At 53.6% G+C, this 57,671-nt stretch carries 42 protein-coding genes and 4 pseudogenes (2 of these 46 only partly in view); 35 read left to right on the top strand and 11 right to left on the bottom strand.

The annotated features are described in order from the left end of the window. Positions 1–1,256: the 5' portion of a squalene--hopene cyclase gene (gene shc / locus AC50YL_RS11840; protein WP_494832120.1), read on the bottom strand. The gene continues 655 nt to the left of window position 1, outside the view; 1,256 of the gene's 1,911 nt are visible here — the first part of the coding sequence; it begins with the start codon at positions 1,254–1,256; the stop codon falls past the left edge of the window. Between the two features lie 370 nt (positions 1,257–1,626). Here shc and AC50YL_RS11835 point away from each other — a divergent pair, with 370 nt between their 5' ends. From AC50YL_RS11835 to AC50YL_RS11820, 4 genes are all read left to right on the top strand, one after another. Then, positions 1,627–3,342, top strand: coding sequence for an ABC transporter ATP-binding protein (locus AC50YL_RS11835; protein ID WP_494832118.1), 1,716 nt, complete (start codon positions 1,627–1,629; stop codon positions 3,340–3,342). Positions 3,343–3,488: 146 nt separating this feature from the next. Then, positions 3,489–4,724: an aminopeptidase gene (locus tag AC50YL_RS11830; RefSeq protein ID WP_494832116.1), complete on the top strand. Its 1,236-nt coding sequence runs from the start codon at positions 3,489–3,491 to the stop codon at positions 4,722–4,724. 215 nt (positions 4,725–4,939) lie between these two features. Further along, positions 4,940–5,584 carry a nicotinamide riboside transporter PnuC gene (gene pnuC, locus AC50YL_RS11825; protein WP_494832115.1) on the top strand — a complete coding sequence of 215 codons (645 nt, stop codon included), beginning with the start codon at positions 4,940–4,942 and terminating at the stop codon, positions 5,582–5,584. Continuing rightward, on the top strand, positions 5,581–6,615 hold the full coding sequence (locus AC50YL_RS11820) for an AAA family ATPase (protein WP_494832113.1): 1,035 nt from the start codon (positions 5,581–5,583) through the stop codon (positions 6,613–6,615). Before pnuC ends, AC50YL_RS11820 begins: the two co-directional genes overlap by 4 nt. 72 nt (positions 6,616–6,687) lie before the next feature. On the opposite strand, the gene AC50YL_RS11815 is transcribed toward AC50YL_RS11820, so the two are convergent. From AC50YL_RS11815 to AC50YL_RS11800, 4 genes are all read right to left on the bottom strand, one after another. After that, entirely contained in the window at positions 6,688–7,230 is a 543-nt protein-coding gene (locus tag AC50YL_RS11815) for a GNAT family N-acetyltransferase (RefSeq protein ID WP_494832111.1), read from the bottom strand. Positions 7,231–7,298: 68 nt separating this feature from the next. Beyond that, positions 7,299–7,931, bottom strand: a complete 633-nt coding sequence (locus AC50YL_RS11810; RefSeq protein ID WP_494832110.1) for a hypothetical protein — start codon at positions 7,929–7,931, stop codon at positions 7,299–7,301. A gap of 13 nt (positions 7,932–7,944) precedes the next feature. After that, positions 7,945–8,352, bottom strand: a complete 408-nt coding sequence (locus tag AC50YL_RS11805; RefSeq protein WP_494832108.1) for a permease prefix domain 1-containing protein — start codon at positions 8,350–8,352, stop codon at positions 7,945–7,947. 2 nt (positions 8,353–8,354) lie between these two features. Beyond that, a complete protein-coding gene (locus tag AC50YL_RS11800; RefSeq protein ID WP_494832106.1) occupies positions 8,355–8,681 on the bottom strand; it encodes a PadR family transcriptional regulator in 327 nt (108 codons plus the stop codon). A 365-nt stretch (positions 8,682–9,046) separates the two neighbouring features. On the opposite strand from AC50YL_RS11800, the gene AC50YL_RS11795 reads away from it, so the two are divergent. From AC50YL_RS11795 to AC50YL_RS11765, 7 genes are all read left to right on the top strand, one after another. Next, entirely contained in the window at positions 9,047–9,202 is a 156-nt protein-coding gene (locus tag AC50YL_RS11795) for a hypothetical protein (protein WP_494832104.1), read from the top strand. 256 nt (positions 9,203–9,458) lie between these two features. After that, a complete protein-coding gene (locus tag AC50YL_RS11790; protein ID WP_494832102.1) occupies positions 9,459–11,378 on the top strand; it encodes a family 43 glycosylhydrolase in 1,920 nt (639 codons plus the stop codon). A 218-nt stretch (positions 11,379–11,596) separates the two neighbouring features. After that, positions 11,597–12,541 carry an ABC transporter permease gene (locus AC50YL_RS11785; protein WP_494832100.1) on the top strand — a complete coding sequence of 315 codons (945 nt, stop codon included), beginning with the start codon at positions 11,597–11,599 and terminating at the stop codon, positions 12,539–12,541. Next, positions 12,535–13,431 (top strand): carbohydrate ABC transporter permease, encoded by an 897-nt coding sequence (locus tag AC50YL_RS11780; protein ID WP_494832098.1) that lies wholly within the window; start codon positions 12,535–12,537, stop codon positions 13,429–13,431. Before AC50YL_RS11785 ends, AC50YL_RS11780 begins: the two co-directional genes overlap by 7 nt. Positions 13,432–13,542: 111 nt before the next feature. Then, positions 13,543–15,147 (top strand): extracellular solute-binding protein, encoded by a 1,605-nt coding sequence (locus AC50YL_RS11775; protein ID WP_494832096.1) that lies wholly within the window; start codon positions 13,543–13,545, stop codon positions 15,145–15,147. A gap of 114 nt (positions 15,148–15,261) precedes the next feature. Next, positions 15,262–16,701: a response regulator transcription factor gene (locus AC50YL_RS11770; RefSeq protein WP_494832094.1), complete on the top strand. Its 1,440-nt coding sequence runs from the start codon at positions 15,262–15,264 to the stop codon at positions 16,699–16,701. Between the two features lie 21 nt (positions 16,702–16,722). Next, entirely contained in the window at positions 16,723–18,534 is a 1,812-nt protein-coding gene (locus tag AC50YL_RS11765; protein ID WP_494832092.1) for a cache domain-containing sensor histidine kinase, read from the top strand. On the opposite strand, the gene AC50YL_RS11760 is transcribed toward AC50YL_RS11765, so the two are convergent. From AC50YL_RS11760 to AC50YL_RS11750, 3 genes are read right to left on the bottom strand one after another with little or no spacing between them, the layout of a single operon-like run. After that, positions 18,486–18,971 carry a hypothetical protein gene (locus tag AC50YL_RS11760; protein WP_494832090.1) on the bottom strand — a complete coding sequence of 162 codons (486 nt, stop codon included), beginning with the start codon at positions 18,969–18,971 and terminating at the stop codon, positions 18,486–18,488. The two genes, AC50YL_RS11765 and AC50YL_RS11760, sit on opposite strands and share 49 nt — an antisense overlap. A 25-nt stretch (positions 18,972–18,996) precedes the next feature. Further along, on the bottom strand, positions 18,997–20,193 hold the full coding sequence (locus AC50YL_RS11755; protein ID WP_494832088.1) for a hypothetical protein: 1,197 nt from the start codon (positions 20,191–20,193) through the stop codon (positions 18,997–18,999). Between the two features lie 48 nt (positions 20,194–20,241). After that, complete coding sequence (locus tag AC50YL_RS11750) at positions 20,242–20,973, bottom strand: hypothetical protein (protein ID WP_494832087.1); 732 nt, start codon at positions 20,971–20,973, stop codon at positions 20,242–20,244. Between AC50YL_RS11750 and AC50YL_RS11745 the strand changes: the two genes are divergently transcribed. The 16 genes from AC50YL_RS11745 to AC50YL_RS11670 all read left to right on the top strand — a co-directional run bounded on the left by AC50YL_RS11745 (position 20,948) and on the right by AC50YL_RS11670 (position 47,095). Continuing rightward, the gene (locus tag AC50YL_RS11745; RefSeq protein ID WP_494832085.1) at positions 20,948–21,256 is read left to right on the top strand and encodes a helix-turn-helix transcriptional regulator; all 309 of its coding nucleotides are present in this window, start codon (positions 20,948–20,950) and stop codon (positions 21,254–21,256) included. The two genes, AC50YL_RS11750 and AC50YL_RS11745, sit on opposite strands and share 26 nt — an antisense overlap. Positions 21,257–21,519: 263 nt before the next feature. Continuing rightward, complete coding sequence (locus tag AC50YL_RS11740) at positions 21,520–22,590, top strand: Gfo/Idh/MocA family protein (protein WP_494832083.1); 1,071 nt, start codon at positions 21,520–21,522, stop codon at positions 22,588–22,590. A gap of 12 nt (positions 22,591–22,602) precedes the next feature. Then, the gene (locus AC50YL_RS11735; protein ID WP_494832081.1) at positions 22,603–23,748 is read left to right on the top strand and encodes an SGNH/GDSL hydrolase family protein; all 1,146 of its coding nucleotides are present in this window, start codon (positions 22,603–22,605) and stop codon (positions 23,746–23,748) included. Beyond that, positions 23,745–26,204, top strand: a complete 2,460-nt coding sequence (locus tag AC50YL_RS11730) for a hypothetical protein (RefSeq protein ID WP_494832079.1) — start codon at positions 23,745–23,747, stop codon at positions 26,202–26,204. The genes AC50YL_RS11735 and AC50YL_RS11730 overlap by 4 nt, the downstream gene beginning before the upstream one ends. Before the next feature lie 17 nt (positions 26,205–26,221). Further along, complete coding sequence (locus AC50YL_RS11725; RefSeq protein WP_494832077.1) at positions 26,222–26,995, top strand: sugar phosphate isomerase/epimerase family protein; 774 nt, start codon at positions 26,222–26,224, stop codon at positions 26,993–26,995. Between the two features lie 72 nt (positions 26,996–27,067). After that, complete coding sequence (locus AC50YL_RS11720) at positions 27,068–29,404, top strand: AraC family transcriptional regulator (RefSeq protein ID WP_494832075.1); 2,337 nt, start codon at positions 27,068–27,070, stop codon at positions 29,402–29,404. Between the two features lie 188 nt (positions 29,405–29,592). Then, entirely contained in the window at positions 29,593–30,495 is a 903-nt protein-coding gene (locus AC50YL_RS11715) for an ABC transporter permease (RefSeq protein WP_494832074.1), read from the top strand. A gap of 11 nt (positions 30,496–30,506) precedes the next feature. Then, complete coding sequence (locus tag AC50YL_RS11710) at positions 30,507–31,415, top strand: carbohydrate ABC transporter permease (protein WP_494832072.1); 909 nt, start codon at positions 30,507–30,509, stop codon at positions 31,413–31,415. Positions 31,416–31,491: 76 nt separating this feature from the next. Further along, entirely contained in the window at positions 31,492–33,123 is a 1,632-nt protein-coding gene (locus tag AC50YL_RS11705) for an ABC transporter substrate-binding protein (protein ID WP_494832070.1), read from the top strand. A 95-nt stretch (positions 33,124–33,218) separates the two neighbouring features. Next, on the top strand, positions 33,219–39,326 hold the full coding sequence (locus AC50YL_RS11700) for an Ig-like domain-containing protein (protein WP_494832068.1): 6,108 nt from the start codon (positions 33,219–33,221) through the stop codon (positions 39,324–39,326). A 34-nt stretch (positions 39,327–39,360) separates the two neighbouring features. Continuing rightward, positions 39,361–41,928 carry a beta-mannosidase gene (locus AC50YL_RS11695; protein WP_494832066.1) on the top strand — a complete coding sequence of 856 codons (2,568 nt, stop codon included), beginning with the start codon at positions 39,361–39,363 and terminating at the stop codon, positions 41,926–41,928. 42 nt (positions 41,929–41,970) lie between these two features. After that, the gene (locus AC50YL_RS11690) at positions 41,971–43,416 is read left to right on the top strand and encodes an L-fucose/L-arabinose isomerase family protein (RefSeq protein WP_494832064.1); all 1,446 of its coding nucleotides are present in this window, start codon (positions 41,971–41,973) and stop codon (positions 43,414–43,416) included. A gap of 246 nt (positions 43,417–43,662) precedes the next feature. Beyond that, a complete protein-coding gene (locus tag AC50YL_RS11685; protein ID WP_494832062.1) occupies positions 43,663–43,974 on the top strand; it encodes a hypothetical protein in 312 nt (103 codons plus the stop codon). 479 nt (positions 43,975–44,453) lie between these two features. Beyond that, complete coding sequence (locus tag AC50YL_RS11680) at positions 44,454–45,065, top strand: TetR/AcrR family transcriptional regulator (RefSeq protein WP_494832060.1); 612 nt, start codon at positions 44,454–44,456, stop codon at positions 45,063–45,065. Positions 45,066–45,144: 79 nt separating this feature from the next. Further along, positions 45,145–45,588, top strand: coding sequence for a hypothetical protein (locus AC50YL_RS11675; protein WP_494832058.1), 444 nt, complete (start codon positions 45,145–45,147; stop codon positions 45,586–45,588). A 112-nt stretch (positions 45,589–45,700) separates the two neighbouring features. Further along, positions 45,701–47,095 carry a serine hydrolase domain-containing protein gene (locus tag AC50YL_RS11670; RefSeq protein ID WP_494832056.1) on the top strand — a complete coding sequence of 465 codons (1,395 nt, stop codon included), beginning with the start codon at positions 45,701–45,703 and terminating at the stop codon, positions 47,093–47,095. A 166-nt stretch (positions 47,096–47,261) separates the two neighbouring features. Here the strand turns inward: AC50YL_RS11670 and AC50YL_RS11665 are convergent. Then, positions 47,262–47,399 (bottom strand): annotated as a pseudogene (locus tag AC50YL_RS11665) (IS3 family transposase); the annotation flags it as partial. A gap of 2 nt (positions 47,400–47,401) precedes the next feature. Then, a pseudogene (locus AC50YL_RS11660) lies at positions 47,402–47,582 on the bottom strand (IS3 family transposase); the annotation flags it as partial. 625 nt (positions 47,583–48,207) lie between these two features. On the opposite strand from AC50YL_RS11660, the gene AC50YL_RS11655 reads away from it, so the two are divergent. The 8 genes and pseudogenes from AC50YL_RS11655 to AC50YL_RS11620 all read left to right on the top strand — a co-directional run bounded on the left by AC50YL_RS11655 (position 48,208) and on the right by AC50YL_RS11620 (position 56,429). After that, positions 48,208–48,756 (top strand): DUF4362 domain-containing protein, encoded by a 549-nt coding sequence (locus AC50YL_RS11655; RefSeq protein ID WP_494832054.1) that lies wholly within the window; start codon positions 48,208–48,210, stop codon positions 48,754–48,756. Positions 48,757–48,931: 175 nt separating this feature from the next. After that, positions 48,932–49,650 (top strand): annotated as a pseudogene (locus tag AC50YL_RS11650) (lipid II flippase family protein). Between the two features lie 683 nt (positions 49,651–50,333). Then, the gene (locus AC50YL_RS11645; RefSeq protein ID WP_494832052.1) at positions 50,334–50,843 is read left to right on the top strand and encodes a DinB family protein; all 510 of its coding nucleotides are present in this window, start codon (positions 50,334–50,336) and stop codon (positions 50,841–50,843) included. Between the two features lie 214 nt (positions 50,844–51,057). Then, a pseudogene (locus AC50YL_RS11640) lies at positions 51,058–51,189 on the top strand (RCC1-like domain-containing protein); the annotation flags it as partial. A 310-nt stretch (positions 51,190–51,499) separates the two neighbouring features. Further along, positions 51,500–52,573 (top strand): substrate-binding domain-containing protein, encoded by a 1,074-nt coding sequence (locus AC50YL_RS11635; protein ID WP_494832050.1) that lies wholly within the window; start codon positions 51,500–51,502, stop codon positions 52,571–52,573. 76 nt (positions 52,574–52,649) lie between these two features. After that, a complete protein-coding gene (locus AC50YL_RS11630; RefSeq protein ID WP_494832048.1) occupies positions 52,650–54,173 on the top strand; it encodes a sugar ABC transporter ATP-binding protein in 1,524 nt (507 codons plus the stop codon). Further along, entirely contained in the window at positions 54,157–55,128 is a 972-nt protein-coding gene (locus AC50YL_RS11625) for an ABC transporter permease (RefSeq protein ID WP_251657892.1), read from the top strand. Before AC50YL_RS11630 ends, AC50YL_RS11625 begins: the two co-directional genes overlap by 17 nt. 980 nt (positions 55,129–56,108) lie before the next feature. Next, the gene (locus tag AC50YL_RS11620; protein ID WP_494832045.1) at positions 56,109–56,429 is read left to right on the top strand and encodes a hypothetical protein; all 321 of its coding nucleotides are present in this window, start codon (positions 56,109–56,111) and stop codon (positions 56,427–56,429) included. A gap of 559 nt (positions 56,430–56,988) precedes the next feature. On the opposite strand, the gene AC50YL_RS11615 is transcribed toward AC50YL_RS11620, so the two are convergent. Beyond that, positions 56,989–57,671: the 3' portion of a cytochrome P450 gene (locus tag AC50YL_RS11615; protein WP_494832044.1), read on the bottom strand. 496 nt of this gene lie beyond the right edge of the window; 683 of the gene's 1,179 nt are visible here — the last part of the coding sequence; the start codon falls outside the window, past its right edge; its stop codon occupies positions 56,989–56,991.

Genomic DNA, 57,671 nt, shown 5'->3' with positions numbered 1-57,671 from the left:
CCCCAGCCGCCGTCGCGGTTCTGCATGCCGAGGATCCACTGGAGTCCGCGGTCGGCCGCATCGCGCGCCTCGGGCACGGGAAGTCCCCGCACGGCGCGCAGCGAGGCGGTCGTGTCGTCCAGATCGGGATTGATCGTATTGATATCCGAGAAGCCCCATCCGCCGGCCATGGGGTGGTTCACGTTGCGCTTCCAGTCGCCGAGCTTGCGATGCTGGCGGGCCAGCAGATAATGACCCGCCTTCCCTACGGCGGGGTGAACGGCAGGCAGGCCGGCATCCTGCAAAGCATGGCTGACAAGGGCGGAATCCCATACGGACGACGTCGTGACCTGCATGGATAACCGCGCGCCGCAGTGCGCGTCCGCGAAGAGCAGCGACTCGAGGCCGCGCACCGCTTTCTCCAAGACGGGATGGGTGACGGGATACCCGACCGTGCGCAGGGCATGCAGCATGAGCAGCGTGGCGCTGGAGTAGCTGTAGAGGGTGCCGTCCGGTTCGAGCCGGTCGAGGATGAACCGTTCCGCGCGCAAGGCTGCCCGCTCGCGAAGCTTGCCCGTCAGATTCCACGGGGCTTTGCGGCGGCGGTTATCCGGCAGTTCGGAGGCAGAGGCGCTAAGGAAATGATCGTTCCAGCCAAGCTGGAGCTCCTTCCATTCGCCGCCGCCGCGCGTGAGCTCCGTCAACGGCCGGATATGCGGCAGCTTGCGGATCGGCTTGCGGTCGGCAAGCAGCAGCATCGGCGCCATATGAACGCGGGCGTAGCCCGAGAATTGATAGAAATGGATAGGAGACGACGACGGGAGCAGCAGGATGGCCAGCGGGACCGGAAACCAGCGGGGCCACGGATAGCGGCCGATCATCGCGAGCTGGAATTTGGTCAGGAGGCTGTTGATGCGCGGCAAGCCGCCGAGCTCCGCGAAGGCATCCCTCGCCTTGCGCATGAACGGTTCATCCGGCGAGAGCCCGGCGTATTGCAGCGCGTAATAGCACTCCGCGGTCGCCGACGCATTGCCGGTCGCTTCGTCGGGATAGACGCGCCACGCGCCGTCCGCGGATTGTTTGGCCAGCATTCGCTCCGTCAGTTCCTTGACGAGCCGCGGCCTGCGGATCCCCGCGCTTTGCAGCTGGAGGATCGACGCCGCGTCCAAGGACGTGCCGGATTCGATGAAGCCCATCCGCCAGCTTCCGTCCGCGGATTGTCCTTGCAGCAGCCGGTCGACAAGCTGGTCGATCCCGGTTTGAATGCGCTGAAACATGACGTTCACCTCGTTCTTCCGGTCCTGGCGTTGGGCGATGCGGATGCGCGGTTAATTGCGTCGCGCGGTATGGAGCTCCGGAGGCGACCATTCGCGCAGCCGTGGATGGCTGCCGCGCGCCGGACCGGACCTATACGTAAGTTTATGACGGCCGCGCCCCGGTTCATGATGCTTCGCGCGAAAGTCGCGGCGCGCGCGTGCCGCAGCGAAACTTGCGTGCGGCGCAGCCGAAAGGATGGACAAGTCGCGCCGAACTCTTTATTATGAAAATGATTCTCATAGCTGGAAAAGCAAGCGGCGTCCCTGGCTGCCGACGCATTCATCCATTCGTTCATCTGCCAGGCACGCATGACGGAGGAGGAAAGGTTAGATGTTGTCCCGATTCATCGCATACTACAAACCGTACAAAAAGCTGTTCTACCTCGATTTTTTCAGCGCCATCCTGGCCGGCTTTCTGGAGCTCGGCTTTCCCGTGGCGGTCAATCAGTTCATCGACAAGCTGCTCCCGGGCAAGGACTGGAGCTTGATCGCCTGGGCTTGCGCGGGCTTGCTGTTCATTTACGTGCTGAACGCCTTCCTGAATTACATCGTGACGTACTGGGGCCATATGCTGGGCATCAATATCGAAACGGACATGCGCCGCAAGCTCTTCGACCATATCCAGAAGCTCAGCTTCCGCTTCTTCGACAATACGAAGACGGGCCATCTGATCGCCAGGCTGACCAACGATTTGATGGAAATCGGCGAGATGGCGCATCACGGGCCGGAGGATCTGTTCATCGCGGTCATGACCTTGATCGGCGCCTTCGTGCTCATGCTTCTGATCAACTGGAAGCTCGCGCTGCTGACGTTCGTCGTCGTGCCGGTCATGATCTGGCTGGCGATCTACTTCAGCGCCAAGATGACGAAGGCCTTCCACCGGTTGTTCTCGGATATCGCCGACTTCAACGCGCGCGTCGAGGACAACGTCGGCGGCATGCGCGTCGTGCAAGCGTTCGGCAACGAGGCGTTCGAGAAGAAGCTGTTCAACGAGAACAACCTGCGGTTCCGTCTCACGAAGCTGCTCTCCTACAAAATCATGGCATCCAACACGTCGATCAGTTACCTGCTGAAACGGCTGGTCACCTTGTTCGTCATGATCTGCGGCACCTGGTTCGTCATCCGCGGGGAATTGACCTCCGGCGAATTCGTCGGCTTCCTGCTGCTCGCGAACGTCTTCATCGGCCCGATCGAAAAGATCAATGCCGTAATCGAGAGCTATCCGAAGGGCTTCGCCGGCTTCAAGCGTTACGTGGAGCTGATGGACACGGAGCCTGACGTGAAGGACCGTCCGAACGCCGTGACTATCGACCAACTGCGCGGCAATATCGCGTTTCGCGACGTGAGCTTCGGCTACGGCGAAGAAGCGAAGGTGCTGCGGCATATCGGTCTGACGATTCGAGCAGGCGAAACCGTCGCGTTCGTCGGTCCGTCCGGCGCGGGCAAAACGACCTTGTGCAGCCTGCTCCCGCGCTTCTACGACGTCTCCGGCGGAAGCATCTCCATCGACGGGACGGACGTTCGCGACATGAGGCTCGCTTCGCTGCGCAAAAGCATCGGCATCGTGCAGCAGGACGTCTTCCTGTTCTCGGGCACGCTGCGGGAAAATATCGCCTACGGCAAAATGGACGCCTCGGAGACGGAGCTGCGGGCCGCGGTGAAGCGCGCGCAGCTCGAGACGTTCGTCCACTCCTTGCCGGACGGACTGGATACGATCGTCGGCGAGCGCGGCGTGAAGCTCTCGGGCGGGCAGAAGCAGCGCGTCGCCATCGCGCGGATGTTCCTCAAGAATCCGCCGATCCTCATCCTGGACGAGGCGACGTCCGCGCTGGATACGGAGACGGAATCCGCCATTCAGCAGTCGCTCGCCGAGCTGTCGCAGGGCCGCACGACCCTCGTCATCGCGCACCGGCTGGCGACGATCAAGAACGCGGACCGCATCATCGTCGTCACGGCGGAAGGGGTTACCGAGCAGGGCAAGCACGAGGAGCTCATGGCCGCGGGCGGCCATTACAGCCGGCTTCACATGGCTCAATTCCAGTCCTGATCGTCAAGGCACGCCGTTTCCCGAAGACCGTTCGCGCGCGAACGGTCTTCTTCCTTTTTGCAACCCCTGCAGGCGCGCTGATATAATAGACTTCTATTCCCATGAATTGGTCTATCATTTTATGAATACGAGGGAGCCAGGTACCTATGACAAACTTTCAACAACGCTTGGAGCGGTACGCCGCATTGGCCGTGGAGGTCGGCGTCAACGTGCAGCCCGGCCAGAAGCTGTGCATCATCGCGCCGGTAGCGGCGGCCGAGTTCGTGCGCGAAGCCGTCAAATGCGCCTATCGGCTCGGATCCCCTTACGTCCACGTCGATTGGAGCGACGAAAGCGTCACCCGCGCCAGGCTTGAATTCTCGCCGGAGGAAGGTTTGTCCGGCTATCCCGCTTGGCATGCCCAAGGCCGTACGCAGATGGCGGAAGAAGGCGCCGCGTTCCTGGTGGTCACGGCGGAAGATCCCGATCTGCTGAAGGGCATCGACTCCGCGCGCATCGGTCTGGCGGTCAAAGCGCAGCAAAACGCGCTGCAGCCGTTCCGTAATTTCATGTTGAACAACGAGGTCGCCTGGTCGATCGTCGCGGTGCCGACGAAGCCTTGGGCGGACAAGGTGTTCCCGGGCCATGCCGACGAAGAGCGGGTGAATGCGCTCTGGGACGCGATCTTCGCGGCCGTGCGGGTCGACGCGGGAGATCCGGTCGCGACATGGCGGGAGCACGCCGCAGGACTGCGCGCCAAAGCCGACAGGCTGAACGAACGCCGTTACAAGGAGCTTCGTTACCGCAACGCTTCCGGTACGGACGTGTCGATCGGCCTGCCGGAAGGGCATATCTGGGTCAGCGCCGGGACGCGGAACAAGCAGGGCACGGCGTTTATTCCGAACATGCCGACGGAGGAAGTGTTTACCTCGCCGCTTCGGACGAGCGTCAACGGCACCGTCGCGAGCAGCAAGCCGCTCAGCTACAACGGCAATCTGATCGACCGTTTCTCCATGACCTTCGTCGACGGACGCGTTATTGCGTACGAGGCCGAACAGGGTCAGGAAGCGCTGCGCCAGCTGATCGAGACGGACGAAGGCTCGCATTTCCTGGGCGAGATCGCGCTCGTGCCGTTTCATTCGCCGATCTCGGACACGAACGTGACGTTCTACAACACGCTGTTCGACGAGAACGCGGCCTGCCATCTTGCGCTCGGCTTCGCTTTTCCGTTCTGCCTGGAAGGCGGGTTGTCCTTGAGCAAGGAGGAGCTGCAGGAGCGGGGGCTGAATCAAAGCTTGACGCACGTGGATTTCATGATCGGCACGTCGGATCTGGCGATCGACGGGATCCGGGAAGACGGGACCAGCGAGCCGCTGTTCCGCGGCGGAAACTGGGCATTTTAATCTGCGCGGGGGCTCTCCGGCGTCATGCGAATGACAAGGCCGGAGGCCCTTTTTCGATGATCGGGGTTGACAACCGATTCTAATATGTCATAATGACAATATCACTTCGCCGAATAAGGTGTTGCATCATCGTGAAAGAAACGAACCGTATCGCGCGTTTGTTGATATTGTCAAAATGATAGTTTTGATTGACACCAGGAATCGGGGGATTGCGCATGAACAAGGTGTGGGTGTTGCCGGTATTATTCATTTTCATGGTCGGAATCGCGGTCGGCACGTCATCGACGACGCTCGAGATCGCGGCGACGACGACTGGCTTGCTCAGCGTCTGGCTGACGGCGAGGGAGAACATTTGGGCTTGGCCCGTGGGGCTGGTCAACGTCGCCTGTTTCTTCTACATGTTCGAGGACGCCAGGCTGTACGCGGATATGCTGTTGCAGGTGTTCTTCTTCGTGCTCAGCATCTACGGCTGGATCGCTTGGCTTACGGGCAGGGGCGCCTCGAAGGTACGGCCGACGCGCCGTCTGCCGCGGCGGCAGGCGCTGCTGCTTGGCGTGCTGCTCGTCGTCGCGACGTTGCTATGGGGCTACGCGTTGACGCGCTACACCGACGCTTCGATTCCGTACGCGGACGCGTTGATCGCCACGCTCAGCATCATCGCGCAGTATCTGCTCTCGTCCAAGGTGTTCGAGAATTGGCTCTGCTGGATCGCCGTGGACATCCTGTCGATCGCGATGTACGCCTACAAGGAATTGTACTCACTCGCGTTTCTGTACGCGATCTTCCTGGCGATCGCGATCGCGGGCCATCTGTCGTGGAAACGGGAGCTCGTCCGCACGCCGAAGGAGGCGACGGCATGAACGGACCCCGTATTGGCTTGACGCTCGGGAAATTCGCGCCGCTGCACCGGGGGCATCAACTCATGATCGAAACCGCCATCAGCGAAACGGACGAGGTCATCGTCGTGATCTACGATTGTCCCGAGACGACGGACATTCCGCTGCATGTCCGGGCCGATTGGATCCGGTCGCTTTATCCATCCGTGCAGGTCATCGAGGCATGGGACGGTCCGAGCGCGATGGGCGACACGCCGGAGATCAAGCGGCTGCAGGAGAACTACATCCTCGGATTGCTGAACGGGAGGAACGTCACGCATTTCTATTCCAGCGAATTCTACGGCGAGCACATGAGCATCGCTCTCGGCGCGGAGAACCGGCAGGTCGATCCGGCGCGGCTGCGCGTTCCCGTCTCGGGCACGAAGATCAGGCAGGCGCCGTACGAGAACCGGTCCTACTTGGACCCGCTCGTCTATCGCGATCTGATCGCCAAAATCGTCTTTCTCGGCGCGCCTTCGACCGGCAAGACGACGCTGGCGGCCCATATGGCGGCACGAATGAACACGGCGTGGATGCCGGAGTACGGACGCGAGTATTGGGAGCGGCACCAGGTCGAGCGGCGCTTGTCGCCGCGGCAGCTGGAAGAGATCGCGACCGGGCATGTCGAACGGGAGGACCGGCTTGCCCTGGAAGCGCGGGGGCTGCTGTTCGTCGATACGAACGCCTTGACGACGCGGATATTCGCCATGGATTATCACGGCGAGGCGACGCCCGGCTTGAAGGCATTGGCGGAGCGGGCGGCTTCGCGGTACGACCTGGTGTTTCTCTGCGGGGACGACATCCCGTACGACGATACCCGGGATCGTTCCGGCGACGTGCACCGGGCGGTATTCCAGAAGCGCATCGCGGCGGATCTGCATGCGCGCCGGATTCCGTACGTCCCGCTGCGGGGCACGCTGGAAGAACGCGCGGAGCAGGTGACGGCGGTGCTGCGGCAATTCCGGAAATACCGCAATCCATCTGAGTGGCTGGGCGCCGGACTTCGCTCTGATTGACCGCGGGACGAAGCGGCGAACGCAAAACGAAACAAGCGGATGGGCTGGCCCATCCGCTTGTTTCGTGTGCGATCAGCGGCTCGAAAGCGGCTTCTCGTAGAGGCAGAACCCGCTCGGCGAGGTGCCTTTGTAATCGTAGCCCAGGCCGCTGTAGAAGGCGTTCAGCTTGGGGTTGCTGGCGATGCAGTCGAGACGCATCGTATGCTTGCCGGGAAAGGAGATTCCGGTCTCCGCCCAGCGCACCATATCGGCGCCAAGTCCTTGACCGGCATATTCGCGACTGATCGCCAGCCGGTGGAGATAGACGTTCGGCTCGTGGCCGTCCGGTCCCCAAAGCCCGAGATCCCACTCGCCCGGCACCTGCATGAGCAGAACGATGCCTGCGAGCGCGTCGCCGTCTTTGAACATGAACAGCTCGCCTTTGTCGATATGGCCGACGACGTTATGGTGGTCATCGCCGTCGAGCAGCGCGCTCCACTGCGTGGAACCCGTGCTCTGCAGCCATCTGGCGGTGCCGACGAGCAGCTCCATAATGGCCCTCGCATCGTCCGGTTTCGCTTGCGAGACGGTGATGCGCGCGTTGGCGTGATCGTTGTGTAAGGTGTAGTTCAACATGTTGGTTTCCCCGTTCGCGGTTTGATACTTGCCTGGATGTCTATTGTACCATCCCGCGCGGCGCAGGTTCAAACGGCCGGTTTCTTGACGAAATAATACATGCTGAGCGGCCACCAGATCACCGCGAAGATGGGATAGATCGCCCAAATGTCGTTCGGCGACGTGACCGCGTTGACGGCGATGAACATCGCGCTCGTGAGCAGCGAGGCGCATAAGGCGAACGTGAACCACTGCCGGCTGCGGGAGAAATAGATGGACATCGGCCACCAGAGCACGGCGTACGCCGGGAAGATGATCCACGGAAACTGCGGCGCGAGCAGCAAATTCAGCATGCCGTAGTACACGATGATGCAGAAGCTCCCGACGAGCGCCATGGCGAGCGTGCCGGCGAACCGGCCGGCGTACATGATGATCGGCCACCATACGACGGCGAAGCCCGCGTACAGGATCCACGGATAATCCGGGGTGCTCGCGATGTTCTCGTAAGCGAGGTAGAGGAGGGTGATGACCGTCGTGACGGCGGAATACGCCTTGAGCTTTCCGTTTGCCGCAAAGTGCAGGGAAACCGGCCATTGCAGCAGGGCAAAAGCGGGATGAATGAACCAGATCTCGCCCGGCGTCGTTAAATAGTTGACGAGAAAGAGGAAGAAAATACTCATGATGCTGCCGGATGCGGCAAAAGCAACGCGGTGCTTGCGCATGGATATCGCCTCCTTATTTCCAGCCCAGCCATTTGTAGAACATCACGAGCGGCCACCAGGCGACGGCGAAGGTCGGGTACACGAACCAGATATCGTCCGGGGTATAGTACACGTTGATGAAGATGAACAGCGCGACGATCAGACCGCTGCCCCACAGCGAGAAGCCGAGGTGGAGGCCGTACTGCTTGCGGGAGGAGACGGGCTTGCCGTTCTTTACGCCGAGCTCCTGCTTGATGTCCGAGATATCGCCGAATTCCACGATCGTTTTGTTGACGGCGTCTTCTTCGGTCTTGCCGCTGCGGACGAGATCGAATACCTTCTCCTCCAGATTTTGAATGATTTCCTCTTGGATGGCCTGCTTCGTCTCGCTGTCCGGAATGTCGGCGAACCATTCTTCCACGTGCGTCTTGATCTTCTTCATTGTTAGATTCCCTCCATGAAAATATTGACGATCTCTTTGATCTCGTTCCATTCCTCCACCGTTTCCTTGAGGTAGGCTTTGCCGAGCTTCGTGATCTTGTAATAGCGCCTTTTGCCGCCGTGCGAGATATCGCCGAGATACGATTCGATCAGCTCTTTGCGCTCCAAGCGTTGAAATACCGCGTAGAGCGTCGCTTCTTTGATTTGAAACCGGTCGTCGGTCCTGACGCTGATTTCTTTGGAAATCTCGTACCCGTAACGGTCTTCCTCGTAAATCAACCGCAATATGATGGCGTCGAGATGACCGCGGATTAGATCGCTTCGGATCATGCGGGGTCCTCCTGTTCATGAGCTTGACTTCGTTTAGAGCCCCGACAGCAAGTGCTCTGTCACATAGTGTTCTGTCTGGTAGTGCTCTGTCTGATAGAGCTCTATCTGATGGAGTAAATGTAACACATCGATAATCCGCGTGTCAAAGCAAATGTGCTAAATACAAGCATTTATCTGTTGAGGCGATCGATGAACTGCTTAGCAAGTTTTGTGAAGAAATCAAAATTCAGAACGTCTGGTACGATCCGACCCAAGTCTGCCGGCTGTTTTAAGCTGGAAAACTATGCTGGACACGTACGAGAAGTCACCTATTGGAGTAATGTAGCCGCAGGATAGGACCGGGAAGTCATAGGAGGATATTGGGAATGATAAAGAAGAAAGCTATTTTACTACTCGACTTAGGCGGTTTTGAAACTAGGATGAGTGAAAACCTTGAACTCGCTCGAAGTTACGGCGATCTTTTTTGTCATCATCAAATTTTTAATTTTTTCCCAAAACCATTTATGAAATTACATTTTTAATAAAATTCATGAGCGTATAATGCTTTACATGAGATCTCTGTTTAAGATAATCGACAGAGGACTCCTTCCGAATCACATTTGTGCTGAGCGGAGACCACATGGCCGCAGTGGCGAAGACAGCTTCTAGGAGGAGGTCAATATGTAACGATTGATTCAATAGGGTGATTCAGTAATGTACCATTCAAATTCCATTAAATTGTAAGCGCTTTCTAGGTGCGGGGAGAGTAGACTGTCAACTTCAGAAGGAGGTTGTATTATGAAAAAAATTAAAAGATCCAATTATGTATTGTTTTGCGTTTCGATTGTATTTTGCTTGATTGTATCTTTGCCGGGACTAGCAAATGCTGCTCCAATTCACGCTGGTCCACAATTCGTGGATGGCTATTATGCAGATCCTGACGTACAGATATATAATGGCACATATTGGGTGTATCCGACTCGTTCGACTCAAGTTGGCGAATCCGACACCGGCGCAAAATCTGTGGACCTCTTTTCTTCAACGGATATGGTCAATTGGACAAAATACTCGAATGTCATAAGTTCGGCCAATATATCATGGTTGCAACATTCATTGTGGGCGCCGAGCGGGGCTTATCGCAATGGGAAGTACTACCTCTATTTTGCTGCCAACGCAATCAATGGCGATGGACAATTAGGCGGAATAGGCGTTGCAGTCGCCGATAATCCACAAGGTCCATATACCGATGCGATCGGCGCCCCCCTTATCAACGTTGTACGAAATGGTGCAGGCCCAATGGATCAAGATGTATTTATAGATGATGACGGTCAAGCGTACATGTATTATGGCAGCTGGGGCGAGTGTAATGTTGTAAAACTTAACGCGGACATGAAGTCTTTGGGAACATGGTCTGACGGAACCGTCTATAAGAAAGTCACGCCCACTAAAACGGGCGATAATGATTATTTTGAGGCGCCCAAAGTGTTCAAGAGAAACGGGACATACTATTTGACTTATGCTGCAGGCGTTTGGGCAGATTCCTCTTATAAGGTCATGTATGCAACGTCCAGCTCTGTAACAGGACCATTTGTACCGCAAGGCATTATGCTGCATACCGATACGACGACAGCAGATGGACCTGGTCATAACGGTATTGTTCAATCACCTGCAACGAATGATTGGTACATTTTTTACCATAAGCGTTATCTGAGCAGTTCGCAACGCGTACTGGCATTCGATAAATTTGAGTTTAATGCCGATAATACGATTAAACCAATCGAAATGGCAGAAGAAGATACCTTCGATGACAGTACCGATACGGGATGGACCAAATATGGCGGTGCATGGACCGTATCTGGCGGCCAGTATAGCGTAGCGTCAAATCCGGGTGCCAAGGCACTTTTGGATACCAATTTCGCAGATGTGATTTATGAAGCCGATGTGACGCCGGGGTCAACCGGCAATGCGGGTCTGGTATTTAGAGTATCCAATCCTGGAACGGGTACGGATGCTTACCAAGGCTACTATGCCGGACTCGATGTTCCCAATCAAAAGGTTTTGATCGGAAAGGCTAACAACAACTGGACATCGCTTTCCGCTGCTTCTATGAGCTTAACGGCTAATACAAAGTATCATGTTAAAATTGTCGCACAAGATGCTTCCATTAAGGTCTATGTAGATGATATGACGATACCTAAGATTAGCGTAACGGATTCAACCTATATTGGGGGCAGCGTAGGCGTTAGAACCTATGATTCAGCTGCCAAATTTGATAATATATCCGTTCAAAGCAGCCGCTATGAAACAGAAAATTTATTTGTAAGCGCAACCTCAGGCGACAAACACACCATGTTTGGGAATGGAACCGGTCGAGACCTCAATTTGAGCGGCGGATTTGGAACTGCACTGGACGCCAATGCAGTCAACGACTTTGTGACATACACCGTGAACGTGCCCGAAGCGCGCAGCTATAGTGTGAGGGTCGGCGTGAAAAAGGGAGCGAACCGAGGGCAGTTTCAATTATCGGTCAACGGTGTCAATCATGGTTTGGTTCAGGATTTATATTCCTCTGCATTTAGCTATGTGGAACTGAATGTAGCTACGATCACCTTCAGCTCGGCAGGGGATAAATCTTTTAAGTTTAACGTTGCAGGTAAAAACGGCTCAAGTTCAGACTACGATCTGTCCATTGATTACATTAAACTAGTACCAAACTGATGCATCTAACCCGAATTTCACACCATCTAATTGACTGCCTATAAATATATGTGATAGAAGTTTTTCTGAAGCCTTGAGCAATCAAGGCTCTTTTTTATCCGGATTATACGATTTTAAGTTATTACCAATTTCATTTAAATGATTACATTTTTATAATTTCCCCGGTAGCTATAATGAAAATATAAAAGCTCCTTTATACAGCCGGAGGGATGAGAGAAATGAAAGCGGTTTTAGCGCAAGACTACGCTTCAAAAAAGAAGGAAAACAAATTTCTTCACAACATCAAAAGAGACAAATGGTTATACGCTCTCTTGCTGCTGCCCTTTGCATATATCCTGATCTTCCGATATGCCCCGATATACGGCATCGTTATGGCGTTCCAGGATTACAACATTTTTGCGGGCATCAAGGGGAGCGAGTGGGTTGGGATGGACGTGTTCCGGTTCATCTTCCAGCAGGACAGCTTCTACCGTGCGCTTAAGAATACGCTGCTTCTGAATGTGTATGACTTGATCGCGGGCTTCCCGGCGCCTATTATGCTAGCGATACTGCTCAATGAAGTGAGAGCGGCAAAATTCAAGAAATTTACGCAAACCGTGTTGTATCTGCCTCACTTTTTGTCCTGGGTTATTATAGGCGGCATGGTCTATCTGATGTTCTCGAGCAGCGGCATGGTCAACACGTTCCTGGCCAACATCGGCCTTGCGAAAATCGAGTTTCTGTCGCAGAAGGTACCTTGGTTAACGACGTATATCTCCGTTGGCGTATGGCAGCAAATCGGCTGGGGTACGATCATCTATCTGGCGGCCATGACGGGAATTAATAAAGAACTGTACGAAGCCTCCGATATTGACGGCTGCAGCAGACTTCGCAAAGTATGGCATATTACATTGCCCGGCATGAAGTCGACGATTAATATTTTGCTGATTCTCCAGATTGGCAGGATGGTGTCCATCGGTTTCGATCGACCGTTCGTAATGGGCAATTCATTAGTGAGCGACTACTCCGACGTTATCAGTACGTTCGTATACAGAGTCGGCATTAGTTCTGGGGATTTCGCCCAGGCAACCGCGGTAGGATTGTTCCAATCCGTCGTTGGCCTGATTCTGCTGATCGGAGCTAACTATATCGCGAAGAAATTGGGTGAGGATGGGATATGGTGAGCATGGCGAGCAGCTTAGGCCATAAGAAAAAAATGAGCGTGGCGGATATGGTCATTATCGTATTTATCGTGGCGTTATCGTTCACGTGTATCGTTCCGTTCCTCTATATGATTGCGCTTTCCTTAAGCTCCAACGAAGCGATTATTTCTCAAAAAGTAGGGCTGTTGCCGGTAGGCTTCACGCTGGAAACGTACAAAACGATCTTAAGCGACGCGGAGATGCTGTATACGCTTGGTTACAGTATTCTGCTTACGGTATTCTACACCGTGGTGTGTATGTTCCTGACCATTTGCGGAGCGTATCCATTAACGAAAAAAAGGCTGATGGGAAGAAACTTTATGCTGTCCGCGCTAGTCTTCACGATGTATTTCAGCGGCGGTTTGATTCCTTCTTATATGCTGGTTAAAAACCTGGGGATGATGAATACGGTATGGAGTCTGGTGTTGCCGGGCGCCATGAGCGTGTTTAACTTAATCATCCTGAAGACGTTCTTCACCAACCTTCCGGAAAGTCTGGAAGAATCGGCCGCTATTGACGGCTGCTCGGATCTGGGCATTTTGATGAAAATCGTGCTTCCGCTGTCGCTGCCCTCTATCGCCACATTGAGCCTATTTTATGCGGTGGACAGATGGAACGGATTCCAGGATGCGCTGTTCTACATTACGGACAAACATCTGTATCCGATGCAGATGAAGCTGTACCAGATCATTTCGGCCAATCAGCAGCTGGACAGCCAACAAGGCGGAGAAGGCAGCGCCGGCTCCTTTATCGTGCCGGAGTCACTGAAGGCGGCCAGCGTTATGTTTACGACCATCCCAATTCTGCTCATCTATCCCAAGCTGCAGAAGTATTTCGTAGACGGCGTGATGACGGGGGCTATTAAGGGCTGATAAGGATAAAGACCGGATTGAAAGGGGTGATTCCGGGCGGGGCTGGTGGATGTAAAGAGGATTTGCGGTATGAATCATTGCAATATCTATCATTTGAAAGGGTGGTTTTAAGTGAATACAGGTACAAAGAAAAAAGCAGCCATTCTGCTTAGCACAGCGTTACTGGCCGGTGTTATGGCAGGCTGCGGCGGAAATAACGGCAATAACGAACCAGCGGCATCAAGCGGCGGATCTCCGGCAGCAGAAGCAACTTCCGGTCCGGTAGAAACCTTGACTGTAGAAGTGTTCGACAGAGGTATTCAAGGACAGCCGGACTTGAATGACAACACGTGGACCAAGTACGTCAACGAGAAATTCGGCAAGCCCAATAATGCCATTGTAAAATATGTTTCGGTACCTCGTTCCCAAGAAGTCGATAAGCTTAATGTGTTGATGGCTGCCAACGAAGCGCCGGATATTTCCTTTACTTATGACGGTACAACCGTAACCCGTTTTGCCAAAAACAATGGTCTATATACGCTGGACGAATTGATCGAGAAGCATGGCCAGCAATTGAAAGCTTATCTTGGCGATACCGTTCTTGACTACGGGAAATATGAGGGCAAACAAGTCTCTATCCCGGCAAAGCGGACTTTGCTTGCCTGGAACGGATTGTTTATCCGCAAAGATTGGCTCGATAAGCTGGGACTGCCCGTTCCGACGAATAAGGACGAATTGTACGATACGCTTGTTGCCTTCCGCGACAAGAACCCTGGCAACGTAAATGGCGTCATTCCTTGGGCGACTGCGGCTGCCGGCATGAACTACACGTTTGGCAATCTGGTTCCATCCTTCTGGAGCCCAATGTCGGAGGAAGAATTCGTTACCACCACCAACTGGCTGAAGCCCGGCAACAAGGACGCGTATAAATGGCTGAACAAGCTGTACTCGGAAAAACTGATCAGCCCCGACTTCGCTTTGGACAAAACGGCTAAGCAAGCGGATGCCGACGTTACGAACGGCAAGGTAGGCTTCTATGGGGCCAACTGGGATTATCCGATGGTGCAAAAAATTCGCGAGCCGCTGAAACAAAATGCGCCGGATGCGAACTATGTTCCTATCGATGCCTTCAAGAACGCGGACGGGAAATATATAAAAGAGACGTATAATGAAAACGGACTTTTCTCGTTCATTCCGAAAAGCAGCGAACATGCGGAGCTGGCCATGAAGTATCTGAACTGGATGGCAGATCCGGAAGTGTTGTTCTTCCTGCAGTTCGGCGATGAAGGCGTCAACCACACCATGGCGGATGGCATCCCGCAAGGGATTGCGCAAACCGGCGAAAATATGCAGATGAGCAATCTCAATCTGGATTATACGCTGGTTGTAAACGGCGCGGAGCTGGGTGACACCGAAAAGAATGTCAAAACGTACGCAGCAGCCTTGGCAACCGGAGATAAGGCCTATGAGAAATTGGCAGTCGATTCTTACAAGATCAATACGACAGACGGCTTTACCGCCTTCTACTATGGGGTTCCGAACGAAGCCAGCATCAAATACGGCAAAACGCTGGGTGATATGAACAAGCAAATGATGGATAGGCTGATCGTTGCCAAGCCAGCAGAATTCGACGCCTTGTATGACAAGCTGGTGAACGAATATATGGACGCTGGCGGCAAAGCCGTTCAAGATGAGAACGTCAAGCAGTACAAAGAAATTAAAGAGAGCAGCAAGTAAGCCGGCAGATACGGATAAACCATCGTACGCCATGGTTTATCCGTATTTTGAATTGCTATTGCCGGGAAGCTCTGCTATTATTCGGTAGAAATTTATATGTTCAGGGGGATACCCATGCACAAGGTCATGATTGTAGATGATGAGTCGTGGGCGATTCGAGGAATCCGCAGCGCCTTTGACTGGGAGAAAAACGGTTTTGAAATTATAGGCCAATTTACAAGCGCTTACAATGCGTGGGATGCGATCCTAACGGAAAAACCCGACTTGGTATTTACGGATATCAGGATGCCGGACATTTCCGGACTCGATCTTATGCAGAGGGCTAAAGCGCATGAATTGGACACGGAGTTTGTCGTCGTCAGCGGATATGCGGAATTTAAATATGCTCAGGAAGCGCTGCGCTACGGCGCGCTTAATTATTTCCTGAAGCCTCTGGACGTGGATCTGGCAGATTCGTTTATTGCGGAGCTTGCCATGCATTTCTCCAAAAGAAGCGCGGCACGCAATCAACTTCTTCTGGATGCGCTTACTTCTCCCAATGAGGAAGAGATCAAACGTTATCTGCCGCTTCCCGAAGGTGCGGATGAATGTTATTACCAAGTGCTTGCCATCGATTTCGAAGCCGGCAATCCAGATTTCAGAAAGCTGCTCTCTTTGGAAGGAAAGCCTGTTGCGGCTATGGAAGTTGAAGCCGGAACGAATAAAAGGTTGATCGTTCTGATGACGGAACATAAAGCTTGTTTGGTATGGGATGAATTGGTTTTGAAAAATACTGGCATGAATACGGTGGGCATCAGCAGCGTTTCCAACCAGCTAACGCATATGAGCAAGCTGATTAAAGAAGCGGATCTGTCCTCTTCCCAGGCTTTTTTGGACGAAAGCGCAAGAGTCGTTCATTACGAGCCGAAGGTTCAATTGGTGAAACCGTGTATCGATGAGATTCATCGGATCATACAAGGGAACCAACTTGGCGACATGGATGCGTACATCAATGGCCTGCAGGCTTACTTCAAGGATCGGCAGCTTGGCATGAGCGAGGTTGTTTACCTATGGAATCAGGCCGTCGGGATCCTGATCAACGCTTATGCGGAGGAATTGAAAGATTTGGAGATGGATTTCCTTAATTACTCCGAGATTAAGGAACGATTCGAACACTTCGAATCGTTGTGCGGCTTTTTGCATGACGTCCTCGCCTCCATCACGCAAGGGAACAACCGCTCTTTGCACGAAGGAGACATCTTGTCCTGCTTCAACAAGATGGTAGCCTATATCGACGGTCACTATGAACAGAAATTGTATTTGAAAGATTTGTCCGCCCAGTTCTACATTAATCAAGTGTATTGCTGTCAATTGTTCAAGAAAAATCTCGGCAAAACCTTCTCCGAATACGTGTCGGAGCTCCGAATTAAGAAAGCCCGCGAGCTATTGAAGAAAACCGATTTATCGATTGAGGAGATCGCCATTCGGACCGGGTATGCGGAATATTACTATTTCAATAAAGTGTTCAAGAAGCATTGCGGGATCACCCCTTCGAAATTCAGAAAAAGCAGTTAACGATGAACGGAGCGGCAGGCCATGAAGACCAGTAGACTGAAATTAAAACATCAGATATGGCTTATCTTTTTTTTCGCTATCGTTATCTTTACAGCTATGGTGTTGTATTTCTTTTATAGCTTTTCTCATCTCACCCAGAATAGGGCTGCCAATTTCGGGAACCAAATGATCGAGCAAACGCGAAGCAAGATCGATACCGTCTTTCATGATATCCGGGTCAGCACGGGCATTGCGGTCAACAGCAAACTGATTCAGGAATATACCGTCGTGGATGATGATTACAAGAGGGCGTTTGATAGCGGTAATTATGCACTGGATCTCATGGATTATATGAGATCCTTTAATTCGTATGTGAGCGGCATCGTCATTGATGACGTTCGCGGGAAACAGCTTTACAGTCTGGATTCCTCGGGCGGGGATATTTTCTTTCTCAAACGTTATGACAGCTTCATTCGAACGTATAAGAAGGACCCTTCGCTTCGGGAAAAGGGGCAGTTCACCACGACGTTAAAAGACGATAACGCGGGATCGGAACAGTTTTTTTATATTGAACCGATTGTCGAATCGATAGGGGGAATCCATTTCTCCGAAATAACGGGTTACTTCACCATCATGGTCAATATGGACAAGCTGCAGGGGCTTGTGGAAAATACGGAATTGACGCCGCACTCCACGTTGTACATTCTGGACAGCCAGGATGAGGTCGTTGCTTCCACGAATGCGAAAGCTCGCGGCACGTTGTTCAAGGATGTATTGGCTATGGATAAGGACAACCTGCTTAACGGAGTGAAAACAACCATCGACGGAGAACAAATCCTCGTTCAGGTCAAAGGTTTGGAGCAGGCGGACGGGTGGCGGATCGTGAGTATGATACCGGTTCACGAATTGACTTCGGACATGAACCCCATGAGGAAAGTCAGCATTATCGTGGGGATTGGCATAATTCTCATTTTGATCATCATGGGCATTTTCTTCATGAATAGCCTGATGAAGCCGGTGATGGGGCTTGTTTTGGATATGAAACGGGTAGGGGGAAGGGACAGGAGCTTCCGGATTAAAGTCCGGTCTACCAACGAAGTAGGATCGCTTGCCCGAGACATCAATCGGATGATGGACGAGATGGAGGAAATGACCAGGGATAAGTTTAATACCCAAGCCAGATTGTACAAATCCGAGCTCAGTCAGAAGCAGGCGGAGTTTTCTGCCCTGCAGAGCCAGATCAACCCGCATTTCCTGTATAATACGCTGAATTGCATCAGCAGCATCGGATTGGATTACGGAAGCAGGGAAATTGCGCAAATGACGTCATCCATGTCCAAGATTTTCAGGTACAGCATCAAACAGGATGAGCTTGTACAGATCAAGGAAGAAGTAGACTGTATTCAGGCCTATATGAAGATTATCTCTATTCGTTACGAGAATAAATTCGACATGAACATCGACGTCGAAGAGGGCCTGCTCGAGATGAGTACCCCCAAAATGATTCTCCAGCCTATCGTAGAGAATGCCGTCTATCATGGGCTTGAGCGGATGGACCAAGGGGGGCGGCTCGAGGTTGCCGGGCGCATGGATGAGCAGGGAGATGCGTGCTTTTGTATTCGGGATACCGGGAAAGGAATGGAGCCGGAGGAGCTGGCCGCCTTGCAGGCCAAGCTGGACACGGAGTATCCGGAACGCGCGTTAGACGGCCAATCGTCGCAGAGCATTGGACTTACCAATATTCACAATCGGCTCCGGCTGCTTTTTGGAGAGAGGTACGGGATTACGATTGAAAGCCGGATCGATTATGGGACGACCGTGACCGTGAAGATTCCGGCATTGGCCGAATCCTGAATGACGCATGCGGCAAGCTCAGGATGACAGGAGCATAATACGTCGCATCCCGTACCGGCAGCCTCGTATGACAGGCCTTCGGCCAGATTGACCCTGATATGAAAGGGCTGATCGGCTTGTCCGGCATAATGAAATTCCGAGCCGTATTCCGTGTAGTCATCCTTGCAGTGTTGCCGAAGCATCCAGACGTTAAAGCCTGTCGTAACCTTGCCCAGCTCATAATAGGCCGCAAACCAATTAATCACAGGGGCCGATAACCCGCCGAAATGATGCCAGCCAGCGCCCCTCCCCGACTGCACGATAAAATGCTCGTAACAGTTGTAAGTGGCTTCGGTCTCGCGTTTCCATAATTCCAAAGCCGTGTTTGCAATTCGGTAAGCGAGGTCCGGGTAACCGTAATCAAACATGGTTTTCCAGAAAAACCATTGATGGGGCATCCAGACCGCACCGTTCCAATAGCCGTTAGCCGTAACAGCCGGCTTCCTCATCCCAAGCATAAGCGTTGAGGGCATCGCTCCATTTTCGGATGTCCTTGTCGTATTCCTGGGTATCCATTTGCCGATTATCGGATGCTGCCGCCGCCATCCTGAGGATTTTGGCGATTCGAATGAGCTGACTCGTCGTAATGACAGGAGCGGCTTTATGTTTTAATTTCAGCTCATGCACGTATTTCTGAGGCGGGTAATCATCCCAACCCCCGGAGTTATAGAAATAATCCCAGGTTTGAAGCAGTCCGGTTTGAAATACGTCCGTCGTGGAACCATTGATTTTGCCTGCGAGGAAGAAGTAGTATTGCCGTGATCTCGGGTAGAAATAGTTCAGGAGCTCGGGAGACTGCTTGCGGTTCCACAGCTCCTGGAACAAATAATGCTGCACGGGAACCGGGCTGCCGTGATGAATAAAGGCCGCTTCAGGATCTCCCGGCTCCGTCATATAAGCATTTAAGCAATCCATTGCCCGGCTGTCATCGAGATCGGCGAAGCCAAGTCCGATAAACCCGGAATCCCATGTGTACAGGGAATCCCACCATTTCCCCGGGGTGTTGTGGCGAATGAACGTACGCTTGGTATAGACCGGGAAAACCGTATTGGTCAGCAAGGTTGCCCGCATGAGCTGCTGACTGAACGAATAACGGTCGCCCGAAGGATAAGCAGGAGGAGCCTTCAGCTTCCGGCGTTCCGCTAGATAAATAGACTCGCAGCCGCCGGCATCCAACGCAAAGCTTGCCAGTCGGGCATATACTTCTTCCAAAGTCCCGCCGCACACCATGCCGTGAAGAATAAGAGAGGATGCCGGGTTTAGGGCAATCGGACGCATAAACACATTCGTATAATGTCCTTTTCCGTTGCCATGCAAAATCGGACTCACATGATCGTGCACCGTATAGCGGGCGAATTGATCTAGCTCGTCGCTTAGGAACTGTCTGATCTCCGCGTCGGTATAATTCCACGACAAGCCATAATAGCAGGGTCTATCCGGAAAATGAAGAATTAGGCTGCCGGGAACGGGCCCTTCCAGCAGTTCCGGTTCGATGCGCCAAGGGAGATCCACGAACGTGACCGCTTTGGAAGTCTGCTGCTCGACAAGCGTAAAGCCGTCAAGAACGAGCGGGTTAACACTCCGTGCGCGAAGACTGACGGCAACTTTGCCTGCAGGCAAGTTCCCAATATGTATTTCAGATAACGTTAAGCTGCCAGATGGTTCCATTTAAAGCCGGTACGCATGCTCCCCGAGCCGCAGCTCGAGCTCCGCGCCTCGTACGGCTTGACCGCGCAGCAGGAACACGGCGTCCTTCAGAGAGGTCTCGATGTTTATCTCGTAGCGGAGCAGATCTCCGGCATCCGTTCCGAACGGGGAACCGATTGCCGACCCTCCCGTAAAATGCTGTCCGCGAATTTCTCCGCGCGACAATCCGTCGTACGCCAGCCCGTTTGCAGGCCGCGGCTTGGCAAAGATCAATTCCTTAAAATCCAGCGCATCTACCCACTTTGCTCCATACGGAAGCCGAGCTTCCGCGAAGATTTGGACTTCGCCGTGTCCCGGCAGCCGGGGAGGCTGGAGCGAAGCCATGGCGTGCAGCACCAGATTTTGCGGTTGCTCCGTTTGATTGGCGAAGTTCACTCGGACAAGCCGGCTCTGCTCATCAATCCGGCTGAACGATATATCCGCGTAAACCCGGTCCTTCCATTCCAGCTCATGGCGGTGGGAGAAATGGCTGAAATCCGGCGAAGCCTCCCAGGGATGATAGCCGGATTCCCATAAAACATTCGGAATGTCTATTTTTCTTCGATAGAATCCCGGCATGAAGCTTAAATCAAAACGAACGCCTTTCGAGGGATCGTTAATATGGGAGATGCCTATATATTGCTTGGCATAAGGTCCCCAGGAAGGTAAATTCAGGTCATGATTACGGATGAAAATATGGACGATCGACCACAAAAGTCCAGCCTCCGAGGAGTATGGTCCATGGCACTATCATGAGGCCGTGGAGTGGATTGCCGTTCTGAAGGGTACGATGGCCATCGTGCAAATGCGAAGAATGAAGCGGGCCGCGCAGCTCCTGCTTACGGTGACTTGGTCGGTAACCGAAATCAGCGGCAGCGTGGGATTTGCAAGCCCCGCTCAATTTTATCAGTTGTTTAGAAGGCATTTCGGCTGCTCCCCGAAGCAGTTTGTAGGCCGTCATGGACGGGATAACGGATCGATAGGGGGATATTCGTAGAATAACGCAGAAACCACGTCACGCTTTCCTCATTACCTCGCTTCTGCCCGAAAGCCATTCCGCCCTATCAGGGGAGCGGCTTTTTGCATTTATGAGATGAATCGCGAATCCTAAAGCCGATAATTGGAGAAATCGACGTAATTTGAAGTGTACACTGCCGGATGCGGCAGTTAGATTTAAGTTGCCGAGGGCGGTATCCGGTTCGTTCACTATAGGGATCAACCCGCCGTACTCGAAGGAAACCGATTAAAGGGGATCGCGCAATGACGAAGTTGAAGGTCGGTATTATCGGCGTGGGAGAGGTCGCCCAGATCATTCATTTGCCTATTCTGGCATCGTTGCCGGAGCTTTACGAAATGGTGGCGTTGTGCGATATTTCACCGAAACTGCTCGCGAAGATGGGAGAGAAGTATTCGGTCGGGAACTTGTATTCGAACGCCGAGGAGATGCTCGATCATGCCGGGATGGACGCGGTATTCATCCTGAACAATATGGAATACCATACCGATTGCGCCGTGGCCGCGTTACGAAGGAACATTCACGTCTTCGTGGAGAAGCCGATGTGCGTGACCGAAGCGGAAGCCGAGGCGATTATCCGGGCGCGGAATGCTTCCGTCGCCCAAGTGATGGTCGGCTACATGAGGCGCTTCGCTCCTGCTTATCTTCGGGCGCTGGAAGAAGTCCGGACGCTGGGACCGATCAATTTCGCTCGCGTCAGGGATATCATCGGTCCGAACGCTTTCTTCACCGGCCAATCGGGCACGCATGTGTACCGATTCGACGATATCCCGGCCGAAGCCGCGCAAGACCGCAAGGCGAGGAATGCCCGTCTGATGAGGGAAGCGATCGGCGAGCAATCTCCCGAGACCTATGCGGCATACGGCCTATTGCTTGGATTGAACAGCCACGACATCTCCGCCATGCGGGAGCTTCTCGGCGTACCTATAGGCGTGAAGGCGGTCACGTCCTCGCGCGGCGGCAGATTCAAAACCGCCATTCTGGAATTCGACGATTATCATGCCGTCTTCGAGACCGGCGTAGACGGGCAAGGACGTTTCGACGCCCATATCGAGGTATACGGGGAGCGCAAGTCGCTGCTTATCCAATACGATACGCCGTATTTAAGGCAGTTGCCGACGACGCTGCGGATCCGGGAGACGATCGGCGACTCGCTCGAGGAGACGATCATCCGGCCGACGTACAAGGACGCGTACACGTGCGAACTCGAGTATTTTCATGAAGTCGCAGCCACGGGAATGCCTCCCAAGACGACGCCGGAGGACTACGTCCAGGATCTTCGTATATTCGCAATGATGATGGATGCCATCAAGTAGGGAAGTGACGGGATGAGCGGGGCGAACCGCGGTAAAGCAGCAGAGGACGATCATGAGGATAACAATTTAAGGATTGGCGGTCATTGTTCATCGGACTTGAAATGGCTGTCGGCGCTCGAAGCGCCGCTGCGCGTAACGGGGTTGCCATGGTTGGAGCGAGACGGCGTATATCGCAGGTTGCCGGTGAACCCCAGCCATGCGATTCGGCCGGAAGTGGATCGGTTAGCGAATTATACGACCGGCGTGCAGGTCCGTTTCCGGACGGATTCGCCGAAATTGTTCGTAAGGGTGAAGCTGGCTGCTCCCTATAGCATGTATCAGATGACGGCTACGGGTCAGTGCGGCGTGGATTGTTATATCGGAGCGATCGGGGATCAGCGGTATATCAACACCTCGCGTTTCGACTTTACGCAAGCGGAATACGAATCCGTGCTATTCGATTCCCTCCCGAGGCAGATGCGCGATATCACGCTGAATCTCCCTTTATATCAGGGCGTAACCGAACTGCACGTCGGCATCGAGCCTTCATCGGAGATCGCGGCGTTTCCGGGATTCCCCTTAGGCAAGAAGGTGCTTCTCTACGGAACGTCGATAACGCACGGCGCGTGCGCGACCCGTCCGGGCATGGCGTATCCCAATATTCTCAGCCGCATGTTCCCGCTCGAATTCGTAAATCTAGGCTTCTCGGGCAACGCACAAGGGGAACCCGAGCTCGCGCATCTAATTAGCCAGATCGAGGAGCCGGGTCTGCTCATTCTGGATTACGAAGCCAATACGCCAAGCACCGAGCGGCTCCGGGAGTCTCTGCCGGAATTCATCCGAATCTATCGCCGGCGCCATCCCGAGGTTCCGATTCTCGTTATCTCGCAAATTCGTTTGGCCAGAGAAGCATTCGACGAAGAGCAAGCTTCCCGAAGGGAAGAGCGCAAGCGGATCCAGCGGGAAGAGGTCGGGCGGCAACGCTCCGCGGGAGACCGCAACGTGCATTTCTTCGACGGGGCGCTGCTGCTGGGCGATGATCCCCAGGATTGCACGACGGACGGCATCCATCCCTCCGATCTGGGATACGATCGCATCGCGAAGGCGCTTCGGCCGGTCATCGCGGATCTGCTGCAAGCCATCATCGCGCAAGCATCGGGAAGGGAAGAAAAGAAATGAGCCAAGGGTTGAACAAACGACTAAAGCGAGTCACGTTGGAAATGAGCTTGAAACCATTTACAAGCATGGAGCCTACCGCCATCGAAGCGACATGCGAAGAAGCGATTCGGCAGTGGCTGCCGTTGATCGGCATGGCGGATAGCTGTTCGATGCTTTTATGGGTTGCGGACGGCAGCGAAATTCTGACTTGGGACGGCAATTGGGAGCGCGAGATCGAGTGGGGGCGCTATATCGGCTTCGCGAACGAGGACAAATTCGGCCATGAGCCGAGCGACCCTCGTACCGCCAAGCTTTACCGGCCCGATGCTTGCGCGATTACGTACGCCGATCTTCGGTTCATCGTAGGGGCATTCAAGCGAATCGCCGCCGAGAACTTCGCCATTCGGATGGAAGTCGGCGCCACGTTCGACGCCGGACCCGAATTCGCCTATTCCGATTTCAAATACAAGCTTCATCCGGAGATCAATCATGCCGAGCTCGGGGGCAAAGAGATCGCGCTGAAGGCGGATTACAACGTGATCTGCACGTGGTCGAAGCTGCGCGAAGATCGAAACGCCTATGCCGCTTATCCGGAAGGTATACCCGTAGGAACGCCGTTCGGCGAATACCTGGGAAGGCAATGCGCAAGCTTTCTTCCGGAGCTCGGCTTCGATTATATCTGGTTCTCGAACGGCTTCGGCTTCTCTTACTTCCCTTGGACGTACCTCGGAGCGAATTACGACGGGACGGCGTTGCCGCTGGCGGATTACGAAGAGCTGACGGGCAGAACGCTGTCGTTCTGGGAGCATTTCAAGCGGGAATGCCCGGATTTCCGCACGGAGGTGCGCGGCACCAACTTCGGGACGGGGATGGACCTGGCGAAGGACTTCATACCGCTGGCCGAGCTGTACGGGAGAAAATATATCGCTTACCCGCCGCCGAACTCGCCGTGGGGAGCGCTCAACTTCGACTTCGGACTGGAGATCGCGTCGCACATGTCCAGAATCGCGGTTCTGCCGGGCGAGACGTATCCGTACCGCTTTTATCCGAACGATCCTTGGTTCTGGCAGAATCCCTGGTGGGATCTCTACGATCGGGAGCCGCACGACATCTATTGTCCATTGACGGTCGCTCGGATGAATCGCGAAGGCGAGCTGCAGAATCCGGGCATTATCGAGCTTCTGACGATCGATACGGAGAAGGGCGAATTGAACGCGGATTGTCCCGCGGAAGTCATTCCCCATCTTCGGCGGGCGATCCAAGACTTCCCCGATCGGGCCGGCATTCTGACCTGGCTCTATCCGTTCGCGGAATACCATGCGGCGGTTGCGGAATCAACGAACGAATCAAAGACGATCTTCTTCGAAGAGTGGTTCGTGCGCAATGCGGTCAATCAGGGATTGCCGCTCAATACCGTGCTCAGCACGGATGAATTCGCGGCGATGTCGGCCGAAGCGAAGACCAAGCTGCGGGATACGATCGTCTTCGCTCCGGCTTCCGGGTTAAAGGGCGAGAACGGCCGAATTCTGGCCGCGTTCGTCCGGGAAGGGGGCAAGGCGATCATCTACGGGGCGGTAACCGATCCGCGGTGGCAAGAGCTGCTCAACATCCGGCAGGATCGCGGCCTCGAAGGCGAGCTGACGCTGAATCATACGATGCAGCCCGACACGTTGCTAGACGAAGAAGCCTCGACATCGAGACTATTCAAGCACGATCCCCTAATTGGAGGCGGCGAGCTTCACGAGGTTCTGAACGACGGGGACGATCGGGCCACGAAAGTATGCGCGACGGCGACATCCGCCCGGGAAGACGAGGTTCGAATCCTCGCCTTGACCCGGGAGCTGCCGGCGTGGAACGGCGGCAAAGTCGGTTGGGTGCGGGGTTCCCTGCCGTTCGAGGGAGGATCCGTTACGCAGCTTCCCGTCCGGCAAGCCGAGTCTTACTCGGACCTCTCGATTCTCGCCCGGCAGATCCTCGCGGAATTCGGTTACGAGCTGCGGCAGACGAAGCCGGAAGAGGCGAGCAAGTCCGCGCTCCTGTTCGTCTCGCGCCGCGACAACGGGTTCATCTTCACGGGCTGCCGGCAGGATACTTCGGTATCGCTCCGCATGCGCTTTCCGGGCGGAGTTCCGGTCTTTACGGGCCAGACGATCCGGGCCGGACAAGGGGATGCCGCTTATTCGTTCGATCGTACGTTCCACGACGAGTGCCGCATCTTCGTCGATCAGCAAGAGACGACGACCGTCTTCTGCCGGGAATACATGCCGATCCCTACGCCGAGGAAGAATTCGGTTCGCTTCATCCACGTCACGGGCTTGCGCGAGGCTGCGGTGACGATATACCCGCCGCTGGCGAGTCTGGCCGCGGGAAGCGTCGAGGTCAAGGCCGATAACGTCTATCTGGACCTTCAGGGCTGCGTATTCGGCGATAAATTGGTTATCCCGCATGTAAGCGGGGAAATGGAGGTAACGTGGTGACGCGAGGAGGAATCGAATTGAGGCGCAAATTCGCCGTTCAATTATACACGCTGCGCAAGGAATGCGAGCAGGACTTCCCCGCTACGCTGCGAACATTAGGCGAGATGGGCTGGGCCGGAGTGGAGACCGCCGGGCTTCATGGGCATTCGGCAGAGGAGATCGCGGAGGTGCTGCAGGCATCCGGGCTGAAGACGGCTGGCATGCACGTCTCCGTGGAGCAATTGCGATCGAACGCGCGGCATGCGATGGCGGAGGCGAAAATGCTGGGCACGAATCGCTTGATCTGCCCGTCCGTGCCCCATGAATGGCGGAACGAAGAAGGATACGTCAGGTTAAGGGAAGCGCTTAACGAGGCGGCCGCGGAGGCGGCAGGCGAAGGCTTCACGGTCAGCTTCCACAACCATGCCTTCGAGTTCGATACGAGCGTCAATGGCCAGGACGCGCTGAGTTACCTAATCGAACCGTCGGCTGCTAATGCCGTGTTAGCGGAAATTGATGTATACTGGTTGACGAAAGCGGGCTATGAACCGGCTGCGTTCATAGACCGATATAGCGGCCGAATGCCGACGATGCACCTGAAGGACATGACGGGCGACGAGCGCCGAACCTATGCCGAGATCGGTACCGGGATCATTGACTTCGAGCCGCTGCTGCTATGGGGGGAGCTACACGGCGTGGAATGGTATGTCGTCGAACAGGATCAATGCGAGGGCGACGCGCTGGACAGCGTCCGAATAAGCCTGGGCAACCTGCACGCGCTCTCCGATCGGCTGCGGGCAAGCATACAATAAGATAAGATTGCGTGAGGGACTGGCGGAGGCCAGTCTCTTCGGCATTGTTCATGTCAAGGGGAGGACCATCGCATGAAGCGATTCGGGGTCAAGATGTATTACTTCAAAATGTTTCTTTGGATCAGCATCGCCATCCTGCTCGTTGTCGTCTTGCTGTCGGCGGTCGTCGGCATCAACACCCAGAAGCTGCTCGTGAAGAACGAGTACGTCTCCAATCAGAAGATCCTGTACCAAGTGAAATACAATATGGCGTTCATGGACGACGCGATCGCCAGCTTGTGCAAGTCGCTGTATCTGAACAGCGACGTGGACGCGGTGATGTACGCGAAGCAAGAGGATATGGTCGACGTGGCCAATCGCCTGAATAAAGTGACCAGCTCCATCACGTCGACCAACGCGTACATACACTCCCTGACGATCTACAATCGCCACTTAAACCAGACGTACAACGCGGGAAGTCCCTTGTTCTTCGAAGACCAGATGATAGACGCGCTCAACCGTTCGGAGCGACTGCCTCCGAAGATGGAGCCGATCTTCCGCGACATCCGGAAGCTGGTGAACGGCGAGTCCCGTCCCGAGCGCGTCTTCTCGTACTTCATGTACGAGACCTCCCCGGAAGATCTGAAGCCGGAGGGCGTTATCGTCATCAACGTCAGAGCGGAGTGGCTCTTGGACAACATCCGGCAGATCAACATGATCGACAAGCGAAAGGGCGACACGATCTTCCTCTTGGACCAATCCGGAGCGTATCTGGCCGACGGCTCCGGCGATAACGGAATCATGCAGGCGTTGAAGGCCGATTTCGTCGATTATCGAGCCGATCATCCGAACGGCGATCCGGACGGCTTCTTCCAGAGCAAGCACGGCGGGACCGAGTACCTGGTCACGTACTCGAGCGTCGAGAGCGCAGGCATGACCCTGCTGAAGGCGCAACCGGTCGAAGAAGTCTATCGGTCGATCGCGAGTCTGCGCGCAAGCCTGATTCTCATCACGCTCCTTGCGCTGCTGCTCGCTCTCGTCCTCGCGATCGTGATCTCCCGCCGAATCTACCGGCCGTTCGGCAACCTCGTGAACGCGGTCAAGCGAGATCGGCTGCGCGGGACGGGAGAGGACGAAGCCGTCGACGAAATCTCGTATCTGAACGCCGTCTACCGGCAGTCGATGGAAGAGCTCGAGTTGTTCTACAAGGAGAAACACGATAACAAGGATTTAATGAGGCATTATTGGCTGCGGCGATTGCTCGACGAGCGCCTCGCGATTTCGCGGGAGGAGCTCGCGTCCTTATTCAAGGAGATGAGAATTTCTTTGTCGCCGTCAGGCACGCATGCCGTCTGTTTGTTAAAGATCGATAATTACAGGGAGTTCCAACAAGCCTTCAATGCCAGGGACAAGGAGATGTTCCGGTTCGCGATACTCAATATCGCATCCGAGACGGTGGCCAAATCGTTCCCTAACGAAGGAATCGATATGAAGGAAGACCACGTGCTGCTGCTCGTGAGCGTTCCGGATCGGGACGGGGCTTATGCCGCCGAACTGGCCGGGCTGCTCGGCGAAGCGCAGGACAATTTCTCCCGGTTCTTCAAGGTCACCTTCACGGCGGCGATCAGCGGCCATGCCGAAGAGATAAGCGACTTGCATGCGCTGTACAATCAGACGTTGGATCTGTCCATGTACCGGCTGCACCTCGGTCACGGATCCCTCATTACGCATTCGCGCGTTCGCAGGAACGTCGAGAACAAGAAGGCCGGCTACCCGAAGGAATTGGAAGAATGGTTCGCGGAGTCGATCAAGTCGGGCAACGTGGCCGGGATGAAGGAAGTTCTGGCGAATCTGTTCGGAGAGATGGAGACGCTTAACTACCACAATGCCTTGGTCTCGATCATAAGACTGTTCGATACGGCGGTCGAGGCGTTGGACGAAGCGAGGATACCCCCGGCTCCTTCGCTGCAGATCGCCTCGTTCGGCAGGCAAGTCATGGAGAAGGAGACGATGGCCGAGATCCATCGGATCCTCCAGGGAGGCTTGTTGGATTCCATCAACAAGGAGACGGCCGAGAATACGGATACGCTGAACGATTTCGTCGTGGACGCGGTCACGGAATACATTCATAACCATTATCGCGACTTGTCCCTGAGCCTGCCCTCGATCGCGGCCATGATGAAGATCTCCGCCCGCAACTTGAGCAAGATCTACAAGCAGGCGACGAATCTGTCCATCGCGGACATGATTAACGACGTGAGGCTATCCCGGGCGGCGGAGCTTCTCCTGCAAGAGGATTTAAGCGTGAACGAGGTCGTGCAGAGGGTGGGCTTAACGAACGAAACGTATTTCTTTAGCCTGTTCAAGAAGAAGTACAAGGTGACGCCGAAGGAATACGCGCTGCGGAGGAACTTGAACAAAATCAATTAGCCGATAACGGAGCTCAAGCGAGAAATCGCCGGGCTCCGTTTTTGCTTTTTTGCTCCGAACGGAGCCCGTTGCGGCCTTTTGCAGCGCGTTTTCGAAGGAAAATACCGGATTTAAACTATACAGCGGCCCCGGCCGCGCCTAAAGTTGGGGGAGGACGACAACAACGAGAAAAAGGAGGTGCGGGACGCATGATCAGGATGGTCAAGAAATCCGCCGGATTGTCGATGCTGGCTCTGCCGGGATTTCTGCTCATTATTATTTTCAATTACGTGCCGCTTTACGGGCTGCTGCTGCCCTTCAAGACGTACCGCTACAACCTCGGGATATGGAACAGTCCTTGGGTGGGGCTGGACAATTTCGGCTATCTGTTCAACGGGGACGCGCTGTACCGGGTACTGAGGAATACGATTCTCTACAATATGACGTTCATCGTGCTCGGCACGACGCTCTCGGTCATCGTCGCTCTGCTTCTATACGAGTTGAGCCGCCGATTCGTGAAAGCGTACCAGACGATTCTGTTCATCCCCTACTTCATCTCCTGGGTGGTGGCCGGATTCGCGTTCCGCTCGTTATTCGACATGGAATACGGCGTCGTGAACCGTCTTCTGGTCTCCCTGGGCGAAGAACCGATCATGTGGTACAGCGATCCGAAGTATTGGCCTTATATCATCGTGATCGCGGCGGTGTGGAAGGGGCTGGGGTACAGCTCGGTCATCTATTACGCCGCGCTGATGGGCATCGATTCGGAATATTACGATGCCGCCAAGATCGACGGGGCGAGCAAGCTCCGCCGGGCAATCTCGATCTCGGTGCCGATGATCAAGCCGATCATCATCATGCTCGTCATTCTGCAGATCGGCAGCATCTGCTACAGCGACTTCGGCCTGTTCTATAACGTGACGCTGAACTCTTCCTTGCTCTACGAGACGACGGACGTCATCGATACGTTCGTTTATCGGTCGCTGATCGACCTGGGCGATATCGGGATGGCTTCGGCGGCCGGGTTCTTCCAATCGATCGTAGGCTTCTGCCTGGTCCTCGTCACGAACGCCATCGTCAAAAAAATCAATCCGGAAAACTCTCTCTTCTAAGGGGCGAAACCATGAAAGCATACGCGAAGACGCTCGCAAGAAGACCGTTGCCTGCCGGCAAGGCGATCATCCACCTGATCTTCCTCTTGCTCTGCGTTGCCTGCCTATTCCCGTTCCTGGTCATTATAGGGACCTCCGTGCAAAGCGAGAACGATATCGTCAAATTCGGTTATTCCATTCTTCCGAAGCACTTTACCTGGGACGCCTATCGCGTCATTCTGCACGATCCCAGGGCGTTGTTCCGATCGTACTTCGTGACGATCGCGACGACGGTCATCGGTTCGATCGCCGGCATGTGGGTGACGACCTCCTACGCGTATGCCATCTCGCGCAAGGATTATCGCTTCCGTTCCTTCCTCGCCTTTTTCGTGTTCTTCACGATGCTGTTCCACGGCGGGATGGTTCCTTCCTATATTCTGATGGTCAAGTGGCTGGGCTTGAAGAACACGATGCTTGCGCTTATTCTGCCTTACTTGATCAGCGGCTGGTTCGTCATGCTGATGAAAGGGTTCCTGCAGACGATTCCGGAAGCGATCATCGAGTCGGCCAAAATCGACGGAGCGGGCGAGCTGCGAATATTCGCGCAAATCGTGCTTCCGATATCCAAACCGGCGCTGGCGACCTTGAGCTTATTCTTTGCCCTGCAATACTGGAACGATTGGTGGCTGACCTTGCTCTACGTCGATCACGACAACCTGATGAAGCTGCAATACTTGCTTATCCGCGTCTTGAAGAACATGGAGTACTTGAATTCGGCGGAAGCGATCGAATACGGATTGGTCAAACCGGGAATGCTCGTGCCTTCCTTAAGCGCGCGAATGGCGATGTGCATTCTGGCCGCGGGTCCCATGCTTCTCGTATTCCCGCTCTTCCAGAAATATTTCGTGCAAGGCTTGACCGTAGGCTCCGTTAAGGGTTGATAATTGACGCTATAAGACTTCGAGCTTATAGTCGCTGATTATAGAAGACATGCAAATTACAGGGGAGGCAATCCAAGTGAGTCGTGTAACAAACGAAGCATCAAAGAAACGGATGTTGTCGGGAACGGCCGTAATGCTTGCTGCAATGGTTATCGTAAGCGGTTGCAATTCGAATTCGAGCTCGAATTCGAATGGAAACTCGAATGGGAAGTCGAATGAGAACGCGTCTGCCGGCACTAACGGCAGCCAAGAAGACTCGGAGTCCGCATCCCAAGGCTCGGAGGCCGCTGCTCCCGAGGCTACCGGCGGCGAGACGAAGGACTTCGTCAAGCTCAGCTGGTACATGCCGAAGCCGATCGACAACATGAAGGATCAGGAAGCCGTCGAGGCGGAAGCGAACAAGATTATCAAGGATAAAATAAACGCCGAGCTGCACCTTAACCTCATCGACAATGCCGGATGGGAAGACAAGATGAAGCTGATCTCGGCGGCGGGCGAGCCCTACGATATCGTCTTCTCCACGTACTCGTCCAATCGGATCAGCGATAACGTGCAGAAGGGCGCCCTCCTGCCGCTCGACGATCTGCTCCAGAAGTACGGGCAGAACATCTTGGCCAAGGTCGATCCCCGCGCTTGGAAAGCGGTGACCTACAACGGAAAGATCATGGCGATTCCGGCGCAAACGCCTTACTCTCCGGCGGGCGCCCACGTCTTCAAGAAGGACTTGGTCGAGAAGTACAACTTCGATTACAAGAGCGTCAAGAGTATCCAGGATTTGGAGCCGTTCCTGGCGGAGATCAAGAAGAACGAGCCCGGCATGATTCCGCTCCTGGCCACGGCCAACGGTACGGCTTCCGGGGTGACCTTGTACGATTACACGACGATCAGCCCGGGGATCTCGTATAGCGAAAAGGACGGCACGATCGTCAAGATTCTGGACGTTCCGCAGAACAAGGCCAACTACCAAACGATCAACGACTACTACAAGAAGGGGTACATCGCGAAGGATGCCGCCATCAAGACGGATTACCTGGCCGAAGCCAAATCGGGCAAATATGCCGTTATGCGCGACTCCGGCGGCTATACCGAAGACGGCTCGAAGTCGACGGCGACCTATGGCTTCCCGACGGTGGAGACGCTGTCCGGCTACCCGACCATCTCGACGAACTCGATGACCTCGGCCGCGACGGCCATTAGCGCCACGTCCAAAAACCCGGAAAGAGCGATGATGCTTCTGAACCTGATCTGGGGCGACAAGTACTTGTTGAACACGCTGGCGTATGGCGTCGAAGGCAAGAACTATACGGTGAAGTCCGGAACGGTCAAGGACGACGCTCCGACGATCGAAGCGACGAGCGGTTCCGAGCAAACGTGGGCGATCTGGCACAACTGGCTCGGGCCATTGTGGGATCAATGGGATTCGAACTGGAATTCCACGGCCGCCCTGGAAGCGATGAAGAAGAACAACGACAACGGCAAAGCCTCCGGCATTCTGGGCTTTATCTTTAATCCGGAGCCGGTGAAGAACGAGATCGCGCAAGTGAGCGCCATTCAGAAGGAATCGAATCCGATCCTGACGACGGGCTCCATGCCGGACTTCGAGAAGTATTACACGGATCTTCAGAAGCGGTTGGACGAAGCGGGCATGGACAAAATTCTGGCCGAAGCCCAGAAGCAGTTCGACGCTTGGAAAGCTTCCAACAGCTGATTGGACGGAAGAGGGGTCGGCGGCTCTGCTACGCGGTAGTAGGGTCGCCGATTTTGCTTCATGCTTCTACTAACGATGCAAAGGGGAATCCAATTATGATGTTTGCATCCAAGTTTGGATGGACCGCTTTAAGCATTGCCGTGGCCTTATGTTCGCTGCTGATCGTCGGGTACTCCCGGACGACCGTCGCCGAGGGCGCCGAAGCGCCGGCGGGCGCGACTTATCTCGTCGACGAGAACTTCACGTTCCTGTCCAATCTCGTGCCCGGAGAGAGCCAGCCTTCCGGTTGGGACGTTCTGGCGGCGGGCGGCGGGCTCGTCAGCCTATACGCCGACACGCTGAAGGTCAGCGATACGAGCGACGTTCTTCCCGTATCGATGAGCCGGAATTTTCCCGAGCAGAGCGGAGGGGTCGTCACGATGGAATTCCGCTTCAAGCCGCTGGCGATCATAGACGGTCTGAAGTGGCAGCTGCTGGATGGCGATACCGCGGGCGTCAGCATCGTAACGAGCGGGAACAATCTCGTGCTGCAGACGGCCGGCGGAGGCGCGGCGACCTTGCAGGCCTACGAGGCCGGTAAAGAATACGGCGTGAAGGTGATCGCGAATTTGTCCGCCGGTCAGACGGACGCGTATATTAACGGCGTTAAGCGAGCGACGGCGAAATCCTTCGCGAATCCGGTCGATTCGTTCAATCGGTTCCTGTTGACGACCGGAACGGTCTCGAAAGGCGACTTCAACTTTACCCCTCTCAAAATCTATAAAGGGTATGCCGTTAACGAGAGACTGTTATCGGTTATCGGCGGCTCCGTTCCGGGAGACTGGGTATCCGCCGCCTCGGGCGGCACGATCAACGTGGGGCAGATGTCCGGCTTAGTGGGCGGAACTTCGCGCAATTACGTCATGTCCCCGAAGCCGGATATCTACAGCTTCAAGATGGATGCCGCGAACGCCGCGGGCGCCATGTCGCTCTCGAAGAGCTTCGCATCGCTCGAGGGCGACGTGACGGCGGGATATAAGATCTTTATTCCCGCCAAGACGAACGGCCTTGCCGCTGAGCTTACGGACGGGACGAATACCGTTCTTAAGCTGGTCACGTCGAACGGGAGGCTGGCTTACGTCGATACGTCCGGCAGCCCGGTCAAGCTGTGCGAGGACGACCCCGACAACCCCGAGGATCGGGGCGAACTGTGCAACTACAGGGCCAATCTGTGGTACGACCTCAAGGTGAAGCTGAGGCTCGATTCCTCCGAGGCGGACATCTACGTTAACGGCAAGCTCAAGGCGGAGCATGTCGCGCTGGCCTCGGGCGTCTCGTCCGTGGACGGCATTCGGTTCTCGACTTCGGCCGCCGATCAAGGCACGATGTGGCTGGACGACATCGTCGTGAACGCGGATACTCCGCTGCCGTCCGACTACGTTCCGGCTCCGGTCGCCGTCAGCACGGGAGACCAAATCGTCGGCGTGCAGAGCTGTCCGATGTGGAGGGAAGGCACCCACCTGGGCTGGGATATGATCAATCCGTATCCCGATCGTACGCCGCTGCTCGGATTCTACGACGAAGGCAATCCGGAGACGGCGGATTGGGAGACCAAGTGGCAGGCCGAACACGGAATCGGCTTCCAGATGTCTTGCTGGTTCCGCCCGATCGGCGGCGAGAACTCGCCGGTGAAGGATCCTTTCCTCGGCTCCGCCCTGCACGACGGTTACTTCAACTCGGCGTACAGCGACCAGGTAGACTTCGCGATCATGTGGGAGAACTTGAACTCCAAAGCGGCCGACAGCAACGACTTCCGCAACAACCTGGTGCCTTACTGGATCGAATACTACTTCAAGGACCCTCGGTATCTGAAGATCGACGATAAGCCGGTATTCACGATCTACAACTACGATCAGTTCGTGAATCTGTCCACCAAGACCTCCTTGTCCGATAGGGTCGCAGATGCGAAGGCCAATATCGCCTATCTTCGGAACGAGGTGAAGGCGGCAGGCTTCGACGACTTGATCCTATTGAACGTGTATAACGGGATGAATGCGCAAGACTTGATCAATCGCGGCGAAGTAGGCTTCGATGCGGTATACGCTTATTCTTGGGGCTCCTTCGGCGGCCATCCGGATTATCAGAAGCTGAAGCTTACGGCGGAGAACGCATTCGGAGGGCTCGACGTTATCGCCGGATTGAGCATGGGCCGGGACGATACCGCTTGGGGACTGAGCGCCGGGTATTACGCGACGCCGACGGAATTCCGGTCGCTCGCGCAGTGGACGAAGGACACGTACATCCCTTCGCTGTCCTCGGATAATCTCGGCAAGAAGCTCGTCATGCTGGACAACTGGAACGAATTCGGGGAAGGCCACTTCATCATGCCGGCCGGACTGGCCGGATTCGGATACGTGGACGCGATTCGCGACGTCTTCGCGGGCACCTCCGCCCATGAGGATATCGTTCCGACTCAGGCGCAGAAGGATCGGATCGGCGTTCTGTATCCGGCTGGCCGAGTCGTCCTTAACCGGACGCTGACGCCTCCGGCCTACTCCGGCGATTCCGTCGCGTCCTGGGAATTCAATACCGCCGGCGACGAGGAAGGATGGACCGCGCTAAGGACGGTAGATTCCGTCAGCGTCTCGGGAGGCAGCTTGACGGCGGTGTTCAACAACACGGATCCGGGCATCGTCTCCGGCGACCACCTCGGAATCAAAGCGGAGGATGCTCCGTATCTCAAGATCCGCATGAAGAACAATGCCAACGATATCGAAGGCAGGGTGTTCTTCACGACGGAGCTCGACGGGGATTGGAACGAGACCAAAGCGATGGGCTTCTACGTCAATCCGCAGGACGACGGATACACCGACTATTACGTGGAGATGTGGCGTAACAAGAGCTGGGCCGGCAACATCCGGCAGATTCGGATCGACCCGGTATCGGCCTTGGGGACGGTCGACATCGATTACGTCCGGGCGGTCGCGAACGACTCCGCGGACATCCAGCTATACGTGGACGGCAAACGCAAGACGTTCAGCCAGCCGCCCCTCGTTCAAGACGGCGTCGCCATGGTTCCCGTCAAGGATAGTTGGCTTCAGTTGGAAGTCAAATCCGAATGGGATGCCGCGAATCAACGATTGATCGGGGTGAAGAACGGCAACGTCCACGAAGTGACGGTCGGCGCTTCGTCGGCCGGCAAGAACGGCCAGCCGATCGCGCTGGAGCACGCGCCGACGCTGCTGGCGAACGGAACCGTTCTCGTTCCGCTCTCTTATCTGCATGACGCATTCGGAGCGACGGTTAGCTGGGACGAGACGGCGGGGAGCATCCGGATCTATCCCTCGGGCGTGGTCTGGGACTTTGAATTCGCCAACGGTTGGACGGCGAACGGCCAGGTCGCGGGAGGCGAAGCGCAAGGCGGCTTGTTCAGCGGAACCTCCTTGGGAACGTCGGGAGGGCTGGAGCCGGCGATCGAATCGCCCGAGCACCTGAACGTGGACGCTTCGTCCGTCAAGCGAATCCGCGTGAAGCTTCGCAACGGGACCGGCGGCAACGAAGCCCGGGTGTACTATCAGGCGAACGGCGACACCGCTTGGAACCCGATGCGGCAGCTCTCTTCTTACATGCTTCCTAACGAGCCGTTATTCCGCGAGTATGTATTCGACGCGACGAACGCGACCGGCTGGACGGGGACGATCGATCGGATCAAAATCGTTCCCACGCTCGAGGCAGGACCGTTCGCCCTCGATTCCGTTCAATTGGATACGGCCGCATCCTTGCCGGTTCTCGGCGATAATCTCGTTCAAGATCCGGGGATGGAGGAGAGCAAGGTTCCGAGCACGACGGTAACGACCAACTCCGCGCTCAGATACGTCGATTCGCAAGCGCATAGCGGCCACCAGTCCCTGAGGGTCGCCAAGACCGACAGATACAGCGCGGCGATGTTTAAGCTGGCCGACCTGGAGTCGGGCAAAACGTATCATTATTCGGCTTGGGCGAGGCTGGCCAAGGCTCCTGCGCTAAGCGAACCGCTGCGGCTGTGCCTGCAATATACCATTGGCACGACGCTCTATCAGAAGATCATGTTCACAAGCCCGGGGTTAAGCAATCAGGGCTGGACGCAGGTGCAGGGAAACTTCACGATTCCGGAGACGGGCACGGCCACCAAAGTTTATTTGTACGTCTATACCGAGGTCGCCGCCAATAACAATGATTTCTATGTCGACGACCTCGAGGCCAGGCCAATCGAGTATTCGACGAGTCCGGCATGGATCCGCGCCACGGGCTTAAGCTTGCCAAGCACGGCTGTCGTACACTTCGGAGAAGCATCGGCTTTGACGGCGACGTTCCAACCAAGCGGCGTCATTAACAAGGAGCTCCGTTGGACGTCGGATAATCCGAGCGTGGCGGTCGTCGACGATAACGGCTACGTATTCGGAAGGGACACGGGCACGGCGCATGTTACCGCCCTATCTATGGATGGCGGCTATACGGCGACGACGACCGTCACCGTTGATGCGGGGGCGGCTTATCCTGCCAATTCGACGGTCGGCAGCAATCTTATCGTCGATCCCGGAATGGAAGGCAGCGCGTTGCAGCCGACCTATTACGGCACCAGCTCGACGGTGTCGCTCTCGACCGCCGAGCACAGAAGCGGCGCCCAATCGTTACGGGTGGTCAAGAACGGCAGCATGTTCGCTAATATCTACATGCCGACGGCGATCGAGCAAGGCAAACCGTACTACTACTCGGTATGGGGCAAGCTGAATGCCGCTCCGGCCAATGCCGCTAGTCTTCGAATCTGTATCCAATATAAGGTGACGGGCAAAACGGATCCGGTGACGAAGATTTTGTTTAGAGGCGATCCTCTCAGCGCCCAGGAATGGACCCAGGTGCAAGGCTTCTTCGTGATTGACGAAGCCGGCGTCGTATCGGATACGAAGGTGTTCTTCTATACGGATCAAGCGGGAGACCTGCAAGATTTCTACATTGACGACGTTCAAGTGCGTCCCGTGGAATACGCCGCAACAAGCGTTAGCTTGAACAAGAGCGATCTTACGCTTGCGATCGGGCAGAGCGAGACGCTGGTCGCGACGGTATTGCCGGCCAACGCAACGAACAAGACCGTCTCCTGGACGTCCGGCAACCCGGCGGTGGCGACGGTGGATGCCGGCGGGACGGTCACCGCCGTCGGCGAAGGCGTAGCCGTTATTACCGCGACGAATCCGGGCGGTGCCTCGCAATCGGCGACCGTCTACGTGGACAGCGCCGCTCCCGTTACCTCTGCCGTCTTCGGTCCGTCGTCTCCGGACGGCCCGAACGGCACTTATATCGGCCCGCTTACGTTATCGTTTACGACAGCCGATAGCGGAACGGGCGTCGTGCAGACGACGTACAGCTTGGATAACGGTTTAACGTGGAAGCCCTACGCGACGGAATTGGTGTTCGACAAGCAAGGGACGTACGCCGTGTTATACAAGTCGATCGACCAAGCCGGTAACGAGGAAGCGGCGCGAACGGCAAGCTTCGTCCTCTCGGCGACCGCAACCTCCGTGGAACTGCGGGATAGCGCGGGGCAGCCGCTGAGCGGGGGCGTCGTGAAGTATTACGATGGCGTCTGGAAGGATCTGGGCACGACGAATGCTTCGGGCAAGGCGACCAAGTCCCTGCCGGAGAAGAGCTACCTCTTCTCCGTGACCTACCAAGGGACGACGAAGCAGCTTACTCAGAATACGGCCGTTAACCCGAATGTCGTCTTCCAAACGGTCAAGGCGATCATCCTGCTGAAGGACAGTCAGGGCAATGCGCTCGCGGGCGGCCTCGCGAAGCTGTACGCGGGCGGCTCCTGGCAGACGGTCGGCACGTCCGGCAGCGGCGAGTTGAGCAAGGAAATGCTCGCGGGCTCCTACACGTTCGGCCTCACCTACGAGGGAGCGTACAATCAAAAGGCCCAGCATATCGGCGAGGATCCGGTCGTCGTCTTCCAAACGGCAAGCGTGCTGATCAAGCTGCAGGATGCGCTGGGAGCTCCGGTCGACGGCGGCTCCGCCAACGTGTATTCGGGGGGGATCTGGAGGACGATCGGACTCACGGTCAACGGAGAAATTCGCAAAGAGCTGCTCCCGGCCGGCTACACGTTCGGAATGACTTACGGGACGGCGCTCGCGAACATTCAGAAAGATACTTCGACGGATCAGACGATCGTCTTTCAACTGCCGTAATCAGTAGCGGACGAACGAAGAAGGGACAGCGAAGATGAAACGATCGATTCCATTGACTGGCGTTTGGAAATTAACGGGCGAAGGCGAACGAACGGGCAGCGGTCCGGGAAGCATCGCTATCGATGCTTCCGTGCCCGGACATGTGCATCAGGACTTGCTCGCGGCGGGGTTGATTCCCGATCCGGGTTACCGCAAGCAGGCGGAGGAATGCGGGTGGGTCGAGCATTGGCGATGGTCCTATCGGCGTGAATTCGAGGTCGATCGCTTGGAGGACGGCGCCGCGACGCTAGTATTCGAAGGGCTGGACACCTTCGCCGATATTTATCTGAACGGAACGCGGCTCGCGCGGACGGACAATATGTTCATCCGTTACCGATTCGATGTGACCGGACAGCTGCGGACGGGGACCAACGAGCTCGAAATCAGGTTCCGCCCCGTCGCGGAGGGCATCGGGGATAAGCCGTTCGCCGGGCGCGGCGCGGCGTTCACCAGCGAGAGGCTCTACGCGCGGCGCATGCAGTGCACGTTCGGATGGGATTGGGTCGGACGCCTCGTCAGCTATGGCATCTGGCGCCCGGTCCGCCTCGACTTCGAGGACGGCGCGACCATCGACGATCTCTACGTGCATACGAAGGCGATCGACGGGCGCGGGGCGGCCGTCGGCATCGCGTTGGAGGCGACTTCGCATTCCCGGTACCCGCTTCGGGCGGAGCTTGCCATCCTCGATCCTTCCGGGCAACCCGTATGGCAAGCGACGAGAAAGCTGCTCGGCCCTAAGCTGGAGCTGACGGCGGATCTGGCGGAGCCGGAGCTTTGGTGGCCGGCCGGGTATGGCGGCCAGCCCTTGTACAAGGCGGTCGCGAAGCTGCATGGAGCGTCGGGCGTCGTCGATGCGCGGGAATGCTCGTTCGGAATCCGGACGGCGCGCATCGAGCAGCTCCAAGATCGGCCCGGCAGCTTCGAGGAGCGGATGACCGGCAAGTTGCGGGCGCGGGGCACGGAATGGGACGACAACGGAGCTCGGCCCGGAAGCGGGTTCGCGCTCCTGGTGAACGGCGTTCCGATTTATTGCAAGGGCGCCAATTGGGTACCGTGCGATCCGTTTCCCGGACGCATCCCCGATTCGCATTACGACAATCTGCTTCGCCTTGCCCGCGAAGCGGGCATGACGATGCTGCGCGTCTGGGGGGGAGGCATCTACGAGCCGGAAGCCTTCTGGGACCGGTGCGACAGGCTGGGCATTCTCGTCTTCCAGGACTTCATGATGGCCTGCGGCACTTACCCGGAGGACGATGAGGAATGGATGTCCTCGCTCGCCTCCGAGGTCGAGGGAGTCGTTCGCTCGCTGCGCAGCCGCCCGAGCTTGATCTGGTGGAACGGCGATAACGAGAACGGCATGTTCGACGGCGAAGAGGATCCGGGCTACCCGGGAAGGACGATCTCCGAACGGATTACGGGACGGTTATGCGCGGAGTTGGATCCGCATCGGCCGTTCCTGCCGACGAGCCCGTTCGGCGGCAACAAGAACAACTCGTTTACGATCGGTACTGCCCACTACACGGGGGCTTTGCTGGAGATGTTCGACGTCTTCCGCGGGACGGACCTTCGCCATTACCGCTCCTACTTCGCAAGCTTGCTGAGCCGCTTCTGTCCGGAGTTCCCGATGTTCGGCACTCCGGAGCTCCATACGCTGAGACGGTTCATGAGCGAAGCGGATCTGAACGATCCGACCTTCGACATGCTGGAATATCACACGAGGAATCATCCCGCCTTGGTCGATTACTCGCTCTTCCGGGCGTTGCTTACGCTAGCCGACAAGCTGATGCCCCCGGCCGTCTCGACGGTCGAACGAATTCGGCGCATGTCTTACGCGCAGCATGAACTCACCCGTCTCGTCGTCGAGATCTACCGGCGCAACCGGCCTTATACAGGGGGCATTCTGTTCTGGATGTTCAACGATTGCTGGCCGGCCAGCGGATGGAGCCTTGTCGATTATTACGGGTATCCGAAAGGCGGGTATTACGGCTTCAGGAAAGCCGCCCGTCCGGTCATCGCATCGATCGAACGGCAGGAAGGGGAAAGCCGGTACGCCTTCTGGGTATGCAACGATAAGCCGGAAGCGATCCAAGGCAAGGGAATGCTTCGCGTATTGAAGCTGGACGGTTTGACAGACGATGCAACCGTATGGACGCGAGCGTTCGACTTCGCGGTCGAGGAGGGTACCTCTTCGGTCGTCAAGGCGCTTCCGCTGGAGGAACTGGACGTTTTGCTCGATCATCGTCGCGTTCTCGTCATGGATATCGTCGGTTCGTTCGGGGAAGACCGGTCTATTCATCACGCGGGGATCCCGGCCGACTTGGACCTTCAACCTTCCGGAGCGCGCATCGCCTTCCGAACGGAAGGACCTGACGGAGGAAGCTTGGTCGTTGCCGCGGACCGTTATGCCAAAGCCGTCCTGCTGCATGGCGAATACGTTTTCTCCGACAATTACTTTGATCTGCTGCCGGGAGAGCGCAGATCGATCGACTATCGAACATTGGCGACGGGAACCGGAGCGGATGCCAAGGAAGCCAGGGAAATAGAATTGATCAGCTGGAATTGAGACATTCATCAACTTACAATTCGTATAAAGGTGGAAGCTGAAATGAGTATAGCGGCGTTCGCAAGAGCCAAAGCCCGCGTCGGCGTCATCACGGTGGGACACGAGCCATATTGGGGACAATTTCCGGGGCTGCGGGAGGAATTGGAGGGTTACGGTCGCGAGTTCGAGCGCATGCTGATCGGCTGCGACGTCGAGGTCGTGTCGGCGGGATTCGTCGATAATCTGGACCGGTCGTTCGCGGCGGCCGCCAGGCTGAGAGCGCAGGACGTCGACTTCTTATTCGTCAATCTCAGCACTTACGTCACCTCGTCGTCCGCGGCTACTGCCATCTTGAATCTCGGAGTCCCTACCGTGTTGGTCGCGTTGCAGCCGCTCAAACGGTTGGACTACCGGAACACGACGACCTACATGCAGTTGGCGAACGATAACATTTGCTCGCTGCCGGAGATCAGCGGCGTGCTCGTACGCGCCGGCAAGCCCGCGGCGGGGATGATCGTGGGAACGCTCCGCGACGATCCCCGGGTCGCCGGCGAATTGAAGAGTTGGTGCCAAGTCGCGAACGCCCGGCGGGCGTTCAAGTATGCGCGTATCGGCTATTTGGGCCATACGTACGAAGGCATGTACGACATGAATTCCGACCCGACCGCGTTCACGGCGGCATTCGGCTCCCATGTCCAGATGCTGGAGATGTGCGATCTCGCCAAGCTGGTGAACGACGCGAATCCGAGCGAGATCGCGGACAAGATCGAAGAGATCACGAGCGTATTCACGATCGCCGATCCGTTCATCGATCCGATTACGAGACCGATCAAGCAGGAGGACTTGGAATGGTCGGCCAAGGTGGCCGTCGGACTCGACAAGCTGGTCGCCCTGAACGGATTGACCGGACTAGCCTATTACTATCGCGGAATGGACAACAACGAATACGAAAAAATCGGCGCGAACATGGTACTCGGCAATTCGCTGCTCACCGGCAAGGGAATCCCGCTCGCGGGAGAGGCGGATCTCAAGACTTGCGCGGCGATGCTGGTCATGGATCGGTTGGATGCCGGCGGATCCTTCGCCGAGCTTCATCCGTGCGACTTCGTGGACGACATCGTGCTCGTCGGACACGACGGTCCGCATAACGTCAAGATCAGCGACAGCCGACCGGTCATTCGGGGGTTGGATCTGTTCCATGGCAAGAGCGGCTCCGGCATCGGCGTGGAATTCAGCATTCAAGCCGGTCCGGTTACCTTGCTCGGCATTTCCCAGACCGCGGACGGCCGGTATAAGATGATCGCCGCCGAAGGCGAATCGATCAAAGGCGAGATTCCGCAGACCGGCAACACGAATACGCGCTGCAGCTTCGATTGCGGCGTCGCCGACTTCATCGAGAGATGGTGCGCCGCCGGTCCGACTCATCATTTTGCGCTCGGCATCGGCCACGTAGGCACGCATATCAAGCGATTGTCCAAAGTGCTCGGCTTGGAGCTGGAGACGGTCTGATGCTAGTTGTCCCTATGCAAGAGAAGGCGATGCAGAATAACTGCGTCGCCTTCTCTGTATGATGAGCAGCAAGACCGTATAAATCAGGGGAGGGGCTGGCCTGTACGGCAAACAGATCGCGATAGCCTGCGCGCAACGGGAGGCCGCGTCTACATGACGTCCCGGGGAAAGGGCAGTTTAGCTCAGCAAAGACTAAGGCTATAATTAAGATATGATCATGTCTGAATCGAGGTGTTATTTGTGGCAATGGAAGCGGATGTAGTACCTTTATTAAAATTTGGTTTCGCAATAATTATGATACTTATATTCCTGATTGTCATTACCCTTCTTGTTAAATATAAAAAATCCGGATATGGATGGATGATTGCACATTTAATATTCTTCACTTGGTCATGTTGGGGCTGGATTGAATTGTTGGAGAAAGGAAGAACCGGCGTTATGGCATCAGAGGATAATTCTTTAAATATTGGGGTGATCGGTTTCATCTGGGCGGTAAGTATGGTCTTTATGGGCGTAGGGTTATTCAAATTAAGACCACCTCAGGGTAGGCTACACTAACGGGAGACGTTAGCTTAATAAAGATATTTAACAAGGGAGCTGCTGCGCCAACTCCTTTTCTTCTTCGCAAAATCAGGCCTTTATTTCAAGGCTCTTGCCGGAGTTCAGGGTCTTGCTGTTAACAGAATGCGGCAGATACCAGACGCTTAACACTTATCCGCGATAGTCAGCCGGCTGATTCCAATGAATTCCAGTATTTGTGTAGCCGGCGGCCCGTATGGCGTCCATTCGGACGAACAAACGGCGTTATACATCAGGCTGTTTGTCTTGTCCGCAAGCGGCTCTCGATGACTCGTCTTGATTGGATAGCTGTATTCATTTCCGGGGACATCGGTCACCTTCCAGCCAAGCGCCTGGGCAATAGGTTGTATCGGTGAAATGAAACGGGCAGAATAACGCAATTACGAGTATTGACATTTTTTTAAAACGAATTATAATGAATATATAGTCAGTCATTAATATGATAAGGAGATGAGTTATTGAGTAAACAAAAAGAACGCTTTGAGGCCATGAGAGCCGAGGCTACGGAAAGAGTTTTATTTTCAGCAGCCAAGCTTTTCGCCCAAAAAACTTTTGCCAAAACAACGATGCAGGACATCGCGGACGATGCGGACCTTAGTAAAGGATTAGCTTATCGATACTTTGCTACCAAAGAAGAAATCATGAGCAGGCTGATCGAGATTTCGATATCCGGGCTTGAACGTATTTCAGGGTTGTTTAAACAAGAGGGAAATGAAAAAGAGATTATGTTTAAGGCTACAGAGTTCTTGCTGAATAACCTTCAAGAAGATACCTCCTCAACCGATGGACTGCTTCTCATTAGCCAGATTGACAGTTTTTCTGAAAAAGAGCTGAATCCGGATCTGAGGCATGCAGTGCGGGCCTCGATGAAAAACCTCATCGACAGCATATCGAATGTCATACTTGCCGGACAGAAACAAGGGGATTTTAAACCAGGGGATCCTCGGAGCTATGCTTTGTTCTATTACAGCATTTTTCAAGGAGTGGCATTTACGAGCCGAAGTCTTCATGGGGAATACGCATATCCGACGGTAGAAATGTTTATCGATTTTTTGATCGAACATAAGTAAAAGAAGGCAAAGAGAGCAAGCGAATTTCAAATAATTTTAAATGACTAAATATTTAGCCATTAAAAGGAGAGCGAAATTAATGAAAACAATTCAAGTAAGCGAAAGAATCATATCCTATTTTAAGAACTTCGAAGAGGCGAATAACTTGTATAGTCCGGAGCTGCTTGAACCGCTTGTGAGTGATCCTTTGGTAGGTGCCTCTCCTTCCGGAGAAGTACAAGCGATAAAGAAAGAAGATTATTTAGCTGGGACGAAAGAGTCCGGTGAATACTTAGCGTCTTTAGGTTATAAATCCTTTACGCTAACCCCGGTGGCAGAAACCCCGCTGAAAGATAACTATGTATTAGTAGAGGTCCTTGGAAAAGTAAGAGTAGAGAAAGAATCCGGTCAAACTTTTGATCTCGTACATGATTCCTTTTACATTCTGCATGTGAAAGAGGACTCAATAAAGATGGTTTTTACGATCACGCATGATGACCCTACGAAAATGATGGCAGATCAAGGTTTTTTGACAGTAGAATAATGAAAAGTACATCAGAAAAGTCGGGAATCATACTGACGAAGCAAAAACAGAGGTTTAAATGACTAAATAGTCAATCATTAAATTTTTGATTGAATAAATGGGAGGAATAATCATGAATAAAGTAAGCGAAACAATGTTGTCTGATTTCGTCGAGTCGACGGCCACAAAGTTCGGTATTCCTGGCGTTGCCGTCGGGGTATGGGCGGACGGTCGGGAGATTTACGCGTGCCATGGCGTGACGAGCATCGACAACCCAATGCCTGTCGACAGGGACACGCTGTACGAGCTGGCCTCGATTACGAAAACCTATACGGCGACGGCTCTGATGCGCTTGGTTGCGGAGGGGCTGGTCCAGTTGGACGCGCCAGTGTGCCGGTATGTTCCCGAGCTCCGGTTAGCGAATGAGCAGGCCGCGGCGGAGATTACCGTGTTGAACCTGCTCAACCACACTTCTGGACTGGGCTGGGGAATTATGGTCGACACCGGCGAGGGGGAGGATGCCCTGGCAGCCTATGTGGCGAAGATGGCCGAGTTGGAGCAGATCTCGCCACCCGATACACGAGCCTCCTACAGCCAGGCGGGATACAACCTTGCAGGGCGGATTATAGAAAAGGTCACCGGTCTAACGTACGAACGAGCCATTTCCTCGTTGGTGCTCGAACCCATGGGCCTATCGCACAGCTTCTTCGCGAACAACGATATCATGACCCGGCGGTTCGCCGTGGGGCACAATCCAGGCGACGACGGAACGCCGTCCGCCGCGCGGCTGTGGAGTCGTTGGCGTAGTAACAACCCAGGCGGGGGACTCGTGTCCTCAGTGGCGGACCAGATTTGTTGGGCCCGGTTCCATCTTGGTGACGGCCACTCAGACAGCGGTGTTCGTCTTCTGCCCGCCGAATTGCTATATCAGATGAAAGAGCCAACTATCGCATTACGGGGCAGTGCGCTCGGCGACGCCATCGGCATCAGCTGGTTCCTGCGTGACGTCGACGGCGTTCGCACCGTCGGGCACGGCGGGTCGGGGAACGGCCAGTTCACCGAGCTGCTTATCGTTCCCGAGCGGGACTTTGCCGTTGTCTCGCTGTCCAACGCCGGCCCCGACGGCATTCTATTCAACCAAGCAGTCGTCCGTTGGGCGCTGGAGACGTACCTCGGCGTAGTGGACCGGGATCCAGAGCCGCTTCCGTATGACGAGACGCGGGCCCATGAGATCGTCGGAAGGTACGAGATCGACTCCATGAAGCTCACCATTGGCACAAATATGGCAGGGCTGACACTCGAGGTCGGGATTAAACCGGAAATCCGTGCGAAGGCAGATACCGAATTGCCCCCGGACTACCCGACGGCTGCCATCGGACTGTTACCGGGCGACGGAGACGAGTATATCGTTTCCAGCGGCGGTTTGAAGGGACAACGCGGCTTCTTTACCCGCGATCATAATGGCGCGGTCGCTGGAGTCGACCTTGCCGGACGGTTGTTCAACCGGACTTGCACGACTACCGACTGAAATCCGGTGTCTGGTTTTGCATGAATTGAATCGTCAACTCCAGCAATGTTTGCTTATAATCAAGAAGAAACGGCAGCCAAAATAATGGCTGCCGTTTTCGTATACCAGGCCGAGGAACGATTTTAGCCATATGTATTAATCTAATGATAGTTGAATAAGGAAGCGACGGCATTCGATTTAATTTTGCCTTGATTCGTTTGTGATTGTAGTAATCCATGTATCGCGCTAACTCTAGCTTGAAGTGATCTACACTTTTAAATTCATTAAGATAAAGAAACTCCGACTTCATAATGCCAAAGAAGTTCTAAGGCATTCAACTTTTTTAGATAGCGTTTTCCATGCGTAGACGTTCGATTTCCGCCTGTAAAGCTTCAACCGACCCCTCAGCCGGTCCTTGCTTCTGTTTATTCATCGTACCTTGACGCCCCTTTTTCTTCGATTTTAGGGCGTCCATTCCATGCTCATTAAATTGACTGCGCCATTTCCGATTCCGAATGGTTCCCGGAGCCGCCCTCGGAGCGATCGGCTGCCGGCGTTACGCTAACGGGCAGTTTAGTCAAAATTGGAGACGGGAATAATGTAAATGTCCAGTGATTGAGTGACACCTATGCAAAGGAGAAATGTGAAATCCAGCACGTTTATCTTCGAATACTCGGTTTGTTAACTTTAGTTGTGAGTCTGATGTACTTTCCACCTGTCTTAGAGTATTTATGGAGGATAGATTCAGCACCAATTGGGCTGATTTATTGTATTATTCAAATCATCTCTGGGGTTCTCTTATGTTCAAGGAGGTGTCTTATCCAAAGTAAAATACTTTACTTTATATTGATTGGTCATCTGATTTATCAACTGACATGGAGTTATCTAATTATTGATCACATCAGAAGGCTCCATGTTATACACGTAGGACAGATTCCTTATCTATTGCATTTATTGTTGTCTGCGGCAATTGGTTTTTACTTTATAAAGTTCCTTAGAAAACGGCAAACGCTATTAAACTAACGAGGATAACAGGGCAGCCGCCACTATGATCGGCTGCCTTAGTTCAACTACGGGCAGAATAGTTCCAATAATTCCTTCCTATGAAACATTTTGCTACGAGAAGCGTTTAAATGAACGAGGTGATTGTTATCAATCTATTTAAAGTTTTTATGGTTTTCGGAATAGCTGTGCTAATTACAAGTTGTTCGTCTCAAAATAATGAAAATCATCCGGATAAAGCAAAGAACGATGTTGCTGCAACAGATGCAAAGATAATGACTCTTCCCAAGGTTGAAAAACCGTATTTGCCTGAAAAAGCGGCTAAGAACGGGGATATTGTAAATGTGCATGGCAAATTCTCGAATTTGGAGAAATGGCAAGTTTTCTTGAAAAATATTGAACAAAAAAATGCAGACGCTATTCGAATTACCCAATATACAACGGAAGGCGACCCGATTTTGTACGAGCTTTCCTTTAATGGGGAACAAATCACATATATCTATAATGATTCCATGGATGCTTTTGGCGGACAAACAAAGGGCAAACAAAACACGCTTTGTGGAGGAATCACAAAGAGAGAGCCAATGGATGAGTCAGAGGCCCCTAATGTGTATCTCCTTACAGGCTGTAAAGCCCGAGATATAGGAAACACCTTCTACTTCAGTGAAAATCATTCTTAAGCAAAAATACAGCATCCAAAAACGAGTCGTTTATTGGGCATTACTAAAACATTGGGAAAAGATTAAGGTCTTTTATTGAACTAACGGGTACGATAGTTCAATTAAGACACGAACAGCCGATCGGAAATGATCGGCTGCCTTCGCTCAACTATTCTAGCTTTCCTATGCAGTAAGAATGGCTGGTATTCGAACAGGGAAATTAGCAATAGCGCTCTCATTAACGGGCATGATTGTTCTTGTTTCAAGAACGTCCAATATGCCCAGGGTACAATGACTGGGAAAATAGTGGATCTTGCCAAAAAACAATCAGGAATAGACTTAATTGACTATTTCCGAATAATTCTGATGGCAGCTTCTATTGGTACACTTACAGCAATAGCATTATATCCATCATTTGTGGCACTCTCTAGTCGTATGGTTTCTCATTTAGAACAAGCTGGTTCGATTCCAAGAATGGCAAAAAAACTATTCAGATCGAAATTGATCTTAAACTTCTTCTATTACTTACGGATGCCGAACTGGGAAATGGCAAGAAGGCTTCTAGGCAACGGGATGCCAAAGCGATTTATGCTTATGAATTGTTGTGTCACGGCCATCTACACGGTTGGTGTCTTGGCTGCGTTATATGCTTCTTATTTGCCTGGAAACTTCAGTACAGGAGCCTCTCAAGCATCTGGTTTAATAAACGGACTGGCAACAATCATGTTAACTTTGCTGATTGATCCACATGTAGCATGACTGACAGATAAAGTACTTCGTAGAGAGGCGCAATTAGTTTCAATTAACAGCGTCTTTGGTGCATTGATGTTTTCAAGATTTTGTGGGACTTTATTGGCACAAATAATTCTGTTGCCTGCAGCATATTGGATTAAGTCAATTGTTCCGTACTTATAATACCGTTGACACTAGCGTGACGGTTCATTGAGCTGATATGAACGAGGCGGTCAATACCTCTTTTTAATGAGCAAGCCATTACTTTTGCTACATGGGCAATTAACCAGATTGGAGACGGAAGCTGGAAGTGCTTTGATTTCCGAGTTTAACGCTATAATTAATAGCGCAACCTCTGCGATGAAGTTGTGATTAATTAAGCTAACGGAGGAACGATAGTTCAGTTTTGATACGACGGCAGCCGGCCTCAGAATGATTGGCTGCCGTCGTTGTGCTAACGAGCAGCAGGATAGTGTGGTGGCAATGCTAAATAAGAACTATTGAGGGTGGTGGGATCATGAGTGCAAACGGCTGGATTATCCTAATTCTAATTTTGTTTATACCTGTTATTTATCGACTAAATAGGCGAATCGTCCATCTCGAGGAAGAAGTAAGAGAGCTTAAAAATGCCAATCGTTAACTGACCTATTGCACATTAAAAAGCGATCGGATGCCATCGTTGCGTTAAAGGGCAGTTTAGCGTGCCCAACTAAGTGGTTGCTTTCTCTCGATTGATGGAAGGCAAGTTCTATTCTTTCGCGAATTCATTAGATATGCCGAAGTTACGAATTTCGCAAAAAAATCGCGGTAGAGCAATTGGAAAGAGCATTTTAGTTTTCTATTTCTTCATAGAAAGGTGATTACGCATGAACCAAAGACCGTCAGAAGAAGAATACGCCGGGGACGCCGGCGAGTATACCCGGTTGGTGCCGGGAGGCAACATCATCGACATTCTGCTCGCCCAGGAAAAGCAAATGACCGAGCTGCTGGCATCGTTGACCGAAAGCCAGAGCGCCTATCGATATGCGGAAGGAAAATGGACGCTGAAAGAAGTCGTGGGCCACATCGCAGACAGTGAGCGCGTCATGTCCTACCGCCTGCTCCGATTTGCAAGAGGGGATCAGACGCCTCTGCCCGGTTTCGACCAGGAATTGTTCATTCCTCCTTTCGGAAGCTGGACAACCGCGCAATTGGCCGAAGACTACCGGGCCGTACGGCAATCGACGATCACACTGCTGCGCGGGTTACCGACGGAGGCATGGTTACGCAAGGGTACAGCCAACAACGTAAGCATTACGGCGCGCTCCCTCGCTTACGGCATGGCAGGACACGAGCTTCATCACATGGGGGTCATCCGAAATCGTTACTTGAGTTAGTCGTCCTTACTTTATGGCACTCTTCCCGGGTACGATAGTTGAATGGAGACACAACGGCAGCCGGCCACACGATCGGCTGCCGTTGTCCATTGAAGTAACGGGCAGGATAGTTTAATGAATTAGTGAAATATATTGAAGGTGAGCTACTTGCAAAGTTGCAAGGGGTATGACACCTATTATTGATAGGTCATTGTTTTGAGGAGTGAAGTGAACTATGTATCATACTTCGCCGGAAACGGCGCTAAAAATGAAACGGTGGCCAAAGAATACCATAGCGGCGGGTCATCGGCATTCCGTTGGTCTCCTTTCGGACGGCACGGTAATGGCTGTGGGGAGAGTGGACGAAATACTGAAAATCAAAGGAGACTTAAGAGAAATGTTTATTGAATTCGAAACATCTGAACAGACGATGCAGTCATGAAGAAAAAAATCTTGCAAGTCATTCAACAAATTTCATGGATTATAATAGTAGTCAATAAAGGGCCATCCATTATAGGGTGGCCCTTCAAACTTGCCGGAAACCAACCTGTTAGACCATGCCGAAAAGACACGATTTAGGAAACCACAATCCCCCTTATCACCCTGACATGATTGTAATTGTACACGAATACACTTGATTGAGAACAAAGGGAATATATCAAGAATGGAGGGTTGGTATGATTAGAAATCGAGTTTCAGTAATGCTGGTGCTCGCGATTCTGGTGCTGTCCGGGTTGGGACTAGCCGGCTGCACGAGCGACGGCTCCGGGAAGGAAATTGCCGTCATGGTGCCGAGCGCGGATCATGGTTGGACGGGGGCTGTTCTGACTTACGCACAGGAGAAGGCAGATGAGCTGAATAAGGACGATGCGGTGAAGGAGAAATTCAAAGTCAAGGTGTTTGCAGCGACGGATGTGGAGAACCAAATTAAGCAAGTGGATGACCTCTTGAGTAAATCGGGCAGCATAGGCGGCATTGTTATTCTTCCGTACGATAACGGTCTTCAATCGACGCTGGAGAAAATTGCGGCCGCAGATATCCCCTTTGTCCAATTCGACCGTGTCATAACGAGTCCGATGATCGATGAGAAGGTGGTCTCGAACGTAAAGGGCGATAACGAAGGCATCGGTTATGAGACGGCTAAGCGATTCGTTGAGAAGGGTCTCACCAAGGACGATTATGTCTATGAAATGATCGGAGACAATTCCTCCGTGCCGGAGCTTCGTTCGAACGGATTCAGGACATACCTAAGCGAGCAAGGCTGGACAAAAGAAGAGATCGACAAGACAGTGGTGAAATCCGCAGCCACCGGCTGGAGCCGCGATACAGGGAAGGAGCTGTTCGAATCGTGGTTCGGCAGCGCCCAGCTTGATACCTCCAAGGAGAATTGGATCTTCACGCACGATGATGAAATCGCTATCGGCGTCCTGGAATCTCTAAACGGTTCAGCCCTTGATGCAGGCAAGAAGGAAGCGTTTCTGAAGCAGCTGAAGGCACTGGGCGCCTCTTCGGGTCTTGCCGAAATGCATGCAATTTTGAAAGACAAACATCAGACAATAGCACGCCCGTCCACATTCGATATCTTTTCGGTAACCTACGATCCGGCTATGATTCAAGAGGCCATGCAGGTGATGACGGACTTCCTCATGAAAAAAGGAACAGTCGAGCAGGATCACGTCATTCCGGTTAAGGTCGTCGATGCCGGCAACGTAGCGGATTTCAAGGCGTTCGGCACGTACGAAGAGAAATAGTACGGTAAATAAACCGCTCATGAGATGATCGTGCTTATGAGCGGATTAGCCTAATATACAAGGTGAGTGGGGGCATATGGGACTGCTGAAGATGGACGGCATCACCAAAGCGTTCTATGGAGTTACTGTGCTCGACCGCGTTAGTCTGAGCGTTAACCGGGGAGAAGTACACGCCTTGCTCGGAGAGAACGGTGCGGGCAAATCCACGCTGATGAACATCCTGGCTGGCGTTCATAGCAAGGATAACGGCCTGATCTCTTTCGACGGCAGGGAGATCGCCCAACACAGCATCAAATCGGCCGAGCAGCACGGGATTGCCTTTGTTCATCAAGAACTGAATATATTTAACGATTTGCGTGTGTACGAGAATGTGTTTCTGGGCAAGGAGCTGACCGGTCCCCTCGGCAGATTGCGAAAGAAAGAGATGGTTGATCAGACAAGCGCGTTGATGGGTAAACTGGGTGTCGATATAGACCCTATGGAATACGCAGGCAGCCTGGATACGGGGAAAAAGCAGCTGCTGGAAATCGCGAAGGTGCTGCAGGGGGAAGCGAAGCTTTTTATACTGGATGAGCCTACCACAGCGCTGAACAACGAAGAGATTGAGCGGCTGTTCTTTATTATCCGAAGATTGAAAAATGCCGGCAAAAGCTTCATCTTTATCTCCCACAAGATGCCGGAGATCTTCCGGATTGCGGACAGCTTCACCGTGCTTCGCAACGGAAAGCTGGTTGTATCGAATGACATCAAGCACACCACGCCGGAGGAAATCGCCAGACATATGGTCGGGGAACGGTATTCATCCGATGTAGGGTATGAAGAGCGCACGGCAGGTGTTGCAATCGTAGAGATACAACAGCTCTCCGGCAGGCGGTTTCACAACGTCAACTTGACCGTGAAGAAGGGTGAAATCATTGCATTTACAGGCTTGGAAGGCGCTGGCTGCTCGGAGCTGTTGCAGACGATCTTCGGCGTATTGCAGCCTCATAGCGGCAGGCTTCTCATCTACGGCCGAAGCCTCCAGCCTCACAGCATCCGAAGCGCGATGAAGTTAAGAATAGCGATGGTGCCCGCCAACCGCAAGGAAAACTCCGTCATCCCGGACCTCAACCTGCTCGAAAATACTTACCTCTCCGAGCACGCGATTCATTCCAGACAGAAGTTTATATTCAAAAAACGAGAGCTTCAGACCTACGAGGAGTTGAGAAAAAAGCTTGCAATCAAGGCGGGCAGCTATCGGGACATGATCACAAGCTTGTCAGGCGGAAACCAGCAGAAGATCATCCTGGCGCGGTCGCTGCGCACCAACGCGGACCTTATTCTTTTCGACAACCCGACGCAGGGGATTGACATCGGTGCGAAGCACGAAATATATAAGCTTATTCTCGAGCTGGCCAAGCAAGGAAAAACAATTATTGTCAATACACTCGAGATGACAGAGATTCAGAAAATTGCGGACCGTTGTGCGGTGTTTTATCGCGGGACCATTACGGCGATTCTGAACCGGGAAGAAATCAACGAAGAACGCGTCATGCTCCATGCGACAAACGCCATTGTTCCGGAGGAGAGGAGTGCGGCGGAGAATGAGCGTCAACTATAAGCATCTGTGGTCCAACTATAACTACATTATCGTCTTTATCGGCATATTCATTGCCTTCTTGTTTACGAATGGCAGCGGTACATCCTGGACCAGCATGACGAATATATTGCTTCACAGCGCCATTCTGGGGACGATTGCGCTCGGAATGGGATTCATCATTCTTACCGGGGATATCGATCTCTCTGTCGGCTCCTCCTTCGTCCTTGTCGGCGGGCTGACCATTATCGTTTACAACCAAGTGGATAACATCTTTGCAGGGCTGATCATCGCCATTCTGCTCGGAATGGTGTGCGGCTTCATTAACGGCGTGCTTGTTGGCTGGCTGCTGATGCCTTCGTTCATCGTCACTTTGGCAACGATGCTGATCTTTAGGTCGATCTCGCAATATATGATGAATGAGCGGGGTGAAACGAGATACAGCGTGGACGGATCATTATCCAGCTATTCGGCGCTGTTTAAGCTCGGCAATGGAGAATTGCTAACACTCCCCGTCATTGGCATTATTTTTATCTGTATCGCAGTGGCTCTCACGTACATATCGTCCTCTACCAAATTCGGAAAGCGTGTCTATGCGCTCGGAAGCAATCCGCGCGCTGCTAAGCTAGCCGGTATCGATATTCATTGGACCAGAATCAAGGTATTCCTGCTAAGCGGCGCATTGGTGGGATTTGCAGCGTTCCTGAAGATTGCGAAAGATACTTCCTTCGACCCGGCAACGTCCGGTCAGAACTTCGAGCTCTATGCCATTGCTGCCGTTGTCATCGGCGGAATCAGCATGTCCGGCGGGAGAGGGAAAGTGGCGAGTATCGTGTTCGGCACCATGTCATTCACAATGATCGATAAAATCATAACGGCGGTCGGAATGAATGCGTTGTTGAACGATTCAGTAAAAGGGTTGATTCTCCTTGCCGCTGTAGGGTTACAGATGGTGAAGCGGCAATCAAGGTCGGGGTAGGGAGCGAAGTTGGAGGCCGCTGAAAAAGTCGGAAAAGGTACATTTTCCTCAAATTTAAGGGGAATGTACCTTTATTATTTTAATGTATAACGGCGAAAAGGTTGAAGGGGCTTGGTAATAGGCCGTGAGTATAGTATACATTTGAAGGAGGCGGTTAGATGAAACAACTCGTAATTAGTCATGTTTAGGTTCAGGTCAAAGATTTATTGCAGCTTGTCACATGGGCGGGAGGGATTTCGGTGCAAAACCAACCAAACGGATTTCGTTTGCATTCGACCTGTTATATTTGCAAAAGAGAGTTTGGGGTCTTCGAGGGAACTCAAGTTTACGACCGAGTGGAACGAAACCGAAAAGGTATGCATTACTGCGAGGATTGCAAGTACAGGAACTTGAAGCACGCCTGCAGTTCTCTTGAAACAATCTATTATGTGGCGAATGATTATAATCTTAAAGCAGGTGCTAAGTGGGGTTTATTGGAAACATTTCCATTTCTGATGCGTCTAAATTTAATGGTAAGGACAAATTTCAAATTTAACATATAGGAGCTGAAATAGTGTCAAATCACGCTTACAAGATATTAGGAACAGTATTAATGATTGTTAGTGGACTGATTTTTACTCTTGAAAGATGCATTGCTAATATTTCGAACTCCCTCATTGTGGCTGGTTTCGCATCACACGGTACAACTACTGACTTAAAGCTAGTAGAATACCCCAAAATTAATGATAATTTATTTGTTTTATTTTTTTTCATTATTGGAATTCTGATATTTGCTTATGGGTTAATCAACAAACGTTGAACTAACGGGTACGATAGTTGAATGAAGACGCAACGGCAGCCGGTCGATCGGCTGCCGTTGTTTATTGAAGTAACGGGCAGGATTGCGCAAGCGTTGAGGCGAAATATAAGAAAAAAAACTAACCATATTCATGTGTTCTTAAGGGGCGATTGTACTGAATACTGCTGATTTAAAAAAATTCATGGATGAGAATAAGCCTTTTGAGGAAGCAAAGCAGGGCTTCTGGGGTTGGATAAATTCTTGGAAAGCGGATGACCCTGAAGATTATTTTGAGTTATTCGGAAACGAGGATATCTCCTCAATAAAGCTAACAAACGAGCGAATCGCACTGGTTATTAATTGTAGATATGATACACCTATTGAGTTCGTACAAACCACCATAAACGTAATTTATAAAGAAGACCTTATTGCGAAGTATCACTATATGCAGGATTTTCATGGCGAAGCTTTGGATGATGCGTTAAGCTTCGAAAAATACTCAATACTCACCAGAGAAGATTAAACTAACGGGTACGATAATTGAACAACAACAGCGGCAGTCTAAGACTTTATTTATCAAGTCTTGTTCTGTCGCTGCTTTGTTTATTGGACCCTGTCTAAAACTTATTTTTAAGAAGCTGATGATTCTTTAATTCAAAAACGTTGTTAACTCAACGACTCTAGTCTAAGAATATATTTTCACAGAACAGTTTTCCTATTGGCTAAATAAACCTGTCTATTTCACCGCACCTTCCGCAAATAGCTCGGTCGTGACGGTGAATCGAATATCGGCACGGCTCAGCTCAGCCCCCCAGCACAGCCTTGTACAACAAATCCCCGGCTATCGCAATCTTACGACCGCGCAAAAATGAGGTCGACCAGTAAGTTCTGGTGACCTCATAATACGAACGGGCAGGATAGTTCCAATATGCGGTATTATAAATTAACACCTGCTATATTTCAATGCGGTCACGTAAGGAGTAACTCATGGAATGATCGCCTCGATTACGGCTCACATCGTTAACGTCATCAAGCCCGATCGGCATGCCGGTCGGCTTGTCATTCGCATTTCGGGAAATGCGTTACCCTCGGGCGACGAAGCGAAGCGGCAAGCTTTTGACGCCATGGACGATGAAACCGCGCGTGGGTTCGAGCAGATCGTCGTTCGTTCTGGCGAGTCCGGGCAGCCGGTCCATGATCGCCAATAGCGCGATCTTCGCCTCCAAACGGGCGAGCGGGGCACCGAGACAGAAATGAATGCCTTGGCCGAAGGCCAGATGCTGATTGGATTCTCTAGCGATATCGAAACGCATGGAATCGTCGAACTTGGTTTCATCCCGATTGGCCGAGCCGATCCAAGCCACGACCCGGGTCCCCTGCGGGATCGTATGTCCTCCAAGCTCCACGTCCTCTTTGGTCATACGGAACATCGCTTGCACCGGAGAACGGAAGCGAAGAACTTCTTCAATGGCGCTCCCCAGCAAATTCGGATTGGACTGAAGCTTCTTCCACTCGTCCGGATGCTCCAGCAGTGCCCGGACGGCATTCCCGATCAGATTAGTGGTCGTCTCGTTGCCGGCAACCAGCAGCAAGCGGCAGAAGGACAGCACTTCGGATTCTGTCAGGTGGGAGGAGCCCTCCTCGGCGGCGAGCAGTGCACTGATCAAATCGTTCTGCGGGTCACTCCGGCGCTGCGCGATAATTCTTCTAAAATATTCGTTCATCTCCATATTAGCCTGTCTGGACGTATGTTGGCCTCCGATGA

The sequence above is a fragment of the Paenibacillus sp. J22P277 genome (assembly GCF_059383675.1).
Note: the sequence above shows the minus strand (reverse complement) of the source record. Positions and strands in the feature narration are given on the sequence as shown.

What these genes read in the sequence shown, in the direction of transcription:
- AC50YL_RS11835 (WP_494832118.1), top strand. Translation starts at nt 1,627, where the DNA reads ATGTTGTCCCGATTCATCGCATACTACAAACCGTACAAAAAGCTGTTC.
- AC50YL_RS11830 (WP_494832116.1), top strand. Translation starts at nt 3,489, where the DNA reads ATGACAAACTTTCAACAACGCTTGGAGCGGTACGCCGCATTGGCCGTG.
- pnuC (WP_494832115.1), top strand. Translation starts at nt 4,940, where the DNA reads ATGAACAAGGTGTGGGTGTTGCCGGTATTATTCATTTTCATGGTCGGA.
- AC50YL_RS11820 (WP_494832113.1), top strand. Translation starts at nt 5,581, where the DNA reads ATGAACGGACCCCGTATTGGCTTGACGCTCGGGAAATTCGCGCCGCTG.
- AC50YL_RS11815 (WP_494832111.1), bottom strand. Translation starts at nt 7,230, where the DNA reads ATGTTGAACTACACCTTACACAACGATCACGCCAACGCGCGCATCACC.
- AC50YL_RS11810 (WP_494832110.1), bottom strand. Translation starts at nt 7,931, where the DNA reads ATGCGCAAGCACCGCGTTGCTTTTGCCGCATCCGGCAGCATCATGAGT.
- AC50YL_RS11805 (WP_494832108.1), bottom strand. Translation starts at nt 8,352, where the DNA reads ATGAAGAAGATCAAGACGCACGTGGAAGAATGGTTCGCCGACATTCCG.
- AC50YL_RS11800 (WP_494832106.1), bottom strand. Translation starts at nt 8,681, where the DNA reads ATGATCCGAAGCGATCTAATCCGCGGTCATCTCGACGCCATCATATTG.
- AC50YL_RS11795 (WP_494832104.1), top strand. Translation starts at nt 9,047, where the DNA reads ATGATAAAGAAGAAAGCTATTTTACTACTCGACTTAGGCGGTTTTGAA.
- AC50YL_RS11790 (WP_494832102.1), top strand. Translation starts at nt 9,459, where the DNA reads ATGAAAAAAATTAAAAGATCCAATTATGTATTGTTTTGCGTTTCGATT.
- AC50YL_RS11785 (WP_494832100.1), top strand. Translation starts at nt 11,597, where the DNA reads ATGAAAGCGGTTTTAGCGCAAGACTACGCTTCAAAAAAGAAGGAAAAC.
- AC50YL_RS11780 (WP_494832098.1), top strand. Translation starts at nt 12,535, where the DNA reads ATGGTGAGCATGGCGAGCAGCTTAGGCCATAAGAAAAAAATGAGCGTG.
- AC50YL_RS11770 (WP_494832094.1), top strand. Translation starts at nt 15,262, where the DNA reads ATGCACAAGGTCATGATTGTAGATGATGAGTCGTGGGCGATTCGAGGA.
- AC50YL_RS11765 (WP_494832092.1), top strand. Translation starts at nt 16,723, where the DNA reads ATGAAGACCAGTAGACTGAAATTAAAACATCAGATATGGCTTATCTTT.
- AC50YL_RS11760 (WP_494832090.1), bottom strand. Translation starts at nt 18,971, where the DNA reads ATGCCCCATCAATGGTTTTTCTGGAAAACCATGTTTGATTACGGTTAC.
- AC50YL_RS11745 (WP_494832085.1), top strand. Translation starts at nt 20,948, where the DNA reads ATGAAAATATGGACGATCGACCACAAAAGTCCAGCCTCCGAGGAGTAT.
- AC50YL_RS11740 (WP_494832083.1), top strand. Translation starts at nt 21,520, where the DNA reads ATGACGAAGTTGAAGGTCGGTATTATCGGCGTGGGAGAGGTCGCCCAG.
- AC50YL_RS11735 (WP_494832081.1), top strand. Translation starts at nt 22,603, where the DNA reads ATGAGCGGGGCGAACCGCGGTAAAGCAGCAGAGGACGATCATGAGGAT.
- AC50YL_RS11730 (WP_494832079.1), top strand. Translation starts at nt 23,745, where the DNA reads ATGAGCCAAGGGTTGAACAAACGACTAAAGCGAGTCACGTTGGAAATG.
- AC50YL_RS11720 (WP_494832075.1), top strand. Translation starts at nt 27,068, where the DNA reads ATGAAGCGATTCGGGGTCAAGATGTATTACTTCAAAATGTTTCTTTGG.
- AC50YL_RS11715 (WP_494832074.1), top strand. Translation starts at nt 29,593, where the DNA reads ATGATCAGGATGGTCAAGAAATCCGCCGGATTGTCGATGCTGGCTCTG.
- AC50YL_RS11710 (WP_494832072.1), top strand. Translation starts at nt 30,507, where the DNA reads ATGAAAGCATACGCGAAGACGCTCGCAAGAAGACCGTTGCCTGCCGGC.
- AC50YL_RS11700 (WP_494832068.1), top strand. Translation starts at nt 33,219, where the DNA reads ATGATGTTTGCATCCAAGTTTGGATGGACCGCTTTAAGCATTGCCGTG.
- AC50YL_RS11695 (WP_494832066.1), top strand. Translation starts at nt 39,361, where the DNA reads ATGAAACGATCGATTCCATTGACTGGCGTTTGGAAATTAACGGGCGAA.
- AC50YL_RS11690 (WP_494832064.1), top strand. Translation starts at nt 41,971, where the DNA reads ATGAGTATAGCGGCGTTCGCAAGAGCCAAAGCCCGCGTCGGCGTCATC.
- AC50YL_RS11685 (WP_494832062.1), top strand. Translation starts at nt 43,663, where the DNA reads ATGGAAGCGGATGTAGTACCTTTATTAAAATTTGGTTTCGCAATAATT.
- AC50YL_RS11675 (WP_494832058.1), top strand. Translation starts at nt 45,145, where the DNA reads ATGAAAACAATTCAAGTAAGCGAAAGAATCATATCCTATTTTAAGAAC.
- AC50YL_RS11670 (WP_494832056.1), top strand. Translation starts at nt 45,701, where the DNA reads ATGAATAAAGTAAGCGAAACAATGTTGTCTGATTTCGTCGAGTCGACG.
- AC50YL_RS11655 (WP_494832054.1), top strand. Translation starts at nt 48,208, where the DNA reads ATGAACGAGGTGATTGTTATCAATCTATTTAAAGTTTTTATGGTTTTC.
- AC50YL_RS11645 (WP_494832052.1), top strand. Translation starts at nt 50,334, where the DNA reads ATGAACCAAAGACCGTCAGAAGAAGAATACGCCGGGGACGCCGGCGAG.
- AC50YL_RS11635 (WP_494832050.1), top strand. Translation starts at nt 51,500, where the DNA reads ATGATTAGAAATCGAGTTTCAGTAATGCTGGTGCTCGCGATTCTGGTG.
- AC50YL_RS11630 (WP_494832048.1), top strand. Translation starts at nt 52,650, where the DNA reads ATGGGACTGCTGAAGATGGACGGCATCACCAAAGCGTTCTATGGAGTT.
- AC50YL_RS11625 (WP_251657892.1), top strand. Translation starts at nt 54,157, where the DNA reads ATGAGCGTCAACTATAAGCATCTGTGGTCCAACTATAACTACATTATC.
- AC50YL_RS11620 (WP_494832045.1), top strand. Translation starts at nt 56,109, where the DNA reads ATGGATGAGAATAAGCCTTTTGAGGAAGCAAAGCAGGGCTTCTGGGGT.